The sequence below is a fragment of the Pseudomonas deceptionensis genome (genome assembly GCF_900106095.1).
Lineage (GTDB): Bacteria > Pseudomonadota > Gammaproteobacteria > Pseudomonadales > Pseudomonadaceae > Aquipseudomonas > Aquipseudomonas deceptionensis.
Genome location: NZ_FNUD01000002.1, coordinates 4154828 through 4208082, shown reverse-complemented (window position 1 = coordinate 4208082; position 53255 = coordinate 4154828). Strand labels below are relative to the sequence as shown.

The following is a 53255-nucleotide window of genomic DNA, read 5'->3' as shown; positions in this document are numbered from 1 at the left end:
GGCTGTCGGTGCCGCCTTTGACGAACGCGCCCTGAATCGAGCAGGTGTCCGGGTAGTTGCCTTTGAAGTGCAAGGTGTCGACGATGATTTTTTCGATCTCGCCCGCATGGCCCAGCGCGACGATGACCCAGTCATTGCCCGGCGTACGACGGCGTGCAGTTTCCCAGCCGTCGCCCATGTTGATGCCACGGCCCGGGTTGAGGATGTTGCTCATGCGCCCGAAGTGTTCGTCGGAGCAGGCGAGGGCGCGGCCACCGTTAAGGGCTGCAGCCAGGTCGACCTGTTCGTTGTCGCCCACTGTCGACCAGTCGCGGAACGGCACGCCGTACACGCGCAGGCGTGCTACACCACCGTCCGGGTAGATGTTGAAGCGCAAGTGGCTGAACGCCTGATCATTGCTGATCTCGTGGTAGTGATGGCTGTTGCCTTGCAGCTCGACAGCCGACAGCACTTCTACCCAATGAGTGTCTTCGGTTGGTTCGCCCGAGGCCAGGAAACAGGCCTCAAGGGAGGCAGACGGCGGAAAGTTGCCGGTGAAGAATGAAGTGTCGATGTCCACACCCTTGATCGAGCCTGGAACGCCAAGACGGATGACGGCACTGTCATAACCTTCAAAGCGCTTGCGGCGGGACTCCCAGCCGTCCATCCACTTGCCGTTGTCATCGAAAACGCCCTCCTTCCATACGGCCGGGGTCGGCTGGAACATGCGGTTGGCGTCGGCGAACCAGTCATCGGTTACCGAAACGATTTTGGTGCCCAGGCGGGCATCGGCCAGGTTGACGAACTTCTCGAAAGGTACGGCGTAAGCTTTCATTCTTCTTGTCTGCCTTTAATTAAGTGGCTGGAGATGCGTCATCGGCAGGTGCCGGTTCGGCTTAGAGCTGGAGCAATCGGAACAGGGCAATTTTGTTGATTTCTGCCAACGCGCATTTGAACTCGACGTCTGCCGGGTTGTGGATGCGTGTCTCGAACGCGGCGAGGATCTGGTGCCGGTCGCTGCCTTTTACCGCCATGATGAAGGGAAACTTGAACTTGGCTTTGTAGGCGTCGTTCAGCTCGGTGAAGCGTTGGAACTCTTCGGCCGTGCATTGGTGAATACCGGCGCCAGCCTGTTCATGGGTGCTGGCTTCGGTCAGTTGGCCCTGAACGGCTGCTTTGCCCGCCAGGTCCGGGTGAGCGTTGATCAAGGCCAGCTGGCTGGCGTGATCGGCGCTCAACAAAATGTCACTCATGCGCTGGTGCAGGGTCTCGATGGTGTCGACGCTGCTGTCCAGGCCCAGGTCGAAGGCTTTTTCGGCAACCCAGGGCGAGTGTTCGTAAATATCGGCAAAGGCCGCCACGAATGCTTCACGACTCAGGGTTGAAGGCTTGAGGGTCTTGAAGGTGCTCATTTGGCAGTCTCTGCAACATAAGGGTGGGTGGCGTGCCAGTGACGGGCGATGTCCACGCGGCGGGTGAACCAGACCTGCTCGTGGCTCTTGGCGTATTCAATAAAGCGCTTGAGGGCGGCGAGACGCGCAGGGCGGCCAATGAGGCGGCAATGCAGGCCGATGGATAGCATTTTCGGTGACTCTGCACCTTCGGCGTACAGCACATCGAACGCATCCTTGAGGTACTGGAAAAACTGCTCACCGGTGTTGAAGCCCTGTACCTGGGTGAAGCGCATGTCATTGGTGTCCAGGGTGTAAGGGATCACCAGGTGCGGTTTGCCGGTGGGGTTGTTCGGTTCCCAGTAGGGCAGGTCGTCGTCATAAGTGTCCGAGTCATACAAAAAGCCGCCTTCTTCCATCACCAGCCGCCGGGTATTGGGGCCGGTGCGGCCGGTGTACCAGCCCAGCGGGCGTTCGCCGCTGATTTCGGTGAGGATGCGGATCGCTTCGAGCATATGTTCACGCTCAAGGGCTTCATCCATGTACTGATAGTCGATCCAGCGATAGCCGTGGCTGCAAATCTCATGCCCGGCCGCGACCATGGCGCGGATGACATCCGGATGGCGCTGGGCGGCCATCGCTACGGCAAACACCGTCAGCGGGATATCGAATTCGCGGAACAGCTTGAGCACGCGCCACACGCCTGCGCGGCTACCGTATTCGTAAAGGGACTCCATGCTCATGTTGCGCTCGCCTTGTAGCGGCTGCGCGGAAACCATTTCCGACAGGAAGGCTTCAGACTCGTTGTCACCGTGCAGGATGTTGCGCTCGCCGCCTTCCTCGTAGTTGAGTACGAAAGACAGGGCGATACGGGCGTTGTCCGGCCAATGGGGGTGCGGAGGGTTGGGACCGTAACCAATCAGGTCGCGTGGGTAGTCAGCGCTCACTACAGTCTTCCTTATTGTTCGTGTTAACAGTCGATTGGCCAGACCTGGCGTCACTGCGATGGCCTGATTGTATACAACTTTGCAAAGCATTTGTAACCCTGATTTCGTCTATTTCTACCATGCTTTGCGCTGGAATAGTACTTGCAAAAAACTTGCCTGATTGGTCAGGTTATGAATATAAAGTCGCTATGGGCTGCGGTATTGACGGGATCTAGTGTCTGGGCCGCAGGGCGCGCGGGGTCGCTTCGAGGGCGCTTTTAATTGTGTACAATTTTTTTAATAAGTGTATTAATCTTGCTTCGCTGGGCTTTTTGGTGCGCCAAACGAGTTCAGCAACCGTTTTATTCACCGGTTCGGGGAGGTCGCAGAATCAATGGGACGTTTGACTACACACGTTTTGGATGCCGCACACGGCTGCCCGGGCAGCTCGATCAAGGTCGAGCTGTATCGGGTTGAAGGTTCACAGCTGGAGTTGGTGGCGTCGGCACTGACCAACAGCGATGGCCGTTGCGACGCGCCGCTGCTGGAGGGTGATACCTACCGTTCGGGGGTTTATCAGTTGCAGTTCAGTGCCGGTGATTACTACCGCGCACGGGGTGTGCAGTTGCCGCAGCCGGCTTTTCTGGATGTGGTGGTACTGCGTTTCGGCATCAGTGCCGAGCAGGATCACTACCATGTCCCGCTATTGATTTCGCCTTACAGCTACTCGACTTATCGCGGGAGCTAGAGATTCACGATCTGCGCATGTGGTTATTTGCCCGCTCACACTGCGGGCTTTTTTTTGTCCGCAATTTGAGGTCGAACTTTGTAGCCGCTGCCCAAGGCTGCAATCGAGCCCGAAGGGCTCGCTTGTTTCAAAACGAAGGTCCTGCGGCCCTTATCGCAGCCTTCGGCAGCGGCTACAGGGTTGGTTACCGACTCAACAACGACGCCGTTCCCGCTACACCAAACAATCCGGCGCTGACGCGGTTAAACCAGCTCTGGCCCTTGCCGCTGCGCAGATAGCCCGCCGCGCCATGGGCGCCAAGGCCGTAGGCCAGCTTGCACATCAGGTCGAGCACGGTCCAGGTCGCGATCATCACGAGCAACTGGTTGAGGAAGGGCAAGTTGGGGTTGAGAAACTGCGGCAGGAAGGCGGCAAAGAACAGAATGTCTTTTGGATTGCTGGCGCCCAGTACAAACGCGCGCCCAAACAGGGCACTGAAGCGCGGTATGGGTGCAGCCTGGGGCACATTGACTGCGGTGGCCGGCTGGCGCGATTGCTTCCAGCTTTGCCAGGCGAGGTAAAACAGATACAGCGCACCGACTATTTTCAGGGCGCTGAAGAGTTTTTCCGAGGCCAGCAACAAGGCCCCCAAACCCAGGGCCGAAGCGCTGAGCAGGCAGATCGATGCAAAAACACCGCCCAGAAAGGCAGGGTACGAGCGGCGCAAACCGTAGTTCAAACTGTTGCTGATCATCAATAACGACAGTGGCCCCGGAATCAGGATTACCACCAATGCCGCGCTGCTGAACAGCAGCCAGGTTTCCAGACTCATCACTTCCTCCCATGCAACAAAACGCCCCGCACTATGGGCGGGGCCGGTTGATACCGCCCTGTTTACAGATAAATAAACTTGGCGATGAAAATAGCGCAGAGCACCCACAAGCTGACGGAAATTTCGCGGTACTTGCCGGTGCCCGCCTTGAGGGCCACGTAACTGATAAAGCCCAGGGCAATCCCGTCCGCCACCGAGAAGGTCAGCGGCATCATGATCATGGTCACTATTGCCGGGATGCAGTCGGTGGGTTCGTCCCAGTTGATGTGCTGCATGCCGCCCATCATCAGCATCGCGACGTAAATCAGTGCGCCTGCAGTGGCGTAAGCGGGGATCATGCCAGCCAGGGGGGCAAAGAACATGGCGGCGACAAATAACACGCCCACGGTCACAGCGGTAAGCCCGGTTCGTCCGCCCGCTGCCACGCCCGCGGCGCTTTCAACGTAGCTGGTGACAGGCGGTACGCCGACCACGGCACCGAACACGCTGGAGGCACTGTCCGCCTTGAGTGCCCGTGACAGGTTTTCGATCTTGCCGTCGGCCTTGACCAGCCCGGCGCGCTGGGCCACACCCATCAAGGTGCCGGCCGTGTCGAACATGTGGACAAACAGGAAGGCCAATACCACGCTGATCATGCTGATATTGAAGACACCTTTGAGGTCCATGGCCATCCAGGTCGGAGCCAGGCTCGGCGGTGCGGACATGATGCCGTTGTAGTGCACCAGGTCCAGGCCCCAGCCGGCCAGGGTGACGGCGATGATGCTGATCAGGATCGCGCCGAACACCCGGTGATAGCTGAGGATCGCAATCAGCAAAAAGCACACGGCAGCCAGCAGCGGGGCGGGGTCACGCAGCGAGCCGAGCTTGATCAGGGTTGCCGGGCTGTCGACGATGATGCCCGAGGTTTTCAGGCCGATGATCCCCAGAAACAAGCCGACCCCGGCACCCATGGCATAACGCAGGCTGGCGGGGATGCTGTTGAGCAGCCATTCGCGCACCCGTGACAGAGTCAGAATCAGGAACAGCACGCCGGAGACAAAAACCGCGCCCAGTGCCGTTTCCCAGCTGTAGCCCATGGTGCCGACCACGGTGTAGGTGAAAAACGCATTCAGGCCCATGCCTGGCGCCAGTCCTACTGGCCAGTTAGCGTAGAGCCCCATCAGCAGGCTGCCAAGCGCAGCGGCGATGCAGGTCGCCACAAAAGCGGCGCCATGATTGATCCCTGCATCGGCCATGATGTTGGGGTTGACGAAAATGATGTAGGCCATGGTGATAAAGGTGGTCAGCCCGGCGATCAGTTCGGTTTTGACCGTGGTGCCATGCAGCGACAGTTTGAACAGGCGTTCCAGCAAGCCCCGTGTGGCGGGCGGTGCAAGATCCAGTGCGGGTGTTTCAGACTTTTGGCTGTCCACGGTAATTCCTCAGGCTTTTATTGTTTTTAAGGGCGCTGGTGGAGACGGTGATGCTGTTTTCTGACCTTGGGGTCAGAAACTCGCGCATGGGCTGAATTATGCTTTTGTATACAAAAAAAGCAATTAATGTTTTCAAGGTTGTAGACGAAATGCAGGATGGATGAGGTCTTTAAGGTGGGAGCGAGCCTGCTCGCGAATGTAGCTGCGGTGATGCAATCGCGAGCGGGCTCGCTCCCACAGACAGGGGGGATGCTAGGGCTGGCGGCTTTGGCCCAACGCCTGGTTGATTGCCAGCCAGCCATCGACTGCCGTTTCGCCAGCCTGGGCAAACACTCGCTGCAGCAATTTGACCTGCTCGCGGCGCAGGTTTTTTTCGAAGGCAACGCCGTCAGCGGTCAGCTCCAGCAGGCGTTTGCGCTTGTCGGTCTCGGGGGCGACGCTGCGCACCAGGTTCATTTCGATCAATTGGCGCAAAGGCGTGTTGAGTGCCTGTTTGCTAACGCCCAGCAGCGTCAGCAGTTCCTTGACGCTCACACCGGGGTGGTGGGCGATAAAAAAAACAATGCGCTGATGCACCCGGCTCAGCCCGCGACGGGCCAGCATTTCGTCCGCTTTGGCGGTAAATGCTTGATAGCCAAAGAAGAAGGCTTCCATGGCGGCGCGCTGAGTGGTCGGATTTTTAAGGTCAAGCATATTGACGTATCTAGGTTTCGCGGCGTAATTTCGGTCAACCAGTTTGACTTATTTCCAATTACTTCCGCTACCGGTGATCTGTATGGCCTTCTCCGAACGTGTTTCCCGCCTGAAAAGCTCTTTGATTCGTGAAATTCTGGCTGCGGCCCAGCGTCCGGAAGTCATGTCTTTCGCCGGTGGCCTGCCGGCCGAGGAAATGCTGCCCAAGGTCGACTGGACCGACATGCCGGCCTCCATGGGCCAATACGGCATGAGCGAAGGCGAGCCGGCCCTGCGTGAAGTGCTGGCGGCAGAGGCCCGCGCCCTGGGTGTGGATTGCGACGCGAGCCAGGTACTGGTGCTCAGCGGTTCGCAGCAGGCACTCGACCTGGCGGCCAAGCTGTACATCGACAAGGGCACGGAAATCATGCTCGAAGCGCCGACTTATCTGGCCGCGCTGCAAATCTTCCAGTTGTTCGGCGCCGAATGCCTGAGCTTCCCGCTGCAAGCCGATGGCCCGGACCTGGCTGCATTGCGTGTGCAGCTCGAAAAACACAACCCGGCATTCATCTACCTGATCCCGACGTTCCAGAACCCGTCTGCCGTGCGTTACAGCGAATCCAAGCGCGACGCCGTTGCGGCCTTGCTGGATGAGTTCGGCGTGACCCTGATCGAAGACGAACCGTACCGTGAGCTGAACTTCGACGGTGGCAGCGCTACGCCGATTGTCTCCCGCCTGAAAAAAACCAGCTGGATTTACACCGGCACCGTCTCCAAAACCCTGCTGCCGGGCCTGCGCGTCGGCTTCCTGATCGCCAGCCCGGACCTGTACCCGCACCTGCTGCGCCTCAAGCAATCGGCGGACCTGCACACCAACCGTGTGGGCCAGTGGCAGGCCTTGCAGTGGATAGGCACCGAGAAAATGAGCAACCACCTGGCCGAACTGCGTGATTTCTACCGCGTGCGCCGTGATGGCTTTCAGCTGGCGCTGGAAGAGCACTTCTCGGACCTTGCCGACTGGCATGTGCCACAGGGCGGTCTGTTCTTCTGGTTGACCCTCAAGCAGCCGTTCGATACCCGCACGTTGCTCAAGCCTGCACTGGAACAGAATGTCGCGTTCATGCCGGGTGAGCCGTTCTTCGCCAACCCGGATCAGAACGTTGGCAGCCTGCGCCTGAACTTCAGCCACATCGACCCGGCACGTCTGCACGAAGGCCTCAAGCGCCTGGCTAACGTGATTCGTCAGGCACAGGCTGCCCAGGCGGCCTAGAGGAGGCGCGATGCTCAAGGTTTATGGCGATTACAACTCGGGCAACTGCTACAAGATCAAGCTGATGTTGCATTTGCTGGGTCTTGAATATCAGTGGTTCGCGGTGGACATTCTCAAGGGCGAAACTGAAACCCTGGAATTCCTTGCGAAAAACCCGAACGGCAAAGTGCCGGTATTGGAGCTGGAAGACGGAACGTGTCTGTGGGAATCCAATGCGATTCTCAACTACTTGGCCGACGGCAGCGAATTTTTGCCGGCCGAGCCGCGTTTGCGCACGCAAGTGTTGCAGTGGCAGTTTTTCGAGCAATACAGCCATGAGCCTTACATTGCGGTGGCGCGGTTTATCCAGTTTTACCTGGGGCTGCCGCAAGAGCGTCTGGAGGAGTACCGCAAGCTGCAAAAGCGCGGTTACAAGGCGCTGGATGTGATGGAGCAGCAACTGGTTCGCACGCCGTATCTGGTGGGCGATCACTGCTCCATTGCGGACGTCACGCTGTACGCCTACACCCATGTGGCCGATCAGGGCGGTTTTGATCTGAGCGGCTATCCGGGCATTCAAGCCTGGTTGCAGCGGGTGGCGAGCCATCCGCGGCATGTGGGCATGCTCGATTGAGTTGATTGCGAACACAAAAAAACCGGCCGGCGCCGGTTTTTTTGTAGGTGGGGCGTGATGTTTATACGTTGGCAAAGCGCTGGTTCAGGTAATCAATGATCACCTTGGAGTCGTACATCCAGGTGGTCTTGCCATCTTCTTCGATGCGCAGGCAAGGCACTTTGATCTTGCCGCCTTGCTCCAGCAGGGTTTGGCGGTCCTGCTCGTTGTTCTTCGCGTCACGCAGGGCCACCGGTACATTCAGGCGGCGCAGGGTGCGGCGGGTTTTTACACAGAACGGGCACGCATGGAACTGGTACAGGGTCAGGCTTTTTGCAGCTTGATCGACCTGCGCCTGTGCGGCTGCAGGGCGCTGCTTTTTGCTGGGCCGGGTAACAAAATCGCCAGCGATGATGAGCTGACCCAGGCCTACGCGAAGCGCTTTGATAAACACAGTAAAAGCCTCATGGGCGAGTAAGAAGGGGCGCAGCTTACCTGAAATTGGCAGGCGAAAAAAAACCGGCGATCAACGCCGGCTTTCTTCGATACGACAATTACTTGATCAAGCTGAGAAACTCGCTGCGCGTGGCGGCGTTTTCGCGGAACTCACCCAGCATCACCGAAGTGATCATCGACGAGTTTTGCTTCTCGACACCGCGCATCATCATGCACATGTGCTTGGCTTCAATCACCACGGCAACGCCCAGGGCGCCGGTGACTTGCATCACCGCGTCGGCGATCTGGCGGCTCAGGTTTTCCTGGATCTGCAGACGGCGGGCATACATGTCGACAATGCGCGCCACTTTCGACAGGCCCAGCACTTTGCCGCTCGGAATGTAGGCCACGTGGGCCTTGCCGATAAACGGCAGCAGGTGGTGTTCGCACAACGAGTAAAGCTCGATGTCCTTGACCAGTACCATTTCGCTGTTGTCAGAGCTGAACAAGGCACCGTTGGTGACTTCTTCCAGGGTTTGTTCATAACCGCGGCAAAGGTACTGCATGGCTTTGGCGGCACGCTTTGGCGTATCCAGCAGGCCTTCACGGGAAACGTCTTCGCCGAGTTGACCGAGGATCGCGGTGTAGTTTTGTTCCAGGGACATTAATCTACCTGTGGGATTTTTCGCAAAGAGTAAGGGTACGGGGGCTGGCACGACGCTGCAAGCGTGACGACACGCTGTTACTCGTCGCGACCTTCCATCATGGTGCGTTTGAGCATGACATAGACCGCGCCGGCGCCACCGTGTTTGGCCTGGCAGGAGCAGAAGCCCAGCACTTGCGCGTGCTGGCGCAGCCAGGTGTTGACGTGACTTTTGATCATCGGGCGTTTGCCGTCCAGGCGTACGGCCTTGCCGTGGGTGACGCGCACGCAGCGAACTTCAAGCCTGGTGGCTTCGCCGAGGAATTCCCAGAGGGTTTCACGGGCTTTTTCGACGGTCATGCCGTGCAGGTCAAGGCTGCCTTCGAAGCCGATCTGGCCCAGTTTGAGCTTGCGCATCTGGCTTTCTTGAACACCGTCACGGGACCAGCTCAACTGATCTTCGGGGCCGACATCAATGACAAACTGGTCTGACAAGCCGTCAATGATGGTCGCATTGGTGCGCACGATGGCGTTCTGGCGCAGTTTGGCCAGCTGTGCACGGTCAGCTTTGGGTTTGCCGGTGTCGGCCCGATCATGTTTGATCGGTTTAACACCGCGAATCTCGTTTTTGAACAGGGAAAAGTCGTCGTCTTGCATGTCAGCCTCCGCGAAGGGCGGCTAGTTTACCCAAGTCGACGACGATCGGGCGGCGGATCTGCCTTAGTCGTGCTTTTTCATCAGGTGCGGGGCCATGTTCAGCCCCAGGGGCTGGCGCATCTGGCGACGACGGCGACGCCACATCCAGACCCCCAGCCAGCCCACCAGTAGCCCGAACACCAGCACCAGCATTGCACCTGCGGGGCTGGCATTGAGCTCGCCCAGGGCGCTTGGGTGGCCAATCAGGCTGGCGGCGCCTGCCAGCAGCAGCAACGCGCCCAGCAGGGCCAGCAGGGCCGCAAACGTCAGCACCAGGCGTGAGCGCCAGTTGCTGGGCGTCTTGGGGCGTAAACGTCGAGCATCAAAACCATCGGAGATCTTCATTCCGATCTTTCCTTAAAGGGTATCGGCCCTTCGACAGGGGGATGGGCCGGTTGTTCCAGAGTGCAGCGAAATAGGGCCAGGGCATGGTGTGTTCGGATGGGCGGTTGGAGCGTGCCGCCCACCAGCGATCAAATCAGGTTTTTGGTCAGCGTCAGGGTGGCGAAGTTGTCGTTCATGATGGCCATTTCGGTTTTCTGCACCTGTGCGGCCGGGATAATGCCGTCCGGGGTGGGCAGGTCCCGCGTGGCGCAGGCGTCTTCGACCAGCGTGCAGCGCAGGCCGTAGTCTTTGGCCGCACGTACGGTGGTGCTGACGCTGGAGTGGCTCATGAAGCCGCAGACGATCACATCCAGAGAGCCCAGGTTCTCAAGGGCTTTTTGCAGGCCGGTGTCATTGAAGGCGTTGGGCATGCGTTTTTCGATAATCAGCTCGTCGCCCTGGGGCTCAAGGCCCTTGATGAAGGCGCCGCGCTCACCCTGGGGGTCGAACATCCCGCCAACGGTGCCCAAGTGGCGGATATGGATCACGGGGCGCTTGGCCTTGCGGGCAGCGTCGAGCAAAAGGCCGATGTTGGCGGTGGCAGCGTCCATCCCTGACAGGGCCAGAGGACCGCTCAGGTATTCATTTTGCGCATCAATGATCAGCAGGCTGGCATTGCTCAGGTTGGCCGCGGCATAGCCACGTCCTGTGAGTTGAAACATCGTCTTTAAAGCGGGCATTCGGGGGCTCCTTTGAATGGGGCTTTTGGGACATTCTCCACTGGCGGAGCGTTTATGTGAATGGCCAGTCGTGTAAGCGTTGTGGTTGTTGGCCTGTAGCGATGTCAAGGGGAAATGGCAGGGGGCTAAAATGTACAAAATGGAGCGAATTTACCTTTTATAGGTCGACAGTCTTACTTTTTAAAACTGCGTTCTGTGTAACTGTCCGGCACAACTTTGGCGCGTAAGGGTTTGGCTGTTAGAATCGCCAATCGATTTTGAGGAGTAAGACCATTGATCACTTCCCGCCTGCGCACTCTGCGCGACCATATTCGCTGGGCCGTTAGCCACTTTCATGGGGAAGAGCTGTTCTTTGGTCATGGCACCGACAACGCTTGGGACGAAGCCCGTCAACTGGTGTTGGGTGCGTTGAACCTGCCGTGGGAAATCGCCGATAGCTACCTTGATTGCCGCCTTGAAGACGATGAGCTGGTCAACCTGCAGCATTTGCTCAAGCGCCGCATTGAAGAGCGTGTGCCGACGGCCTATCTACTGGGTGAAGCGTGGTTCTGCGGCATGTCGTTCATAGTTGATGAGCGCGTGCTGATCCCGCGTTCGCCCATTGGCGAGCTGATCGAAAAACGCTTTGAACCCTGGCTGGGCGCCGAGCCTGCGCGCATTCTGGACCTGTGCACCGGTTCGGGCTGTATCGGCATTGCGTGCGCTTACGAGTTCCAGAACGCTGAAGTGGTGCTGGCCGACTTGTCCTATGAGGCCCTTGAAGTGGCCAATCAGAACATTGAGCGTCACGGCGTCGATGAGCGTGTATACACCGTTCAGGGCGATGGCTTTGATGGTTTGCCGGGGCAGCGTTTTGACCTGATCGTGTCCAACCCGCCGTATGTCGATGCTGAAGATTTTGCTGACATGCCTGCCGAGTATCAGCATGAACCCGAGCTGGGTCTGGCCTGTGGCGACGATGGCTTGAACCTGGTACGCCGGATGCTGGCCGAGGCGGCGGATCATCTGACCGAGAAGGGCTTGCTGATTATTGAAGTGGGCAACAGCCAGGTTCACGTCGAGTCGCTGTACCCGGAAGTCGATTTCGCCTGGCTGGATTTCGAACGCGGAGGCCACGGCGTTTTCATGCTGACCGCCGAGCAGTGCCGCGAGCATCAAGAGCTGTTTGCTTCGCGGATCTGATGCCTGATGCAGATACGCTCCCACGGTTGAAGTCTTTCTGTAGCCGTTGTTTTAGCGGTGTGTCGCGATCCAGATCAACAAGCCTGCCTGGAACACCGTAAAGGCCACCAGGCAGGTGATGGTAAAACGCAAACCGGTCTCTTCACGCTGGTACTTGCTGAGCTTTTCTTCCTTGTCCCGCAGTTTCACGTCCTGTTCCTGCAGGTTCTGCTCGGCCTGCTGCAGCATTTGCGCAGCGTCAAGAATCTCCAGAAACTGCAACTTTTCGGCGTTCCAGCTATCCAGCAGCTCGCCCACTTTCACGTCTTCGATCCGCGCCTTGAGAAACTGGGCGTCGGCATACACCACATCAAACCCGTGTATCCGCAAAAAATGATCGCGACGCAGGCGGCTGTCTTCGCTCAGGGCGTCCTTGCTGGCCAGCTCTGTGGCATCGATGCGGTAATGCGACCAGCGCTTTTGTGCCCACTGCACGGCCCGGGCCAGCACAAACCGGCCAATTCCGCGGTTCAGGGGTTCGATCTGCATGCCGCGTTCAGGGCTGATACGCACACGGTGGGTAACGTGGTCGGCCCACACATCGAGATGGTTTTGCTCGCTGCGCACCCGCTGACCGGGCAACGCGATGTTCAGGCGCAGCAGGCTGATGTCTTTGCTGTGGCGCTCGGCATGGCCGAACTGCACGAAGCGCAAGGGCCGCCCGCCGGTGTGGCGGTCGGTCTGCAAGGGGGCCAGGCGCAGCAGCCTGAAATGCTCGGGTTGTACCTCGGCCCAAGGCAGCGGCGGCGCCTCGGGCGGGGCCGCAGCTTCAGGCTCGGCGGGTTGTGATGGGGTGTCGCTCATAACGGCTCGATCCTGTGCCAGGGTCTGTTGACGTTTGGTTGTGGCCGCGCCGATAGCCCATGTGGTGCAGGGCAAGGCGCGAGCAGCGTGGTTTAGTTGTTCTAAATAAGCTGCGAGCAACGCCGCCCTGCGCCACATGGGCTATCGGCCCTTCGGGTCGCGTGTCAAATTTCGCCAGGCTGCGTTGCAGGGCTTGAGAAGGGAACAACCATTCCCTTCGCCCTGCGCCTTGCCTGGCAAAATTTGACCCAGCGACGCGGCTCACAACCAAACGTCAACAGACCCTAGCCCGAAGTGTCAGCAAAGCAAAGGCGGCCGACCCCGGTTTATCGGCCGTTATGCGCACTACTGAAGGGCTGGCCGGCGTTCACTTTCGTGATAAAGCGCACAGTTCGATCCCCCAGTTCCCCCGCGAGCCGCTGATTGGGGTCGTTGTAGGACTGGATCTGACGCTTCATGTCCATGGGCACAATGCGCATCACGTGGTTCATGCCATTGATCAGCGTCAGCACGGCATCGGGTTTGGCGGCCTTGAGCAGGTGTGCATCTTTGACCTCGACCTGGATGTCGTGGGTGCCCTGAATGATCAGTGCCGGCATTTTCATGGCGGCAAAGGCGGTGGCCGGGTTGTAGCGCAGCAGGCTGATCAGGTAAGGCTGCACGCTGGGCCGGAAGATCACTTCGAGGTCCTTGGGCACATTGTCGTCCGTGCGTCCGGCTTCGAGGGTGCTGATCAGTTCAAAACTGCGTTGCAGCAGGGCAGGGGGCAACTTGTTGCGTTGCAGTTGCTCGCGCAACAACTCACCTACCGGGCGCCCGGTGCCCGCAATGGAGATCACCCCGGCAGCGCCGATGCGTGGCGCTGCAAGGCTGGCGATCAGCGCACCTTCACTGTGCCCCAGTACAAACACCTTGCCAAAACGCGGGTCGCTCTTGAGTTTGTCGCCCCAGGCGACAGCGTCAGTCACGTATTGATCGAGGTTCAACTGTCGTTCATCAGGCCCGGCCGGCTGGCTTTGGGCGATGCCGCGCTTGTCGAAGCGCACGCTGGCAATGTTGTTTTGCGCCAGGCGCCATGCCAGTTTTTTCAGGCTGTCGTTGCGCCCGCCAATGGGGTTGTTGCCATCGCGATCAGTAGGGCCGGAGCCTGCAATGATCAGCACCACGGGCACAGGCTGGCTGCTTTTGGGCAGCACCAGCGAGCCGTAAAGCGTGCCGGAGCCAGTATCGAGCTCGATGGGTCGCAGCAAGACATTAGAGGGGGGTGCCGCCAGGGCCTGGGTGCCAAACAGGGTCAGTGCTAAAAAGAGTATTCGCAGCATCATAGCGCCATCATTGTCTAGTGTGCCGGTTGGACAAACCCGGATGAGTAAGGTTCGAGGATGAACTACAAGGGCAGCCTGCGTATACTGGCTCGCTTAGTTATCGAGGCTGAATTTTATCGGCTGATTTTCGCGGAGCGCCCTGCATGTCCGGCAATACCTACGGCAAGCTGTTCACAGTCACCACCGCTGGCGAAAGCCATGGCCCGGCGTTGGTCGCCATTGTTGATGGCTGCCCGCCAGGGCTGGAGCTGTCCCTTGAAGACTTGCAGCGTGATCTGGATCGACGCAAGCCCGGCACCAGCCGGCACACCACCCAGCGCCAGGAAGCCGACGAAGTCGAAATCCTCTCCGGGGTTTTCGAAGGTCGCACCACGGGTTGCGCCATCGGCCTGCTGATCCGCAACACCGACCAGAAGTCCAAGGACTACTCGGCGATCAAGGACCTGTTCCGCCCGTCCCATGCCGACTACACCTATCACCACAAATACGGCGAGCGTGATTACCGCGGCGGCGGTCGCAGCTCGGCACGTGAAACGGCCATGCGCGTGGCGGCCGGTGCCATTGCCAAAAAGTACCTGGCGACCCAGGGCATTGTGATCCGTGGCTACATGAGCCAGCTGGGCCCGATTGAAATCCCGTTCAAGACCTGGGATTCGGTCGAAGACAACGCCTTCTTCTGCCCGGATCCGGACAAGGTGCCGGAACTTGAGGCCTACATGGACCAGCTGCGCCGTGACCAGGATTCGGTCGGTGCAAAAATCACCGTGGTTGCCGAAGGGGTGATCCCGGGTCTGGGTGAGCCGATTTTCGACCGCCTGGACGCTGAACTGGCCCATGCACTTATGAGCATCAATGCGGTTAAAGGCATCGAGATCGGCGCCGGTTTTGCCAGCGTTGCCCAGCGCGGCACCGAACACCGCGACGAGATGACGCCTGAAGGCTTCCTCAGCAATAACGCGGGCGGCATCCTGGGCGGCATTTCTTCCGGTCAGCCGATTGTGGCGCATCTGGCGTTGAAGCCGACGTCGAGCATCACCACCCCGGGGCGCTCGATCGACGTGCATGGCAACCCGGTGGATGTGATCACCAAGGGCCGCCATGACCCGTGTGTGGGCATCCGTGCCACGCCGATCGCCGAAGCCATGATGGCCATTGTGTTGATGGACCACCTGCTGCGCCACCGCGGCCAGAACGCTGATGTGCGCGTGAGCACTCCTGTGCTGGGCCAGTTGTAATGCAAGGGCTGTTGAGCGCCACGGTCTGACGACGGTGGCGACACTTCCTTACTGGCGACTGTCGGGGTTCTATCTTTTCTATTTCGCCTTGCTGGGGGCTACGGCGCCGTTTCTGGCGCTGTACTTCCATCACCTCGGGTTCTCCAGCGCGCGCATCGGCGAGCTGGTAGCCATCCCGATGCTGATGCGCTGCGTGGCGCCCAATCTGTGGGGCTGGCTGGGGGACTACACCGGCCAACGCCTGCTGATCGTGCGTCTGGGTGCGCTCTGTACCTTGCTCAGTTTTGCCCTGATCTTTGTCAGCCAGAGCTACGCCTGGCTTGCGCTGGTCATGGCGCTGCATGCGTTCTTCTGGCACGCCGTACTGCCGCAGTTCGAAGTCATCACCTTTGCCCATTTGCGCGATCAGCCCGAGCGTTACAGTCAGATTCGCCTGTGGGGTTCGATTGGTTTCATCCTCACCGTGGTGATTTTGGGGCGGTTGTTTGAGTGGCTGAGCCTGGACATCTACCCGGTAGCGCTGATCGTGGTCATGGCCGGGATTGTGTTGTGCAGCCTGTGGGTGCCCAATGCGCAGCCCTCCAGCCAGGGGCGTGCGCCCACAGCGGGCGGCTTTTTAAAGCAGCTGCGCAGTCCGGGCGTACTGGCGTTTTATGCCTGCGTCGCATTGATGCAAATGAGCCACGGGCCGTATTACACCTTCCTCACCCTGCACCTCGAAGATCTGGGCTACAGCCGGGGCGTGATTGGCTTGCTCTGGGCCCTGGGGGTGGTGGCTGAAGTGCTGATGTTCCTGGCCATGCGGCGCATCCTGCTCACGTTTTCGGTGCGCCGGGTGTTGATGTTCAGCTTTGCGCTGGCCGCGTTGCGGTGGCTGCTGCTGGGGTCTTTCGCCGAGCATTTGTGGGTGTTGCTGCTGGCGCAGGTTTTACACGCGGCCACCTTCGGCAGTTTCCATGCGTCGGCCATGACTTTTGTGCAGCGCAGTTTTGGCCCGGGTCAGCAAGGTCAGGGCCAGGCCCTTTACGCCACGCTGGCCGGTATCGGTGGCGCGGCCGGTGCGTTGTACGCCGGTTATAGCTGGAACACGTTGGGCCCCACTATCACCTTTAGTATGGCGAGCGTCGCAGCGCTGGCCGCAGCCGTTATCATTGCTACTCGACTGCAAGAGGACAGGCCATGAGCCTTACCCGTGAACACCTGAGCCTGGAAATTATAGAAGCCGGGCGCTTTTTATATGGTCGTGGCTGGTCGCCGGCCACCAGCAGCAACTACTCGACCCGGCTTTCGGCCACCCAGGCGCTGCTGACCGTGTCGGGCAAGCACAAGGGTCAGCTGGGGCCGGACGATGTGCTCGCCACCGACCTGTCGGGCAACAGCCTTGAGCCCGGTAAAAAGCCTTCCGCCGAAACGTTGCTGCACACCCAGCTTTACAGCTGGCGCCCCGAGATCGGCGCGGTGTTGCATACCCATTCGGTCAATGCCACGGTGCTGTCACGCCTGACCCCGGGTGACAGCATCGAGTTTGAAGACTACGAACTGCAAAAAGCCTTTAGTGGCGTTTCGACCCATGAGTCGAAGGTGCTGGTGCCGATTTTTGACAATGATCAGGACATCGCGCGCCTGGCAGCCAAGGTCCAGCCGTGGCTTGAAGCCCACCCTGACTGTGTGGGCTATCTGATTCGCGGCCATGGCCTGTACACCTGGGGCGCACGCATGAGCGACGCCTTGCGCCAGATTGAAGCCTTCGAGTTTCTGTTTGAGTGCGAACTGAAAACCCGCGCTGTACTCAATCGTTAATGCTGACTTCACCGTGAAGAAGCTCACAACCTGATTTCAACGGTCTGCCTGAACGGCCTGTAAAAGCCGAATGTGCGCCGAAGCCGAGGAACCACGCCCCATGAGCAGCCTGTCCGTTTATCACGTATCGAGCCCGGAATTACCGAACAAGGTACTGACCCACTTTGATGACATCGCATCCACCCTGGCCGAGCAGGGCGTGCGCTTTGACCGTTGGCAGGCCGCAGCACCGATCCAGCCGGGTGCCAGCCAGGACGAAGTGATCAATGCCTACCGTGACCAGATTGATCGCCTGATGAGCGAACGCGGTTATGTCACTGTTGATGTGATCAGCCTTGACCGCGATCACCCGCAAAAAGCCGAGTTGCGCGCCAAGTTCCTCGACGAACATCGTCATGGCGAAGATGAAGTACGCTTTTTCGTCGCTGGGCGTGGGCTGTTTACGTTGCACATCGGTGATTATGTTTACGCGGTGCTCTGCGAAAAGAACGACCTGATTTCAGTGCCCGCTGGTACGCCGCACTGGTTTGACATGGGCGAGCACCCGCACTTTGTCGCCATCCGGCTGTTCAATAACCCCGAGGGCTGGGTCGCGAACTTTACGGGCGAAGACATCGCCAGCCGCTTTCCGCGTCTCGAAGATTAAGGACACCCCATGCCGATCAAAGCCATCCTGACCGACATCGAAGGCACCACCAGCGCGGTCAGCTTCGTGTTCGACGTGTTGTTCCCGTACGCGGCCAAACACTTGCCCGGGTTCATCCGCCAGCACGCCGAAGACCCTGAAGTCGCCCTGCAACTGGGCGCTGTGCGCCTGGACAGCGGCGAGCCCGAAGCGGATGTGGAGCGCGTCATCGAGATCCTGCAGCAATGGATTGCCGAAGATCGCAAGGCCACGCCGCTCAAGGCGTTGCAGGGCATGATCTGGAAGCAGGGCTACGAGGCGGGCGAGTTAAAAGGCCATGTCTACCCGGATGCGGTGCAGGCTCTGCAGGCGTGGCACGAAAAGGGGTACGACCTGTATGTCTACTCTTCAGGCTCGATTCAGGCCCAGCAGCTGATTTTCGGGTGTTCCGAGGCGGGTGACCTGAGGCCGCTGTTCAGCGGCTATTTTGATACCACGTCAGGGCCCAAGCGCGAGGCGCAGTCCTACCGGCACATCATGGAGGCCATTGGCTGCCCGGCCGGCAAGATCCTGTTTTTGTCCGACATCGTCGAAGAGCTGGATGCCGCACAGGCGGCGGGCATGCAGACTTGCGGTCTGGCCCGGGAGGGCGGTGTGCTGGCGGGGCATAAAACCGTGAGCAGTTTTGCCGAGATCGATCCCGCAGGGCTGTAATCGAGTACTGAAATTCCGCACAGCAAAAAGCCAGCAATCGCTGGCTTTTTGTTGTCCCGCCTTCAGTATCAGCGGGTGTGATAGGTCGGCAGGGCGAAGCGGTGTTGGCTCTGCAGCAGTGAAATCGTTGGCAGCTCACTGGCCGTACCGGCCAGGTCGCGGCGAATCGCGCTGATGGCCCAGGTCAGTTGCTCCGCAGTGTGTAACTGCGCGTAAGAAATTGAGCGCTGGGTCTGCTTGCCGTCGCTGTCACACAGGGTCAGCAACACGCCGCCGTCGGGGCGGGGTTTGACAGTGACAGTGTGGTTCGAAAACAACGATGCGAATTTTTCTTGGATCAGGCTCATGTGTGTCAGCTCCATTAGCTCATGAAGGGCTTGCATGGAGTAGAGGTTGCAGTGATTGTGCCACTATCGAATTTTTATAAAACCGTTATAAATCAATGACCTATGTTTTTTGATAAAAGTGAGGGTCGTGCATTCTGCATGAATGGCCATCGTGCATCCTGCATTTTGCCCAATCCATGGGTGAGTGTGCCGGCTGATTGATTGTCTCTATGACTATCTTGAGCAAAAAAGGGATGACACATCTGCCGCGTCTCAGGAAACTAGGTTTCTTTGTACCGAACGTGGAGCCTTACATGTCAGACGACAAGCCAGCCAACCAAAACCGGCAGATGAGCCCTGAAGAGGCCGCCGACTTTGCCGAGCAGGTGTTCAACAAGGCGCGAGATGGCGATGCCGCGATGCTGGCAGCTTTGCTGAGCAAAGGTTTGCCGGCCAATTTGCGCAATCAGAAGGGCGATACCTTGCTGATGCTGGCCAGTTATCACGGGCACGTCGAGGCGGTCAAAGTGTTGCTTGAACACAATGCCGACCCCGAGATCCGCAACGACAACGGCCAAAGCCCGATTGCCGGCGCCGCGTTCAAAGGCGACCTGCAGATGGTCAAAACCCTGGTTGAAGGCGGTGCGCAAGTAGAAGGCGCTTCATTTGACGGCCGTACTGCGTTGATGATGGCCGCGATGTTCAACCGCGCCGAAATCGTTGACTACCTGATCAGCAAGGGTGCAGATCCAAAAGCCAAGGATGCCAATGGCATTACCGCCCTGGATGCAGCCAAGACCATGGGCGCCACCGATACCACGGCTCAGCTCGAGAAGTTGTTGGGTTGATTGCCCCTGAGGCGCGCAATTGATATATCCTGCGCGCCCTCAATTTTCCTTGTGACAGGCCTTGCCCATGAAAACCACTCTCGTTGAACTCATCAGCAAAATCAGCTCTGGGTGCATGGGCGACGACGAAATCGCCAGGATCGCGGATGAGGCGGCTCATGCCTACGCAGATCAAAATGCGTTTCTGGCCGCTAACCCGGATATCAACTACGACGACAGTTTCCCAATCCCGTTGGGCGAGTGGGTAGTGGTCGGTAGCTTGCCCGAGACGGTGTTGTTCCAGGCAGACACCTACATGGACCTGTTTGCGCAGATCGTCGCTTCGTTTGGCCCGGATGTGGCGTTCAATATCAAGCCCAAGCAACTGGCCAAAACAGAGGCGCTGACGGCGCTTAACCGGATCCAGATCCAGATGGGCAGCATGAGCCCGACTCAAGGTGGCTATGTGCTGCTGAACCTTAGCCAGCCGCTGGATGATGAAATTCAAGTGGTGCTGGTCTACGGCAATGACGTGCCTCGCGTGCTGGAGCTGTGCGCCGAAGTCGGCATTGCGGCTGCGCCTTCGCTGGAAGCCTTGAAGGTTGCCGTTCACGTTTGACCCCATGCCCGTGTAATAAAAAGCGGAACCCTGGCCGCAGCTGACTATCCTATGTGCACAAGTACTCACTCGGGAGCGTCATCATGGGTTCAACTTTCAATGGCCTGGTCGGTCTGATTATTCTGGCCCTGGATATCTGGGCCATCATCAACGTGATCAAAAGCGGTGCCGGGACCGGGGCGAAAATCCTCTGGGTGTTGCTGATTGTCCTCCTGCCGGTGCTGGGGCTTGTTATCTGGGCCATTGCCGGGCCGCGGGGCAATGTCAGGATTTAGGCCGTTGATCGGCGGGTCGCGATGAAAAATCATGGTTGCCCGCCGAGTTTGTAAGCGTCAAGGTTCGACCTGTCATGTTCCTCGACGTAGAATGCGCGCCTTTCTTGGGCAGTTGAACCTGTGTCGCGATAGCGGTGTGCGGTTTGGCTGTCGATCATGGGCGGGTGACCGTCCGTTGCCACCAGCATTCAAGGGGACTACCCATGACCGAATTGCTTAAAACCGACTATCTCGAAACGCTTTACGAAGGCTATGGCCAGCGCTTCCGCATGGACAAGCTGCTCCATGAAGTGCGTACCGAGCACCAGCATCTGGTGATTTTCGAAAACCCGGTCATGGGCCGTGTAATGGCGCTGGACGGTGTGATTCAGACCACCGAAGCCGATGAATTCATCTACCACGAAATGCTGACCCATGTGCCGATCCTGGCCCACGGTGCCGTCAAGCGCGTGCTGATCATTGGCGGTGGTGATGGTGGCATGCTGCGTGAAGTCACCAAGCACATTGGCATTGAACACATCACCATGGTCGAGATCGACGGCACGGTGGTGGACATGTGCAAAGAGTTCCTGCCCAACCATTCCAAGGGTGCCTACGACGATCCACGCCTGAACCTGGTGATCGACGACGGCATGCGTTTTGTGGCCACCACCGAAGAAAAATTCGACGTGATCATCTCGGATTCCACCGACCCGATCGGGCCGGGCGAAGTGCTGTTCTCCGAGAACTTCTACCAGGCCTGCCATCGCTGCCTGAATGAAGGCGGTGTACTGGTGACTCAGAACGGCACGCCGTTCATGCAGTTGCAAGAAGTGCAGACCACGGCAGGGCGTATGCGCAGCCTGTTCGCCGACTGGCATTTCTATCAGGCGGCGGTGCCGACTTACATCGGCGGCGCGATGACGTTCGCCTGGGGCTCCACCGATGCGAGCTATCGCAAGCTGCCGCTTGAGACCCTGCGTCAGCGTTTCGCCGGTAGCGGTATCGTGACCCGCTACTACAACCCTGAAGTTCATATAGGCGCTTTCGCATTGCCGCAATATGTTTTGCAGGCTGTGAACAAGCCAAGCAACGATTAAGATCCTGCTAGCGCAGAAAGGGCCGTAAGGCCCTTTCTTATGTTTCAAAATGTGCTCTGTACGAAATTTTCACGGTCTATTCAAGACAATTCGCACGCAAAATTTCGGCTGAATACTAATCCAACTTGAACCAATGGGTCCTAAAACGACATGGCAATCCCGGACGCCCCAAAACAACAGCACGCGGCCACGCGTACGTTGCAACCGACTGTCAAATCGCATCTGGCGTTTACGCTGCTCTGTGCCTTGATCATGATGGTGATGTTCACCCTGCTGCGGGTGGCATTGCTGGTTTACAACCGGGAAATGATCCTCGATACCCCGGCATCGACATTCCTTGAAGCATTCGCCAACGGTCTGCGTTTTGACCTGCGAATCGTGGTGTATTTCAGCATCCCTCTGCTGTTGGCACTGCTCAGTGTCAAGGCAATGGCCATGCGTGGCGTGCTGCGCTTCTGGCTGACGGCCGCTTCCAGCCTGGCGCTGTTTTTGGGCCTGATGGAGATGGACTTCTATCGTGAGTTCCATCAACGCCTGAACGGCCTGGTTTTCCAGTACGTGAAGGAAGACCCGAAAACCGTGATGAGCATGCTTTGGTATGGCTTCCCGGTGGTGCGTTACCTGTTGTCCTGGGCCGTTGGCACCGTCATTTTGTACTTTGCATTCCGTGGCGCTGACCGCGTAACCCGTTCGCACGCCAAGGCGGCTACTGCAGGCGCTTCTCGCCCGGTTGCGCCGTGGTATGGCCGTGTTGCCGTGTTCATGGTGCTGTTGCTGGTGTGTGTGGTGGCTGCTCGCGGCACCCTGCGTCAAGGGCCTCCGCTGCGCTGGGGTGATGCCTACACAACCGACTCCAACTTCGCTAACCAGTTGGGCCTTAACGGTTCTCTGTCGCTGATTGCTGCTGCAAAAAGCCGCTTCGGTGACGATCGCACCAACATTTGGAAAGCGACCCTGGAACAGCCGAAGGCTCAGCAGACCGTACGCGATATGCTGCTGACCGAGAACGACAAGCTGGTCGATCCGGACACCGCTGCTGTGCGTCGTGATACCACGCCGCCTGCGGAAAAAACCCTGCCGATCAAGAATGTCGTCGTGATCCTGATGGAAAGCTTCGCCGGTCACTCGGTGGGCGCGCTGGGTCGTCCGGGCAATATCACGCCGTACTTCGACAGCTTGTCGAAAGAAGGCTTGCTGTTTGATCGCTTCTTCTCCAACGGTACCCATACCCACCAGGGCATGTTTGCCACCATGGCCTGCTTCCCGAACCTGCCAGGTTTCGAATACCTGATGCAGACCCCGGAAGGCAGCCACAAGCTGTCCGGCCTGCCGGAACTGCTCAGTGCCCGCAAGTTCGATGACGTGTATGTCTACAACGGCGATTTCGCCTGGGACAACCAGTCAGGTTTCTTCAGCAACCAGGGCATGACCACCTTTGTAGGTCGTAACGACTTCGTTGACCCGGTGTTCTCTGATCCTACCTGGGGCGTGTCCGACCAGGACATGTTCAACCGTGGCCTGGAAGAACTGAAAAAGCGTGAAGGCAAAGAGCCTTTCTATGCGCTGCTGCAAACCCTGTCCAACCACACGCCGTATGCCTTGCCTACGCCGTTGCCGGTTGAGCCAGTGACTGACCGTGGTTCGCTCAACGAACATTTGACCGCCATGCGATATTCAGACTGGGCACTGGGTCAGTTCTTCGAAAAAGCGCGTAAAGAGCCTTACTTCAAGGAAACCCTGTTTGTGGTGGTCGGCGACCACGGCTTCGGCAACGAGCAGCAGATTTCCGAGATGGACCTTGGGCGCTTCAACGTTCCATTGCTGCTGATCGGGCCTGGCATCCAGGAGAAGTTCGGGCAGCGCAATGACACCGTGGGTACTCAGGTCGACATCGTGCCGACCATCATGGGCCGTCTGGGTGGCGAGTTCCGTCAGCAATGCTGGGGTCGTGACCTGCTGACCCTGCCCGAAGGCGACAAGGGCAGCGGTGTGATCAAGCCGTCCGGCAGTGATCAGACCGTGGCGATCATCAGTGGCGACCACTTGTTGGTTCAACCCAAGGATATGCCGGCCAAGGTTTGGCAATACACCCTGGGTGCCAACCCTGAAGCCAAAGTGGTAACCGATTCGCCGGATGAAGCCGAGCTGAAGAAAAAGCTCGAGTCCTTCCTGCAAACCGCTACCAAGAGCCTGCTGGATAACACCGCAGGTGTGGCTGATCCGAAGTAATCAGCCATGTGAATAAAAAAGAGGCCTCAGGGCCTCTTTTTTATTGCGTTGCGGGCGTCAGATCTTGCCGAGCAAAAGCAATATCAACAGCACGACCAGCACGGTCCCGATAATGCCCGAGGGGGCATACCCCCAGCTTTTCGAGTGTGGGAACACAGGCAGCCCACCGACTAACAGCAAAATAAGGATGATCAGAAGTATCGTGGTCATAAGCATTTCCTTTTTGATGTGTTCCGCTAACGAGCAGTTCTTACGGAGCGCCGCTTGAGGATCAGGGATGGGCAGTGCTTATAAAGTCCGACTCTGCTGGGCGATGAAAAATTCAACTTTTGTTCGTGCCGGACTTAAAAGTACTTCGGCCTTGATCGGCGGCAAACCCGCAGGTAGGGTGGCGCGCTGCACATTGGGAGACGCCGCGGATGCTCAACTACGTTTGGTTTTTTTTGGCCGCCCTGTTTGAAATTGCAGGTTGTTACGGGTTCTGGATGTGGCTGCGCCAGGGCAAAAGTGCCTGGTGGGCATTGCCGGCCATTGTCAGCCTGGTGTTGTTTGCCTTGCTCTTGACCAAAGTCGAGGCCGCCTATGCCGGGCGTGCTTATGCTGCTTATGGCGGGATCTACATTGTGACGTCCATCGCTTGGCTGGCGGTCGTGGAACGTATTCGGCCGCTGGGTTCCGACTGGATTGGGGTAGGGCTGTGTGTGGTCGGTGCAACCATCATCTTGCTGGGCCCGCGCTTTTCAAGCCCGTGAAAGGCTTGTTCACCCGTTAGCATGTAGGAGGTGTCTGAGGAAGTGGTAGGTGTGCGCTGAATTCGTTTGTAGGGATTGAAGGGTAGTCTTACGGAGTGCAGTCTTTGTGGCTACCCAGATCTGAGGATGAGAGCCATGCAGATACTCAATCGTGCAGCGGGCGAGTGTATTTCAATCGGATCAGAAGTCACCCTGTGTGTTGTTGCCGTTAACGGTAAAAGCGTGCGCTTGGGGTTCGAGGCCCCCAAGCGCATCATTATTCATCGATCAGAAATCTATGAGCAGATTAAAGACCAGAAGGCTGGGCACCTTGCGGGCGGACCCCACGCAAAGGATTAATCAAAGAACTCTTTTGGCACTGCGTGCTTGGGCATTAGCTGGCATTGCTGGCTTTCCAGGTCGAAAAAAATAACGGCTTGGCCTTTGCTCAGCGCATGACGGACACGCAGCACGCGGGTCTCCTGGGGCGTGTCATCACCGTTGTCAGTGCCATCGCGGCTTACGAAGTCTTCGATCAGGCGGGTGAGGGTGTCGGGTTCAAGCTGGTCGTAGGGAATAAGCATAGGGCGGTCTCGCAAAAAGGCAGAATCGGATGGACAGCAACAGGTTTAAATCGATTTGTCTCGATTTTCCCAATAGCGCTGTGCCAGCTCAAAGGCTTGCTCCCGGGGCGTGCCCAGCCCTCGTAATGCCAGGGCCATGGTTGAAAGCAGGGCCAGTTGCGGGTAGCTGTCTTCGACTTCACCGCGCCAGAGCGCCTTGAGGTGCTCGGGGTCCAGCGACGCGGGTTTGACGTGGCGTTGCGCAGACAAGGCTGGCCATTCCTCGTCCCAACTAACGCCCGCGGTGGTGCCGTAAAGATGACTCAGTGTGTCCGGGTTGATTTCGACTTCGCCGCCATCCCCCTTGACCACGATGCTGGTGTCGCCCAGTAAACCGCTGGCCTCGCGATGCACACTCTGATAGCCCGGATGAAAGATGCTTTGAAGGCCGCAACGCGCCCCCAGAGGGTTGAGAATGCGTGCCAGGGAGTGGATCGGCGAGCGCAGGCCCAGGGTATTGCGCAGGTCGATCATGCGCTGTAGTTGCGGCGCCCAGTCCTGTAGCGGAATAAACGCCAGATTGCCTGTATCCAGCGCCTCGTTGACGCTTTGCCAGTTGCGGCACAGCGGAATGGCAAGTTCATCCAGCAGTTGTTCGCTGTACATCCGGCCTGCCGTATGGGCGCCGCCGCCATGCATCAAGATGCGTACGCCGTTCTGCGCCAGGCACTTGGCGGCCAGCAGATACCAGGGCAAGTGACGTTTTTTGCCCGCATACGTTGGCCAGTCAATGTCGACCTTGATCTCGGGCGCTGTCAGACGTTCCCTTACAGCCTCGGTGAAGCCGGCCAGTTCCTCAGGGCTTTCTTCCTTGTGCCGCAGCAGCATCAGGAAGGCACCCAATTGCGTGTCTTCTGCCTTTTCGTCAAGCAGCATGCCCATCGCCTCGCGGGCTTCTTCGCGGGTCAGATTGCGCGCCCCGCGTTTGCCTTTGCCCAGGATGCGCACAAATTGCGCAAAAGGGTGCTCGGCAGGGGTTTCAAGAGTCAGCGCAGCAGGAGCGTTCATAGGCAATTGGTCGGCTTGGGCAGGCCCGCCAGCTTGGCGGCGAGTTTGGCTGGAGTGCCATTAAACAGGCGGTTGAGGTGCAAACTGTTGCCTTTTTCAGGCCCCAGTTTCAGTGCGGTGTACTTAATCAGGGGGCGAGTGGCAGGCGAGAGCTGGAACTCCTGATAAAAACTGCGCAGCAGCTCAAGGATTTCCCAGTGTTCGGGGCTTAATTCAATGCCAGCTTGAGCGGCAAGGGCTTGGGCAACGTCGGCAGACCAGTCGTTAAGGTCGAGGAGGTAGCCGTCCTTGTCCAGTTCGATATTTTTACCGTTGAGAGTAAGCACATTCATAGCCAGCTGTTGACCTTGTCATACTGAATCGACAGCTCGACGAAAGCCGGGTAATCCACACATGTTGCCCATGCCGGGCATTCAAGGTTGCGTGCCAGCAAGTCCTCTTCAAGGATAAAGACGGTTTTATCTTCCAGCGACTTCAGAGCGCTACTTTGAGGCTGCAGGGCGTATACCGCATCGCCGCATAGCAGCAGCGCATCTTCATCGCTCAGCAAGCGCAGGCAGCTACCCAGGCGGGTGTCTGAAAAGGGCGAGTGGCTCAGAACGTGTAGGGTTGTCATCAGAGTGTGATCACTTGGTCATAACGGTCAAAAAGTGCCCGGATTTCTTCTGCGGACAACGGCTGCACGTCAGGCACCGCCAGGCTGGCTGGCGAAATGCCGCGCTCGGTCAGACTATGGTTGCAGGCATACAGGTCATCAACGCCGAACAGGGACAAGGCCTGCAGATTGGCCGTAAGGTTTTTCTGTTCAATGACGGCGGCGTTTTGTTCCGGCAACAGCTGAAAAGTACCGTCATCCATAAACAGCAGGCCGATAGGCAAATCAAAGGCACCGCCTGCCAGCACGATATCCAGTGCTTCTTTGGCACCGGGGCCGGACCACGGCGCCTGGCGGCTGATAATCAAAAGTGACTTGGGCATATCAAGGCCCTCCGAAGCAGATCAGTCGATCAGCCGATTGAATGGCGTCGTGTAACTGCCCCAGCCCGGACAATTCCCAGGGTGCTTTCACATTGACGCCGGGGCGTTGATAGCGTGCGGCCTCATCTTCATTCAATACGCCACGGCGCAAGGCGGCGGCAATGCAGACCACGCCATCGAGCTGGTGGAGGCTGACAAAGTTCGCCCATTGCTGAGCGATGTCTTGCTCGTCCTGCGGCGTTACGATATTGCTCGAGGCGCTGTGAACGCCGTCCTGATAGAAGAACAACCGAACAATTTCATGGCCGCCCGCCAACGCCGCCTCGGCAAAGCGCAGGGCTCGGCGGGAGGAGGGTGCATGGGCTGCTGAATAAAGGGCAATGGCAAATTTCATGGTGGGGCTCTGTCAGCAAATCTGCGGCAATGATAAAGCTAGATGCCCAAAGATGCTTGCAGCAGACAACAAAAAGCCCGCCGAAGCGGGCTTTTGTGTAGCAGGTGTTTATCAGTCGTCGCGGCTCATGATGCCGAAAATTTGCAGCAGGCTGATGAACAGGTTGTAGATCGACACATAAAGGCTGATGGTGGCCATGATGTAGTTGCGCTCACCGCCATGGATGATGGCGCTGGTCTGGAACAGGATGCAGACCGAAGAGAACAGTACGAAGCCTGCGCTGATCGCCAGTTGCAGGCCGCTGACCTGGAAGAAGAAGCTCGCCAGCGTCGCGCCCAGCAGCACAAAGAAGCCGGCAGTGATGAAGCCGCCCAGGAAGCTCATGTCCTTGCGGGTAATCAGCACATAGGCAGACAGGCCGCCAAACACCAGAGCCGTCATTGCAAATGCCGAACTGACGACTTCAGCGCCGCCCTGCATGCCCAGGAAGCGGTTAAGGATTGGGCCCAGCAGGAAACCCATGAAACCTGTCAGGGCAAAAGCGGACACCAGGCCCCATGCCGAATCACGCAGCTTGTTCGTCAAGAAGAACAGGCCGTAGAAACCGATGAGGACGACAAAAATATTAGGGTAGCCGACCCGCATCTGCTGCGAGACGTAAGCCATCACACCGCTGAAAGCCAGGGTAAGAGCCAGCAAACCGTATGTGTTGCGCAGGACGCGACTAACCTCTAGCTGCTCGGCCTGCACGCTGTTATTAACTGCGTAATCCTGTTCGCGCATGGCGATACTCCTGTGGTTTGAAATGTTAAGTAGCAAAGATCATAGCAGAGGCTCTGAAACAAGCGATCAAGAGAGTTTGACAACGTGTTTCATTCAGGTATTATGGCGCCCGAAACAACGTTAGGAGGTGTGGCCGAGTGGTTTAAGGCAACGGTCTTGAAAACCGTCGACTGTAACAGGTCCATGAGTTCGAATCCCATCGCCTCCGCCATATTGCTGCACCGCAGAGCCCGCCTTTTGGCGGGCTTTGTCGTTTCTGGGGTTTGGGAAAGCCCCGCATCACGTCACATCAATCCCATCATTTACCAAGGCTCGCTCTCTCACTTCACTCTTTTGTAATGGGTTCAAGCTGACGCCTGCGCATTGCTCTGCTGACCTGCGTTCGGCACTACGAACAGCAGGATTTATGCTAAACCTCCCATCCTGCCCGAAAGAACTCAGAACAAAGGATCATGTGATGAAAGGAAGCTGCGCGTGCGGTGCCATCGGATATGAAATTGACCGTATCGACATGCCCGTGAGCCACTGTCATTGTCACTCGTGTCGAAAAACGCATGCTGCAGCATTCGTCACCACTGCTGGTGTATTGCGTGAGCATTTCCGTTGGACGAGGGGCCAGGACAAGCTGAGCAACTACGAGTCTTCCCCCGGGAAGCTGCGTCGCTTTTGCTCTCTATGCGGTTGCCACCTGTTGGCAGAACGAATCGGCGCTTCGGCGGTGATTGTTCGGATGGCGACCCTGGACGAGGATCCCGGCGTGCGACCGCAGTACCATATTTGGGGTGAGCACGACGTTGCATGGCTGCAAGATGATCAGCTTTCAGTCTATGCGCAATGGCAGCCGGGGCGCTGAGCTCAGTAGCGCTTGGTCAGTCGCCAGAAGACAAGAAACAGGACTTTCACGTCTATCAGGGAGATAGCATTTGATGGCCACACCACCTCTTCACACTCTGCGTAATCTGTCCGAACTTGATTACCATGACAGCAGATCGCTCCCGCTCCCTGTTGAAATCACTGCGCTTGAAGCCTGGAATCTCATGACGGGCGAGCAGGGATGGTTCATGCGCATGGCTTTCCGAACACGGGATGTGATTTCTTCGTTTTTTGGTGTGAAGCGCATCGGCGGGTTTTCCGGGGTCAAGCGAGGGGCTGTGCAAGCAGGTGACCATCTTGATTTCTTTCTGGTGGAGCACAGTGCTCCAGAACTGTTGGTCTTGACCGAGCGTGACCGGCATCTGGATGTCATGGTTTGTCTTTCAATCACAAATCGTGTGCTCACGATCACGTCGTCTGTCGTAACGCATAACGCTTTTGGCCGTCTCTATATGTTGCCGGTTGGTCCAGCTCATAAATTGATCGTCAATGGCCATTTCAGGCGGCTCAAGCGCAAGCTTGATGAGGCCGCGTCAAAGCCCGCGAACCAATAGGCGCATCCCCCCGAAGGTGGGAACCCCCCACGGCGTTTCGAGTGGCGGGACATCTCGATTTTGACCTCGGCTGTGAGCATGAGGCTTTCGCTGTTGTGAGCGCCTCACGCTAAGTACTTGATTTATAAAAGCCTACTTGTATCAAAATGTGTCGCGGCTTTTTGCGGTCAATATTGTCATGTTCGAGATAAACCCTGTGCCCTATCGATTTTGACAGCGTGTTTTCACCAGATATGGCTGTGTATATGGTGAAAATGGCTGGCCAACACTTCCTATACTGCGCTCGGCGTCGCATACCTGCCCAAAACAACCAGCCAGAGCGGTTTGTTGTGCTGCCACGGATATTGTCGCTCCATGGAATCGAGAGGACTTCTGCTCGCTCTCGTTTCCCGTGCACCTAATAAGTCTAAGAACGAGAAATAGTGTAATGAATAAACAATCCATCCAGATTGCGCTTGCTTACATGTCCGTAGTGATTGGCGGCGGCTTTGCCTCCGGGCAGGAGGTGCTGCAGTTTTTCACCGGCTATGGGCTTATAGGCATCGTTGGCACTCTGGTGAGTGGTCTGATGTTTGCTTTCCTCGGTATGCAAATCGCTCGAATGAGCTCGAAGATGCAGGCCACTTCGCACAAGGAAGTTCTTTATATCCTGTTCGGTGCCCGGGTCGGCCTGGTCGTCGACGTGGTGCTGTCCTTCTTCCTGTATGGCGTCGGGGTAGTGATGCTGGCCGGTAGCGGTTCGATCTTTGCCCAGCAGTACGATCTGCCTCCGTTGTTCGGCGGTGTACTGATGACCGTGCTGGTGATCGCCACACTGTGCATGAACGTCAAGCGCATCATCGACCTGATCAGTGCGGTCATGCCTTTCCTGCTGGCCATGGTTCTGATCATTACTACGTATTCAATCTTCAGCTACAACGCCCCGATCGCGACCCTCGACGCGGTTGCCCGCGAAAATAACGAGACGGTCACTGGCAACTGGTTTGTCGGCGCCTTGTTGTATGCATCGTTCAATATCGCCGTAGGCTTCCCGATGCTGGCGGTAATTGGTGGCATGACCAAGCAACCCAAAGCCGCAGCCCTCGGCGGCGTGCTGGGCGGTCTGGGCCTTGGCCTGCTGATCCTGCTGTTGAACATCGGTCTGTTCGCCAACATCAACCAGCTGCAGGGCATCGAAATGCCGTCCCTGGCACTGGCAGGGCGCATTTCGCCGATTCTCTCGGTGGTGATGTCGGTGGCGCTGGTGTGCATGGTCTACAGCACGGCGGTGGGGATGTTCTTTGCTTTCAGCGCCCGTTTTGCCAAGCCTGAAACGAGCCGTTTCAAGCTGACCAGTGCAGTGACCGTATGCGTTGGCCTGGGCTTGAGCCTGGGTGGTTTCAGCAAGCTGGTCGGCACCGTCTACCCACTGCTGGGCTACGTCGGTTTTGCGCTGATCCTCGCCATTTGCTTTAACTGGGTACGCGGACGCTCCATTACCAAGGCGCAAAAAGCTGCGCTGGAAGCTGTGTCCTGACCCTGGCTGTAACTGAGCGTTAAATGTTGAGCCCCGCCTTTGTGCGGGGCTTTCTATTGGTGTTCCGGTTTGGCTCAGAGGTGGGTGGCTTGGCCCAGCCGCGCAAGCACCTGGCTTGCGTCCATGACCTTGGCATAGTCCATCGCCATGTTGGCAAGCGACAGTGCATGCACATCTTCGGCAGGCCAAAGTCGACCCGTAAGGTCTGTTTGATCGAATGTGTAGCAGGCATCCTCCACCACAGTCGCGTCAAAACCCAGGCAACCTGCTGAGCGCACGCTGGACTCCACCGAGTTGTTGGTGATGACGCCGCAGAAAATCAACTGCTGAATGTTGCGCGTGCGCAGCCACCGTTCCAGGCCGGTGTTGGCGAATGCATCAGGTACGTTTTTTTCAACGACGTGCTCAAGCTCAAGCGGCGTCAGTGCGACTTGAAACTCGCAGCCTGCCTGGCCGGGCCAGAACACTGAACCCGGGGCCCTGGAAATATGCCGGATATGGATCACGGGCCGCTGCGTGTGTCGCCATGCATCTAGCAAGCGCCGCACGTTCAGCTCGGCATCCGGGTTGTTTCTGCGGCCCAACACGGGGCTGGACATCCCTTTTTGCATATCAATGATGATGAGTGCCGCATCGGCTTTGACAGGTTGCATGGCCGGCCCTTTGGCTAGAAGTGGGGAAGGCATGCTAAGCGCAACGGGGTGGCAGGCACCAGCGCCCTACAGGTCGTTTTCGTGCGTCAGGGTTTGAGGCTCGCCATGGGTAATCATCCATTTCAGAAGCGAACTGACCGGCACCCGATGAGTGCGTTCGACCCATTGCACGCCTTCGTGGCTGTAATGCTCGATATAACGGCGCAGAACCAGTTCTTCGCAATCGGTCGACAGGTGCAGGCTGGTTTCTCGACAGTGCAGGGCTGCGTTGGCACGTCTTACCAGTCGTTGCTCCAGGATCAGTGACGGGGTATCAGAAGGCATGGGCAGCAGACATTCTTGGCAGGAAAGGAGCCTGATGCTCGCATTCGCGGCTTGCCCGGATATGTCTGCTTTCTTACCGAGCTGACACTATGTTGCCATGTTGAAATATATGACGCGGGGCGCTGAATAGTTTTAGATGTGAGGCCCTACAGACCTTAAGTGATATGTGCCGGTGAGCAGCCTTTTGATCGTAGACGATGACCTTGAGGTCCTTGCGCTACTGAAGAAATTTTTTGTGCAGCATGGATATTCGGTGGAGGTGGCCACCGATGGCGCTTCACTGTGGGCCGCGATGGCATTGCAGCCGCCGGACTTGATCATTCTCGACCTGATGCTGCCCGGGGACAACGGCCTGATGCTGTGCCAGCGCTTGCGCCAGCAATACCCCACGCCGGTGATCATGCTGACCGCCATGGGTGAGTTGAGTGATCGGGTGGTCGGGCTGGAAATGGGGGCGGACGATTACCTGAGCAAGCCGTTCGATGCTCGCGAGTTGTTGGCCCGGGTGCGTGCCGTGCTGCGCCGAACAGGGGAGAACCGGCCCTTGACCGCAGAGGTGCCGCGGCCGCTGATGAAGTTTGCCGATTGGCAGCTGGACCTGACCCGTCGCGAGCTGCGCTCCCCGGACCAAGTGATGATTCCGTTGTCGGCCGGGGAGTTCGACTTGCTGCTGGTCTTTGTCGAACACCCGCAACGCATTCTGACCCGGGAGCTGTTGCTGGACCTGGCGCGCGGCCCAAGCCATGAAGCGTTCGATCGCAGTATCGACGTTCAGGTCAGTCGCTTGCGGCGCAAGCTGGAGTTCGACAGCAAAGGGGTGGAGATGATTCGTACCGTGCGTAACGTCGGTTACCTGTTTACACCCAGTGTGACCCGTCAGTGAAGGGCTGGATTTCAGGCTGGCGCCTGCGCTCACGCGACACCATCGCGAGCTGGATCGCCCTGACTACCATTGTCGCCATGCTTACGGCGCTGGGCTTCAATGCACTTTTTACCCAGTTGGCAGGCGTCTGGGCCTATCCGCCGTTGAGCGAGATCGGCTTGCTGGAAAAGACCGCCTTGACCACCAAACTGATCGAAGCTTCGCAGGTCGATCAGCGCGAACGCCTGGCGGCTGCAGCCGGTGACAGCTCCTTGAGCATCAGTTGGCACGCCAGCCGTGAAGCACTGAACCTGCCGCATGTCCCTGATGCGGCCATTCGTACGGATTCACCGATTGCGCGGGGCCTGTTCAACAACCCGGGGTGGCGGCTTGAAGCCTATCAGCCCGACGACTGGCCGCAGAAAAACGGCCACTACACGCTAGTGGTGCAACTGACCGATGGTTCCTGGCTGATGTTCAGCATCGCGTCGCGCAACTGGGGGTTGGGGTTGTGGGAGCGCAACCTGATTGTGATTGTGCTGGTGCTGCTGTCGACCGCGCTGGTGGCGCTATTCGCCACCCGGCACCTGGCCCGGCCACTGCAACAGTTTGCCGAAGGCGCCCGCCGCTTCGGTGTGGACTTTCACGCACCGCCCATCGAGCCGGTTGGCCCCATCGAAATCCGCCAGGTCATCCTTGCGTTCAACGCCATGCAGGCGCAGTTGCAGCACTTCATCAAGGACCGCACCCAGATGCTTGCGGCCATTTCACACGACCTGCGTACGCCGCTGACTCGCATGCGCCTGCGTGGAGAATTCATCGAAGACCCGGAGCAACAGCAACGGCTGTTTCGCGACGTCGACGAGATGCAGGCCATGATCAATTCCAGCCTTGAGTTTTTCCGCGATGACGCCCGGCTGGAACAGGCCACGCAATTTGATCTGGCCGAGCTGCTCCAGACCCTGATCGATGACTATCGCGATCAATCCATCGACATTGCTTTCAGCGGCCCTGCACACCTTGTGTACTTCGGCCGCCCGCTGGGCCTCAAGCGTGTGATCACCAACCTGCTGGACAACGCCATCAAGTACGCGGGCGAACCGGCCATTGCGCTGAGCGGGGACGATGAGCAGGTGACTGTTTTCGTACTCGACCGCGGGCCGGGTATCCCCGTCGAAAGTCAGGAACAGGTGTTCGTGCCTTTCTATCGACTGGAAGGTTCGCGTAATAAAAACACCGGCGGGGTGGGGTTGGGGTTGTCGGCAGCCCGTGCGATTGTTTTGGAACACGGCGGGTCGCTAACCCTGAGCAATCGCAAAACGGGCGGGCTGAAAGCGCAGGTAGTGTTGCCGGTTTTGAAGGGCGTAAGCCAGAATCACGGCCTGTAGGAAGTGTCGGGGCAACCCGACACTTCCAGTCCCTCAGAGTGCTGCAGCCACTCGCGTGCCTTTTACCGGCGGCGCAACATCATGCAGGGAGATCCGCGAAGTCTCCGGCAACGCCAGGCCGCCGGCCAGGGCGAGCAGTGCCACTGCCATCAGGTAGAACGCCGGCGACAGGTTGCTGCCGGTGGTGCTGATCAGCCAGGTAGCCACCAGCGGTGCGGTACCGCCGAACAGGGTGTAGGCCATGTTGTAGGTGATTGCCGACGCCGTGTAGCGCGTGCGGGTGGGGAAGGTCTCCGAGAGCAAGGCAGCGGTCACCACGCCACACAACACCGCACCAATGGCCAGTAGCATCACCCCGATGATGGACGCGGCGAAACCACCGGAGCTGGCCATCAGGAACGAGGGGTACACCGCGACAATCAATAGCGCGCAAGCCGATATCACCGTCACCCGGCGCCCGACCCGGTCCGAGTACAACCCGGCCAGCGGGCAAATTGCAGCGGCAAAGATCAGGGCAGTCAGCGACACCAGCAGTGCGGTTGCACGGCTCAGACCGCCTGCCACTTGCAGGTAAGTGGCGAAGTAGGTGGTGAACATGTAGAACGACAGCGCCGTGAGCGACACAAAGGCCCCCAGGCAGCAGATCGCCGCGCCATGGTTGCGCAGGGTCTCCTTGAGCGGGGAGTGGGCAACGGCATGTTCCTCGGTCACAGCCTGGAACGCCGGGGTTTCGTCCAGCTTCCAGCGCATGTAAAGCCCCACCAGCCCCAACGGTGCGGCGATCAGGAACGGCAGGCGCCAGCCCCAGCTGCCCATGGCCTCGGCCGAGAGTGAGGCCTCAAGTGCGTAGGCCACTACGGCTGCCGCAGCGAAGGCGGAAAAGGTCGACACCGGCAGAAAGCTGCCATACCAGGCCCTCTTGTCATTGGGGGCATGCTCCATCAGGTAAGCGCAGGCACCCGCGTATTCACCCCCGGCGGAAAAACCCTGGGCGCAACGGATCAAAGTCAGCAGAATCGGCGCCATAACCCCGATGGCGGCATAGGTGGGCAGCACGCCGATCAGGGTTGTGGCGCCGGCCATCAGCAAGATGGTCATTGCCAGGGTTCGCTTACGGCCGATCCGGTCACCCAGCATGCCGAAGAAAATCCCGCCAAGGGGCCGAAACGCAAAAGCCACGGCAAACACCGCAAAGGTCTTGAGCAGCGCGGCACTGGCATCGCCACTGGGGAAAAACTGCTGGGCAATGGTGGTGGCCAGAAAGCCATACACGGCGAAGTCGAACCATTCGACGAAGTTACCGATGGCGGCGGCGACAATCACTTTTCTCAGCGTTTTCGGGCTGACCTGCTCTGTAGATGCGCTTGTCATGCTAAGCCTCGATATGTCATCAGTAAGGCTTGATTATCGGGGCAGCCGCACACGTGCTTTGCTTCAAAAGTGTCATCGGCATAGTCAGCACCGACTCGCCCGCAGGTTAATACCGTCAGGGCAACAGGTCAGTGAATGGGCTGAATCATTGTTCTGGTGACTCCAGATGCATCGCAGTTGGACTGTGGCTGTCTGTCCAGGCTGTATTTTTCGAAAAGTCTGGATGTTTGAGTATCGCGTCCAGGAACTCTTTGACGGGCATGGGTTGTGCGAAGAAAAAGCCTTGCATGTAATCCACTCCGCAGGCGCCCAGGTAGTCGCGCTGTTCTTCCGTTTCAATGCCTTCGGCCAGCACTTGCAAGTCCAGTTTAAGTGCCAGGTCTAAAATCGAGTCAAGGATGTGCACGGACAGGGCATCCGCTCCGATCATTGAGATAAAGCTCTGATCGATCTTGATGAAGTCGACTTTGAAGCGCTGCAAATAGCTCAGGCTTGAATGGCCGGTACCAAAATCATCCAGGGCAATTTTTACGCCCAGGTCATGGAGCTTTTCAATAAGTTGAAGTGCAGTGGGTGTCGGTTTTACAAGTTCGCGCTCGGTCATTTCCAGCACCAGGATGACCGTGCCCGGTTTGAAGGCTTTCAAAAATAAAATGCAGTCATCGACCAGGTCAAAACTCTCAAAGTGTTTTGCGCATACATTGAATCCAATGTGAAAGGGCTGTTCCAGTCCCGGCGCGTAAGGTGCGAGTTGTTGTGCGGTCTTGTGCATGAGGCGCCGGGTGATGGCGATGATTAAATTAGAACGCTCGGCCAGCGGGATAAAACTGTTGGGCGTAATAATCCCTTCATGCGGGTGGTTCCACCTGACCAGTACTTCGCACCCGACACATTTGCCGGAGGTCGAAGAAAAAACAGGCTGTAAATAAGGAATGAACTCATCTGCTGACAGCGCCCGCTGAAGTTCAATACTGGGGGCCAGTACACGACCCAGCATCCAGTAGGTGAGCAGACCGGAAAATATACCCAGGGCCAGCAATAGACCAAGAAGAATGGAGTAGGTCTCGAGTGTATGACTGAAGAGTGTGCCCGCGGGGTAGGCGGCCGAGACTGTAAACCCATATTCGTTGGAAACTACGGAGCTGGGTGCTGTTGGGTTGTTTTCGAGCGGGGGGCTATCCACTACCCCGTTTTGGGTCATCCAGTGGTTTCCGACCTTGAGTGTCAAATTACTTTTTTTATCGATGAGATGAAGGGCGTCCTGGATATGTCGGCCATCAATGCTGATCAGGACACTTTTATGCTCTTGCTGCGTTCTTAGAATGAGGGCTGCGGTTTTGGAGCCCGAGGCTGTCTGGTCAATCAAACGCAGGCGGCCACGCAAATATTCATGCGGGTTCACGGTTATGTTTACATCGGAGCCATACAGCGAACTGCAGTAAACCTTGTGATCAGTGGCCAGGCTTGTTGCGCGCAAGAATCGATAGGTGGCCACTGCTTCCCGGAGCGGCTTGTCCGCCTCAGCACAGGGCAGTCCCGAAATTTCTGATAGCTCTTTTGCGGCGGCTTCTGCCTCGCTCAGCATCACGTTTATCTGCCTGAATGCCTCGTGAGCCGCAGTGTTTGATGTGCGGGACAAATCAGAAACAGATTTCAGGTAAACCAGAGGAATACCCAGGGCCAGTGGGAGGATGCCGATGACTAGAGCTATTAAAAAAACCTTCTTCGAGGAATAACGTATTGCTCGATTCATGGATCATTCCTGCGAAATTCAGTCGGGTAGAGTGCGGGTAAGGTAAGAGGCGGCGACCTTAAGAAATGGCAATCTCAGGATGCAATACTAGGCGCTGCGGGCTCTGAAAAACACCCGCAAGGTGACTTTTTCCGGTGCAGTAAGAAGAAGTAAGAGCCGGAAAGTCTATATAAGACCGATGTCGGGTTAAGGGGGGAGGGCTGTGGGAGCATGGCGTTAGAACTCGTCCAGGGTATGGCTGCATGTATTCACGTAAAACAATCCCCATCGTGGGCAGAAACTTCGGTTTTAAAGCAGCATTGGCTGTTCAGGGAGAAAATACCGTTAGAAATATCGACTGTCGAAATGCGCTGCGTTTCCTCGATGTGTTGACCCGCCAAGGCTGCCTGGCAACTGAGCATGCTGTTGATCATATAAGCCAAAAGATCGCTGCGCATATTTGCCAGTGCGGTACGTATCCTCCTTTGGTGACGTTTGCGCAGTACAGTATTGCGCTAACGAATGTAGTGAGGTTTGTGCACGGCTCAGCGACTGACTTGTTGAAGGCTGCCCGCACTGTGCGGCACTTGCTGTCGGTGCTCGCAAAAGCAAAAAAAGAAGACGTGTCGTTGTACGAACATGGGGATTGCACCTGTTTGTCCGTATTTGTTCAGCGCGAGTTTCAGCGTGGCATTCGCACAGTGTCCAGAAAGGGGTGGGCGGGGTTAAACGGTTACCCTTGCCCGGCGGTGCCTACGTGGGGACGTGACAAACACCCGTCAGAATATTATTGATATTGTAATAATATTCGACATCAGAGAAGCGTGAGAAGGTAATAAGACCACCCTCCAGCCCGCGGCGCATAAACAGTGCATGTTTAAGGCTGTTATCACTTTCAAACACCGTTGCGTTCAAGGTTTTAAACCAAAAACGTGAGCTGTCCAGTTTGTCAAAATGCACGTCGAGCCTGCGGTTATACAGGAACTCTTGCTGGTCTGGATCTTTGAGGTTGAAGTAAAGATAGATTTCCCCTGCGCCCATGTTGATGGACATGTCTCCTTTGCCGGCCCAGCGCTGGCTATTGTCTGGCGAGTAGATAAAGTCTATTGAGGCATAGCAGGGGGCCTGGGGAGTGTCCTCGTGATAGGTATAGGCTTGCAAGGCGATGAGTGTTCCAAACACGAGAGTGGAAGCAAGGCTCAGGAGAAATATTACTTTTTTTGTTCGATGATGAGGTAGTTTGTACACAGCGCCTCTCCTTTGCTTTCAGGTTTTTCGCAGTTAACTAAAAGCTCAGATAATGTTTTTTTGATATAAAAATTTGTTCCCGTGTTGCCAACGGAAGAGTCAAAGATACTCATGGTTGAAACAATGCTGTCTTTCGATGCTTTCTCTCCCCGTTCGACATAGAGTTTTGTGTTGGGGGTTTCCCATAGCAGTCGCCACCCTTCGAGCTGAACCGGTTTGTTGAACAGCATATAGGCATAGTAAACAGGCAGTGCCGCGCCCAGTAAAAGCATCAGGTAGAAAGACGTCGTGTAAAAGCGCCTTCTCTTTTTTTCAGGTGGGGGAGGTGGGGCAGGAATGCTTGGATCTGTTGCTGTATCCGCGAGTATGGCTTCACTGTCGTGCAATGTTTCACTGAGGCCGAATGAGGGTGAGGGTGTTTCCCCGGAGGGCGGAGGGGTATCAGAGGTTGTGCTGTCGGGGGCTGTGGGCTCTGATTCGCCGGGCACGTCGCTGATGGTGTTATCGTCGAAAACGCGTTCTATTTTGAGCAGTAAAACAACGCCTCGTCGGGGCAGTGTTTTTAATATGGACCTGTCGAGCCCAACCTCGGAGAGGTAATGCCTGAGGGTGTGGAGGGCTTTGTAGTAACTGCTGTCCGATACAATGAGACCTCGATCCCCCCATACCCGGCTGATTAAATCTTCCTTGTCGGTTACGCCTTCAATCAGGGCTAATAACAGGTGGCCTTCATTGCTCGTGAGCGTGGTGTGCAGGGGAGGATAACGCAGTAAAAGCTTGTCATGATCATAGGTGCATTTGACCGTAGTAAATGCGGTGGAAGTTTCACGGTCGCCCTGCATCTTACTTACCTTTGATATTTTAGTGTGCAACTAGATCATGGCAGGGTGTTGAGAGTCAAGTATAGGTGTAGGAAAATTCCTATTTTTGTTGTGGGCTCACTTGTTCAGGCGGGTCATTGAGAAGTGTTAAGTGTAAGTAAGGTGTTGTAAGGTCGGGTAAGAGCTGGAGTTGCATGAGTGCCTATACTAAAGTTTTCATTGTGTAAAATGGAAAACTTTAATGCGGCTTTTTGAAGGTGTAATTGTATCTGATGAATAGGGCATTGCGCGCCGCCGTGCAGCGGCGCTCTTAGTGTTGGCAGCGTAAAGCAGTACTTTAATAAATGCAGGGTTATTACCCGTTCAATATAAATCAAAGCAAACGATTTAACGGGAAAATTTCCTGGCCGCAATCACGCACAGAATGACGGCCGCCGTCACGCCGAACATGCCCAGGCTGATTGTTTCGTGCAGTAATGTGGCCGCCAGCGCCAATCCAAAAAATGGCTGCAGGAGCTGAAGCTGCCCGACCGCGGCGATCCCGCCCTGGGCCAGCCCCCGGTACCAGAATACGAAACCTATCAGCATGCTGAAGACTGATATGTACGCCAGGCCCAACCAGGCGGGCAGGTGAACACCGGCGAAGGAGGAGGGCGCCCACAGCCATGCCAGCGGCGCCATCACTGGCAGCGACAGCACCAGAGCCCATGAAATGACCTGCCAACCGCCCAGTGTCCGTGACAGCTTTGCCCCTTCGGCATAACCCAGGCCACAAATCAGGACTGCCAGCAGCATCAGAATGTCGCCTTCGGGAGCGGCTTTCAGACCCTGAGAAATGGCATACGCCACCACACACGTACTACCCAGAATGGAGAAACACCAGAACGCCGGCCGTGGACGCTCTCCTCCGCGTACGACGGCGAAGGCCGCTGTGGACAGGGGCAGCAGGCCGAGAAAAACGATGGTATGAGCCGATGTCACATGTTGCAGGGCCAGCGCGGTCAACAAGGGGAAGCCGACCACAACCCCGGTAGCCACGAGCAGCAGGGGGACAAGCTGGATGCGCTCCGGTCGCCGGGCCTTGAGCAGGCCAAGCATGGCCAACGCAAGCACGCCGGCAATAGTGGCCCGTGCCAGGGTCAGGAATACCGGGTCAAACTCCAGCACTGCCACCTTGGTTGCAGGCAGGGAGGCGCTGAAAATAACCACGCCGATAAACCCGTTGATCCAGCCATTCAGGTTTTTCTCGCAGCTGTGGTGTTGCAGGTCGCGGGTACGTTCCATCGTGTCTCACGCTCAGGCTATTCGCGGGATTGCATGCAGCACATCCTATGGCTGATGATTAATGACAATCAAAATATTGTCATGGATACAAAGCACGATGTCTCGATCCCGGTACAAGTCGCTGGTTGACGCTTTTGCAGTTGATATCCGCTCAGGGCGTTTGCCTCCGGGTACGCGCTTGCCCACCCACCGCCAGCTGGCGGCCAGCGAAGGTCTGGCCCTGGTGACGGCGAGTAGGGTGTATGCAGAGCTGGAAGCCATGGGCCTGGTCAGCGGGGAAACCGGGCGCGGTACGTTTGTCAGGGAAACCTCGTTGCCGCCCGGCCACGGGATTGACCAGCCCGATGTAACTGCCGGCATGCTGGACCTCAACTACAACTACCCCTCCTTGCCGGGCCAGGCCGATCTGCTGCGTACGGCGCTGCGCCAGTTGGCGTTGTCCGGCGACCTTGAGTCGCTGTTGCGCTACCAGCCCCATGGCGGGCGCCTGCACGAGCGTGCGTCGGTGGCGCGGCATCTGGCATTTAGCGGGCTGAACGTGCCGGCGGAGCAGGTATTGATCGTCAATGGCGCGCAACACGGATTGACTGTGGCCCTGATGGCACTGCTGCAACCCGGCGATGTGATCGCGGTCGATGCACTGACTTACCCGGGCTTCAAGGCGCTGGCGCTCGCACTGCATCTTGAAATACTGCCGATACCAGCCACCGAAAACGGGCCCGATCTTGCTGCCTTTGAAAAGGTTTGCCGCAGCCGTTCGGTGCGTGCGATCTACAGCATGCCCACCTTGCATAACCCGCTGGGCTGGGTGATGAGCCTGGAGCAGCGCGAGCAGTTGGTGGCCATCGCCCGTAAACATGATCTGCTGATCATTGAAGACGCGGCCTACGCCTTTTTAGTCGAAAACCCGCCGACGCCTTTGGCCGGGTTGGCGCCGGAGCGGACGGTGTACGTGTCGGGGTTCTCCAAAAGTGTCGCGGCGGGCTTGCGGGTGGGCTTTATCGTTTCGCCGGCTGAAAAAATCGGCGCCCTTGAACGAATCATCAGGGTAACGGCCTGGAACGCTCCGGGTGTGATGACTGCCATCACCAGCGCCTGGCTCGACGACGGAACCGTAAGCCGGCTGGAGGCGCAAAAGCGCAAGGATGCACAAACTAGGCAGTTGATCGCTGACGAACTCCTGGCCGGGTTGCACACCGTTCGCCACCCATCGTCCTACTTCGTGTGGCTGCCGCTGTCTGAGGACGCCAGGGCGGATCAGGTAGCGGCGGCATTGCTGCGCGAGCAGGTGTCGGTGTCCACGGCTCAACCGTTTGCCACCTCGGTCCATGTGCCTCATGCGATCAGGCTGGCGCTGGGCTCGGTGGATGTGGTGTCGCTGCGTGAAGGGTTGGCGAAAGTGAAGCGGGTGGTTGAAGCCCATGCCTGGGCATGAGCTTCACTGCGTCATTGAGGGGTTGTACCTGGCTTAAATCCCGGACCGGCTCATCGGGCTGATCATCCTCACGCCCAGGCTCAACGCCTGAGTAACCAGAGCCCGCAGGTCAGCGGTATTGTCGTCCTTAATGCACTGGGCAAGCTTTTCGCCCAGGGTGGGGGCGCAGTCCGTACCTTCAGGGTAGGCCCGAAGGATCAGTAGCCCGCTGTTGGTCAGCACCACCTCGTAAAACGCCACGCCCGACATGCCATCGAAGTGGATGTAGCCAATGTCGGCAAGCCATTTGACGGTGGCCAGAAACAGGTTTTCTTCTTTCTCCAGCGCCTCACGGTTGTTGTCTCCCAGGCCCTTGTAGTCGATGAAGTGCTCGGCGGTCAGGGTGATGGGCAAGGGGAAATTGCGGTACAGATGACCCAGGATCAAGCCGGTGTAGCAGTCAAACAGTTCGATATTGTTGGACGGCAGGGCGTTGATCGAATGGACGTTTCTGTCTTTGAGGTGACCGGCTAATCCTTTGAACATGCGAACCTCTGTCAGTTGAGTCTGTTTGCCGTGACTGAATAATCGTACCCATTGGTATAGCACAGCCACGACCAGGGAGCCTGACCTAGAGCAGTTGTTACAAGGTAATGCAGTGAGAACGAAAAACTCTCAAATAATCAGATGGATAACTGGCTATTTAAAATCAGACTGCTATTACTGTTGGGCGCAAGTATGTGCGCCAGTTCTATCGAGCCCGTCTGGACGAGGCTGTTTTATTTTCAGGAGGATAGATGTCAAAGCCTGCATGGATGCGCAACACCCTGGTGGCGGCTGCCTTGCTGAGTGTGCTGGCAGCGCCTGCTTACTCGTCGCAGGCCCGCACTCTGCAACTGGCCATTGGCGATGAGCCGACCGAGGGTTTTGACCCTATGTTGGGCTGGAGCCACGGCAGTTACCTGTTGTTGCACAGCCCATTGCTCAAGCAAAACGAAGATTTGTCCTGGAGCAGCTTTCTGCTCAGCGATTATCAGCCCAGCGCCGACGGTAAAACCTGGACGCTCACGCTCAAGCCTGACCTCAAGTTCTCTGACGGTTCACCGCTGACGGCCAAGGACGTGGCGTACACCTACAACAATGCGGCGGCCAGCGGTGGCAAGGTCGATATGGGGAACTTCCTCAAGGCCGAGGCGGTTGATCCGCTGACTGTGCGTATTGAACTCAAGGCCCCGCAAAGCACTTTCGTCAACGTGCTCGGCTCGCTGGGCATTGTCTCTGCCGATAAGTACGACGCCAAAACCTACGCGCAAAAGCCGATTGGCGCCGGGCCTTATCGCCTTGTCAGCTACCAGCCGGGCCAGCAACTGATTGTTGAGGCCAACCCGTACTACGCGGGGCAGAAAAACGATTTCAACAAACTGGTGTTTGTCTTCCTGGATGAAGACAGCGCCTTTGCCGCTGCCCAGAGCAAGCAGTTGGGCATTGTGCGGATTGCGCCTTCGCTGGCGGTGACTCCGGCGGCGGGCATGAAGCTGTGGGTACGCCCCAGCGTTGAAAACCGCGGCATTGTGATGCCGACAATCGCCTCGGGTAAAAAAGACGCCAACGGCTACCCCATCGGCAATGACGTAACGGCCGATGTGGCGATCCGCAAAGCCATTAACTACGCCATCGACCGTCAATTGCTGGCCGACCAGATTCTGGAAGGGCATGCGATCCCGGCCTATTCGGGGGTTCAGGGGTTGCCGTGGGCCAACCCCGACGCGGCCTTCAAGGATGGTGATATCGCCAGGGCCAAACAGATACTGGATGAAGCCGGCTGGGTCGAAACCGCCAGCGGTGTCCGTGAAAAAAATGGCCTGCCCGCCAAAGTCACCCTGTGGTACGCCAGCGGTGATGCCACGCGCCGGGATCTGGCTCAGGCTGTACGTTCGATGCTCAAACCCGTCGGTATCGACGTGGACTTGAAGTCCGGCAGTTGGGAAACCGTCGAACGCAATATGCACGCCAACCCGACCCTGTTTGGCTGGGGCAGCCTGGACCCGATGGAGCTTTACCATCACTACAGCAGCAAGGCGGCAGGTGTTGAGTACTACAACCCCGGCTACTACAAAAATCCGGTGGTCGACCAGCATCTGCAACAAGCGCTGGATGCCCCAACCTGGCAGCAGGCCGTGCCGTTCTGGCAGCAAGTGGAGTGGGACGGTAAAACCGGCGTCGGGGTCAAGGGCGATGCGGCCTGGGCCTGGTTACTGAACGTGCAGCACACCTATCTGACCGATGAGTGCGTCGATCTGGGCAAGGGCGCCCCGGAAATCCACGGTTCCTGGTCGCTGCTCAACAGTGTCGACGGCTGGAAGTGGACTTGCCAGTGATACGCGGTTTTTCGCTGTTTGTTGTGCGCTTGATGTGCTTGCTGCTGGTAACGGCTGCAGGCACTTTTACCCTGCTCAGTTTTTCTCCGGTGGACCCGATTCGCGCTTACATCGGCAACGATTTGCTGCACGTGCCCCCCGAACAATACCCCCTGATTGCTGCGCGCTGGGGGCTGGACCTGCCGTTGTGGGAGCGCTTTTTGCGCTGGTTCAGCCAGATGCTGCAAGGCGATTTCGGCTATTCGATGCTGTATAACGCGCCGGTCTCGCAAGTGATCGGCGAGCGCTTTGCCACCTCATTTGCGCTGCTGCTTTCGGCATGGCTATTTTCCGGCATCGTCGGTCTGGCCATGGGTCTGACGGCGGGTCGCTACCTGAACCGATGGCCAGACCGGCTGATCTCGACCCTGTCCTATGTGCTGGCATCCTTGCCCACGTTCTGGATTGGCTTGCTGCTGCTCTCACTGTTTGCCGTGACCCTTAACTGGGCGCCGATCTGTTGCGCCTGGACACCTGGCAGCAATGCCGAAACCGCGACCTGGGGCGACAAGCTCCGGCACTTGATCCTGCCCATGCTGGCGCTTGGCGTGCTGGGCGTGGGCAATATCGCGCTGCATACCCGTGCGCGGGTGGCCGAGGTGATGAACAGCGAGTTCATTCGTTACGCCCATGCCCAGGGCGATAAAGGCTGGCCGCTGATCAACTTCCATATTGTGCGCCACGCAGTGACGCCCGCCCTGTGCCTGCAATTTGCCTCGGTGGGGGAGCTGATTGGTGGCTCATTACTGGCCGAAAAGGTTTTCGCATACCCGGGCCTGGGGCAGGCCACGATTGATGCGGGTTTGCGCGGTGATATTCCGCTGCTGATGGGGATTGTGATGTTTTGTGCGGTGCTTGTGTTTACCGGTAACAGCATTGCCAACGCGCTGTTATTGCGCCTTAACCGTGGGGCGGCGCGCCAGTTATGACCTATGACCCCAATCGCGCATTGCTCAGGCTGTGCCTCTCGCTGCTGATGTTGTTGCTGTTGATTGCCTATGGCCTGTCGATTTTCAATGTCGATGTCTCGATGGACCTGCTGGCGCGGCGTCAACCTCCGTCAGCCGAGTACTGGTTTGGCACGGACAGCCTGGGGCGGGACCTGTGGCTCAGAAGTTTTCAGGGCATGACCACCAGCCTGCAAATAGGCCTGACTGCAGCCTTCAGCAGCGGCTTTTTGGCGATGCTGGCCGCCAGTTTGTGTGCGCTCAACAAAACCATGGATTACCTGATTCGCGGGCTGATCGACAGCATGCTGGCATTGCCGCATTTGCTGTTGCTGGTATTGATCTGCTTCACGCTGGGCGGCGGTAAACAGGGGGTGATCCTGGCCGTGGCCCTGACCCATTGGCCGCGGCTGGCCTTGATCCTGCGCGCCGAGATCCTGCGCATCCGCGAGACCGACTTCGTGATGCTTTCGCACCGTCTGGGTAACAGCAGCCTTTATCGCTGGCGCCATCACTTGCTGCCCCTGTTGTTGCCGCAGTGGATCATCGGTACGTTGCTGATGTTTCCCCATGCGGTCTTGCACTCGGCGGCGTTGAGTTTTCTGGGCTTTGGCCTGGCGCCCCATGATCCGTCCCTTGGCCTGTTGCTGGCCGATGCGCTACGGTACTTGAGCAGTGGCGCCTGGTGGCTGGCGTTCTTCCCGGGTTTGATCCTGGTGGGCTTGGTGCTGGTGTTTGACCAGTTTGCGCGGGCATTGCAGCAGCTCTGGATAAGGATTACCTGATGCTGAAATTCGACCAGTTTGCGATCGACATTGCTCACTACCATTGGCTGGGCCATAAAACCTGGCATCCGCTGCTGAGCAATATCTCCCTTGAGGTTCACCCTGGCGAGCTGGTGGCGCTGGTGGGTTCCAGCGGTGAAGGCAAAAGCCTGTTGCTGCAAAGCACCCTGGGCTTGCTGCCCGCGAACATGCGTTGCCGTGGCGATATTGTGCTCGACGGGCAGGTGCTGGGCGATGCCGGCAAGCTTGAGCAGCGCGGTAAAAAGTTGTGTTACGTGCCCCAGGGTGTCAGCGCCCTGAACCCGCTGATCAAGGTCGGGCCGCAGTTGGTGCGTGCGGCGCAGTTGAGCGGGGTCAAACTGGGGCTCAACGATGTGGCGGAACAACTCAAGCACTACAACTTGCAGCCGGGCGTGGTGAATGAGTTTCCGCGCACGTTATCGGGCGGAATGGCCAAGCGCGTGCTGGCCAGTTGTGCGGCCCTGACCCATGCGCGTTACATCCTGGCGGACGAGATCACCTCGTGGCTGGATGATGACCACGCCTGCCAGTTACTGACCCACCTCCAGGGTTTTTGCCAGCAGGGGCGCGGAATTTTGTGGGTCACCCATGACCTGGCGCTGGCGGCGCGGTTTGCCGACAGGATCGCGGTTCTGCACAAGGGGGAGTTGCACGAAACCCTGAGTACTCAAGAATTGCGCGAGAACGGCGGAAGTCCGTGGTTGCAGTCGTTATGGGCAGCACTGCCCGAGCAGCAGTTTATTGCGCGCAGGGTGCCGGAATATGCTTGAGGTCCGGCAGCTAAGCATTGTTCAGGATGGCCGCCAGCTGTGGGAGGGCGTGTCGTTTCAGGTCAGGTCGGGTGAACGCCAGGGCATCTCGGCCCCGAGCGGATACGGTAAAACCACCTTGGGTCGAGTGCTGGCGCAATGGCAAACGGCTACTTCGGGCGATATCTTTGTGGGCGGCCAACCGCTGTCGAAAAAGGGTTACTGCCCGATCCAGCTGGTGCCGCAGCATCCTGAGCAGACGTTCAATCCTTATCGCACCACGGGCGAAAGCCTGCGCGATGCCTGGTCGCCGGATGCCACCTGGCTGGCCCGTCTAGCCGTCAACCCCGACTGGCTTACACGTCGTCCGGATGAGTTGTCGGGTGGCGAACTGGCCCGTATTGCCTTGCTCAGAGCGCTGGACCCGCGCACCCGCTACCTGATCGCCGACGAAGTGACGGCGCAGCTGGATGCGCACATTCAGGCGCAGGTCTGGCAAGTCTTGCTGGAGGAAGCGAAGCGCCGTGAGTTGGGGCTGATTGTGTTCAGCCATAACAAGGCGCTGCTGGAGAAGGTGTGTTCGAGTATCTGGTATCCGGGTGTAACCGCTGCTTCGTAGCCGCTGCCGCAGGCTGCGATGGGTTGCGTAGCGATTCCGTTGACCCGAATCCAAGGTCCTGCGGACCTTATCACAGCCTTCGGCGGCGGCTACAGGTGCTCAGTCAGGCTGCACCTTCAGACTATGCAACTCGCAGTATTCGGCCCAGTCCATGCCGGCCATTTGGGCCACCTCGCGGTGGACTTCAAGGCGCTGGGCCTCAAATGCTTCCTCGCTTGTGCTGGTCAACTCAAGCGTCAGCTCCCAGGCAAAAAAGCCCAGGCGTTCAGCTTCGGCTTCAAAGGCTTCATTCAAGCGTTCCTGACGATATTCCTTCATCGACTGGCCTACCGCACGGGCGGCCAACGGATTCAGTGTTTCGAGTTCTGCGGCCAGTTCAGGGTGTTCGCCAAGAAAGCGATCAAGGGCCTTTTGATGATTGGTGCCGGGTTCAGTCATAACGATCTCCATGTCATAAAGCAGGTGAGCCGATATGCAGGGTGTGGCGGCCGGTGATGATAAACAACACATCGATGCCTAACAGCGTGATAGCCGACAGGTAATCGGCACGGGGGAGGGTAATGTCGCGCTCATAGCAGCTTTGCGCATGGCGCCCGACGCCGCCGGTATGGGCTAGCTGCGCCTGTGTCAGCTTCAGGCGTAAACGCTCGTGTTTCAGACGCGCACCGTATGTACTCATTTTTGTCGCCCAATCAGGCATCAGTCTTACTAAAAAGAGTAAGGCAAACGGCTAATTAGGGAAAGATCTGCTGACAAAATATGCTTGCGCGTGCAGGACACAACAAGATCGCCCTCAGGCGACCCTGCTGTGTCTTATCGTCTAGCGTGCAGGTTTGCTTTCTGTTTCTGGCAAGAACCAGTTCAGCAGCAAGGCGCAGATACCGCCTGTGGCCACGCCGGACTCCAGCACGTTGCGCAGGGCCGCGGGCATGTGGGCGAGGAATTCCGGTACCTGCGACACGCCCAGGCCCAGAGCCAGGGAGACGGCAATGATCAGCAGGGCGCGACGGTCCAGATGGATGCTGGCCAGAATATTGATACCCGAGGCCGCCACAGCGCCGAACATCACCATGGCTGCGCCGCCCAGTACCGGCTCAGGCACGGCCTGAATGGCACCGGCCACGCTTGGGAACAGGCCAAGCAATATCAGCATGCCGGCAATCCACACGCCGATATGGCGGCTGGCAATGCCGGTCAGCTGAATCACCCCGTTGTTCTGGGCAAAGATCGAGCTGGGGAAGGTGTTGAAAATGCCCGCCAGCAACGAGTTGGCACCGTTTACCAGCACGCCGCCCTTGATGCGCTTCATCCACAGCGGGCCTTCGACCGGCTGGTTCGACACTTTACTGGTGGCGGTCACATCGCCAATGGCTTCCAGCGCCGTCACGAGGTAGATCACCAGCATCGGAATAAACAGCGCCCAGGAGAACCCCAGACCGAAGTGCATGGGTACCGGCACCTGGAACAGCTCTGCCTCATGCATGCCGGTGAAGTCCAGGCGGCCCAGATAGCCGGCCAGTGCGTAGCCCACGGCCAGCGCGATGACGATGGCGCAGCTGCGCATCCACACCAGCGGGATGCGGTTGAGAATGACGATAATTGCCAGCACCACGCCCGACAGCATCAGGTTTTCGCCATTGGCGAAGGTGCCGTTGGCCATGGCGGTGAAGCCGCCGCCCATGCTGATCAGGCCGACTTTAATCAGGGTCAGCCCGATCATCAGGACCACGATGCCGGTCACCAGCGGGGTGATCATGCGCTTCACAAAGGGCAATACGCGGGAGATACCCATTTCGACAAACGAACCGGCGATCACCACGCCGAAAATCGCAGCCATCACACCTTCAACCGGCGTGCCTTGCTGGACCATCAGTGCGCCACCGGCAATCAGCGGGCCGACAAAGTTGAAACTGGTGCCTTGCACAATCAGCAAGCCGGCGCCGAACGGTCCGAAGCGCTTGCACTGAACGAAAGTCGCGATGCCGGAGATGACCAGCGACATGGAGACAATCAGGTTGGTATCGCGGCTGGAGACGCCCAGCGCCTGGCAGATCAGCAGGCCCGGGGTGACGATCGGTACGATGATTGCCAGCAAGTGCTGCAGGGCCGCCAGAAAACCGATCCACGGCTTGGGACGGTCCTCAAGGCCAAAGACCAGCTCGCTGGTCCGGGACTCGGCTTCAGGGGGTGTTTTAAGAGAGGTCATGGCGAGCGCCCTGGAAAAAAGAGCGCGATTCTACTGGTGTTGAGCCATTACGCCCAGTGCTGGATTGCCTGGCTCGGGTTATCTGCACAACGGTGGGAGCGAGCCTGCTCGCGAATGCCTGCTCGCGACCTTCGCGAGCAGGCTCGCTCCCACATCAGGCATTACAAATGCAACGCATGCCCCAAGGCGCGCATTGCCGCCTCTTGCACGGCTTCGCCCAGGGTCGGGTGCGCGTGAATGGTGCCGGCGATATCTTCCAGGCAGGCGCCCATTTCCAGTGACTGGCCAAAGGCGGTGGACAGCTCCGAAACCCCCGCACCCACCGCTTGCCAGCCGAGGATCAGGTGGTTGTCGCGGCGCGCCACGACGCGCACAAACCCGGTTTTGGATTCCAGGGTCATGGCCCGGCCATTGGCCGAGAACGGGAAGCTGGCACTGATGAATTCCAGTCCCGCGGCTTCAGCTTCGGCCGGGGTCTTGCCGACCACGACGATTTCCGGATCGGTAAAGCACACCGCCGCAATGGCCGTGGGGCTGAACTCCCGTTGTTTACCGGCAATGATCTCGGCAACCATTTCGCCTTGGGCCATTGCGCGATGGGCAAGCATCGGTTCGCCGGTCAGGTCGCCAATCGCCCAGACGTTGCGCATGCTGGTGTGGCAGCGGTTGTCCACGCGAATCGCCGTGCCGTTCATGCCCAGCGCCAGAGCTTCAAGGTTGAAGCCCGTGGTGCGTGGGCGACGGCCGACCGCCACCAGTACCTGATCGGTTTCCAGGGTCTGGCTCTCGCCCATGGCATTACGCATCGAAAGCGTTTTGGTGCTGGCCTGGAAGCCTTCGACGCTGTGGGACAGGTACAGGGTGATACCCAGCGCCTTGAGGGACTCAGCCACCGGCAGCGTCAGATCTTTGTCATACGTCGGCAAGATCCGGTCACGGGCTTCGACCACGGTCACTTCTGCGCCGAGCTTGCGGTAGGCAATACCCAGCTCCAGACCGATATAGCCGGCCCCGACCACGGTCAGCCGCTTGGGGATGGCGGTGGGCGCCAGGGCTTCGGTGGACGAAATGATCGCTCCGCCAATCGGCAGGATCGGCAGGTCGACCGTCTGCGAGCCGGTGGCCAGCAGCAGGTGTTCGCATTCGATGCGCTGCCCGTCGACTTCTACAGCCTTGCCATCGAGGATTTTGGCCCAGCCATGGATGACCTTGACCCCGTTCTTTTTCAACAACGCGCCGACGCCGCTGGTCAGGCGGTCAACGATGCCGTTTTTCCACTGCACGCTCTGGCCGATATCGAGGGTCGGTGCCTGGGTCTTGATCCCCAGCGGTGAACTGTTTGTGCTGTAACGCTGGGTGGTATGAAACTGTTCGGCAACGTGGATCAATGCTTTTGACGGGATGCAGCCGACGTTAAGGCAGGTGCCGCCCAGCGACTGGCCTTCGATCAGGACCGTCGGGATACCCAGCTGTCCGGCGCGAATGGCCGCGACATAGCCGCCAGGGCCGCCACCGATAATCAGCAGCGTGGTGTGTTGTGTTGGCTGCATGTTCACTCCAGAAACAGGGTGGCAGGTTGTTCGAGCAAGCCACGCATGGCCTGGATAAATTGCGCCGCGTCCATGCCATCGACCACCCGATGGTCGAAGGAGCTGGAGAGGTTCATCATTTTGCGCACCACAATCTGGCCTTTGACTACCACTGGGCGTTCGACGATGCGGTTGACGCCAATGATTGCCACCTCGGGCAGATTGACCACCGGTGTGCTGACGATGCCGCCCAGCGCACCCAGGCTGGTCAGGGTGATGGTGGAACCGGAAAGCTCCTCGCGGGTGGCTTTGCCGGTACGCACGGCGTTGGCCAGGCGGGCGATTTCATCCGCGGCGCCCCACAGGTTCAGGGTTTCGGCATGTCGCACCACCGGCACCATCAAGCCGCCATCACTTTGCGCGGCAACGCCGATATGGGCTGCGCCAAAGCGGGTAATGATTTGTGCTTCATCGTCGTAACGCACGTTGATCTGCGGGAAGTCGCGCAAGGCCACCACCATCGCCCGTACCAGAAATGGCAGCAAGGTCAGCTTGCCGCGGCTTTCGCCCCATTTTTGATTGAGCTGGGCACGCAGTTCTTCGAGGGCCGTGACATCCACTTCTTCGACATAGCTGAAGTGCGCCGCGCGGCGTTTGGCGTCCTGCATGCGCTGGGCGATTTTGCGGCGCAGGCCGATCACCGGGATTTGCTGCTCGTCGTTGCGCTTGGCATAACCGCTGGCAGGCGCGACGCTTGGGCTGGTGTCCTGTCCCAGATACGCATCCAGGTCGTCATGCAGCACACGTCCGGCAGGGCCGCTGCCGACCACAAAACGCAGCTCGATCCCGGCATCCCAGGCGCGCTTGCGCACTGCCGGGGAGGCCAGTGGGCGTTCATTGGCTTCACGGGCTACCGGTGCCGGCCGTTGTACCGGCGCAGCCTTGATCGCGGCCGCCGAAACCACCGCCACTTCGACGCGGGCTTGTGGCGCCACTTTTGGAGCCGTGGCCTGTGCGGGCTCGACCTTTGGTTGAGCGCTTTCACGCAGGTTGCCTGCACCTTCGACTTCGATGCGGATCAGTTCGCTGCCCACCGCCATGACTTCGCCGGGCTGACCGCCCAGGGCCAGGACTCTGCCGGCAACGGGGGAGGGAATGTCGACGGTAGCCTTGTCGGTCATGACATCGGCCACGACCTGGTCTTCGCTGACCATGTCGCCGACTTTGACAAACCATTCAACCAGTTCAACTTGAGCAATGCCTTCGCCAATGTCCGGCATCTTGATAACGTGCGTACCCATTCAGACCTCCATAACCCGTTGTAAAGCTGCACCCACTCGCGCCGGGCCAGGGAAATAGGCCCACTCCTGGGCATGGGGATACGGCGTATCCCAGCCGGTAACGCGCTCGATCGGCGCTTCCAGGTAGTGGAAGCAGTGCTCTTGAACCAGTGCGATCAGCTCGGCGCCAAATCCGCAGGTGCGGGTGGCTTCGTGCACGACAACGCAACGGCGGGTCTTCTTGACGGAGGTGACGATGGCATCCAGGTCCAGCGGCCAGAGGCTGCGCAGGTCGATGACTTCAGCATCGATACCGGTTTCTTCGGCGGCCACTTGTGCCACATACACGGTGGTGCCGTAGGTCAGGATGGTGACTTCAGTGCCGGGGCGAACGATGGCTGCGCAGTCCAGCGGTACGGTGTAGTAA

The 53255-nt window shown here is 58.1% G+C and carries 64 protein-coding genes and 1 tRNA gene (2 of these 65 running past the window's edge); 29 read left to right on the top strand and 36 right to left on the bottom strand.

Features of this window, described 5'->3' with window-relative positions; translation table 11 throughout:
• From alc to puuE, 3 genes are all read right to left on the bottom strand, one after another.
• Window positions 1-814: the 5' portion of an allantoicase gene (gene alc, locus BLW11_RS19425; RefSeq protein WP_048360819.1), read on the bottom strand. 182 nt of this gene lie to the left of the window's left edge; 814 of the gene's 996 nt are visible here — the first part of the coding sequence; the start codon lies at window positions 812-814; the stop codon falls past the left edge of the window.
• Between the two features lie 61 nt (window positions 815-875).
• On the bottom strand, window positions 876-1391 hold the full coding sequence (gene uraD / locus BLW11_RS19420; RefSeq protein ID WP_048360820.1) for a 2-oxo-4-hydroxy-4-carboxy-5-ureidoimidazoline decarboxylase: 516 nt from the start codon (window positions 1389-1391) through the stop codon (window positions 876-878).
• Complete coding sequence (puuE, locus tag BLW11_RS19415) at window positions 1388-2317, bottom strand: allantoinase PuuE (protein ID WP_048360821.1); 930 nt, start codon at window positions 2315-2317, stop codon at window positions 1388-1390. Before puuE ends, uraD begins: the two co-directional genes overlap by 4 nt.
• A gap of 373 nt (window positions 2318-2690) precedes the next feature.
• Between puuE and uraH the strand changes: the two genes are divergently transcribed.
• Window positions 2691-3044 (top strand): hydroxyisourate hydrolase, encoded by a 354-nt coding sequence (uraH, locus tag BLW11_RS19410; protein ID WP_048360822.1) that lies wholly within the window; start codon window positions 2691-2693, stop codon window positions 3042-3044.
• 184 nt (window positions 3045-3228) lie between these two features.
• Here uraH and BLW11_RS19405 read toward each other — a convergent pair whose 3' ends face one another.
• From BLW11_RS19405 to BLW11_RS19395, 3 genes are all read right to left on the bottom strand, one after another.
• On the bottom strand, window positions 3229-3855 hold the full coding sequence (locus tag BLW11_RS19405; protein WP_048360823.1) for a LysE family translocator: 627 nt from the start codon (window positions 3853-3855) through the stop codon (window positions 3229-3231).
• Between the two features lie 62 nt (window positions 3856-3917).
• Entirely contained in the window at window positions 3918-5267 is a 1350-nt protein-coding gene (locus BLW11_RS19400; protein WP_048360824.1) for an NCS2 family permease, read from the bottom strand.
• Window positions 5268-5519: 252 nt separating this feature from the next.
• A complete protein-coding gene (locus tag BLW11_RS19395; protein ID WP_048360825.1) occupies window positions 5520-5960 on the bottom strand; it encodes a MarR family winged helix-turn-helix transcriptional regulator in 441 nt (146 codons plus the stop codon).
• An 82-nt stretch (window positions 5961-6042) separates the two neighbouring features.
• Here BLW11_RS19395 and BLW11_RS19390 point away from each other — a divergent pair, with 82 nt between their 5' ends.
• Window positions 6043-7209 (top strand): aminotransferase-like domain-containing protein, encoded by a 1167-nt coding sequence (locus BLW11_RS19390; protein WP_048360826.1) that lies wholly within the window; start codon window positions 6043-6045, stop codon window positions 7207-7209.
• A gap of 10 nt (window positions 7210-7219) precedes the next feature.
• A complete protein-coding gene (locus BLW11_RS19385) occupies window positions 7220-7822 on the top strand; it encodes a glutathione S-transferase family protein (protein ID WP_048360827.1) in 603 nt (200 codons plus the stop codon).
• Window positions 7823-7883: 61 nt separating this feature from the next.
• Here the strand turns inward: BLW11_RS19385 and BLW11_RS19380 are convergent, their stop codons facing one another.
• From BLW11_RS19380 to BLW11_RS19360, 5 genes are all read right to left on the bottom strand, one after another.
• Window positions 7884-8255, bottom strand: a complete 372-nt coding sequence (locus BLW11_RS19380) for a glutathione S-transferase N-terminal domain-containing protein (RefSeq protein WP_048360828.1) — start codon at window positions 8253-8255, stop codon at window positions 7884-7886.
• A 100-nt stretch (window positions 8256-8355) separates the two neighbouring features.
• On the bottom strand, window positions 8356-8901 hold the full coding sequence (gene folE / locus BLW11_RS19375; protein WP_003442011.1) for a GTP cyclohydrolase I FolE: 546 nt from the start codon (window positions 8899-8901) through the stop codon (window positions 8356-8358).
• Between the two features lie 77 nt (window positions 8902-8978).
• Window positions 8979-9536 carry a Smr/MutS family protein gene (locus tag BLW11_RS19370; protein WP_048360829.1) on the bottom strand — a complete coding sequence of 186 codons (558 nt, stop codon included), beginning with the start codon at window positions 9534-9536 and terminating at the stop codon, window positions 8979-8981.
• Window positions 9537-9599: 63 nt separating this feature from the next.
• Window positions 9600-9920 carry a hypothetical protein gene (locus tag BLW11_RS19365; protein ID WP_048360830.1) on the bottom strand — a complete coding sequence of 107 codons (321 nt, stop codon included), beginning with the start codon at window positions 9918-9920 and terminating at the stop codon, window positions 9600-9602.
• 128 nt (window positions 9921-10048) lie between these two features.
• Entirely contained in the window at window positions 10049-10639 is a 591-nt protein-coding gene (locus BLW11_RS19360) for a cysteine hydrolase family protein (protein WP_048360831.1), read from the bottom strand.
• Between the two features lie 273 nt (window positions 10640-10912).
• Between BLW11_RS19360 and prmB the strand changes: the two genes are divergently transcribed.
• Window positions 10913-11821, top strand: a complete 909-nt coding sequence (prmB, locus tag BLW11_RS19355; protein ID WP_048360832.1) for a 50S ribosomal protein L3 N(5)-glutamine methyltransferase — start codon at window positions 10913-10915, stop codon at window positions 11819-11821.
• Window positions 11822-11872: 51 nt separating this feature from the next.
• On the opposite strand, the gene BLW11_RS19350 is transcribed toward prmB, so the two are convergent.
• Together BLW11_RS19350 and BLW11_RS19345 are read right to left on the bottom strand one after the other, a co-directional pair.
• Window positions 11873-12664, bottom strand: coding sequence for a hypothetical protein (locus BLW11_RS19350; protein WP_048360833.1), 792 nt, complete (start codon window positions 12662-12664; stop codon window positions 11873-11875).
• 326 nt (window positions 12665-12990) lie between these two features.
• Complete coding sequence (locus tag BLW11_RS19345) at window positions 12991-13989, bottom strand: alpha/beta hydrolase (protein WP_048360834.1); 999 nt, start codon at window positions 13987-13989, stop codon at window positions 12991-12993.
• Window positions 13990-14132: 143 nt separating this feature from the next.
• On the opposite strand from BLW11_RS19345, the gene aroC reads away from it, so the two are divergent.
• The 5 genes from aroC to mtnC all read left to right on the top strand — a co-directional run bounded on the left by aroC (window position 14133) and on the right by mtnC (window position 18363).
• Window positions 14133-15224, top strand: a complete 1092-nt coding sequence (gene aroC / locus BLW11_RS19340; RefSeq protein WP_048360835.1) for a chorismate synthase — start codon at window positions 14133-14135, stop codon at window positions 15222-15224.
• Between the two features lie 34 nt (window positions 15225-15258).
• The gene (locus BLW11_RS19335) at window positions 15259-16407 is read left to right on the top strand and encodes an MFS transporter (protein WP_048360836.1); all 1149 of its coding nucleotides are present in this window, start codon (window positions 15259-15261) and stop codon (window positions 16405-16407) included.
• The gene (locus BLW11_RS19330; protein ID WP_048360837.1) at window positions 16404-17024 is read left to right on the top strand and encodes a methylthioribulose 1-phosphate dehydratase; all 621 of its coding nucleotides are present in this window, start codon (window positions 16404-16406) and stop codon (window positions 17022-17024) included. Before BLW11_RS19335 ends, BLW11_RS19330 begins: the two co-directional genes overlap by 4 nt.
• A 100-nt stretch (window positions 17025-17124) precedes the next feature.
• Window positions 17125-17670 carry a 1,2-dihydroxy-3-keto-5-methylthiopentene dioxygenase gene (locus tag BLW11_RS19325; protein ID WP_048360838.1) on the top strand — a complete coding sequence of 182 codons (546 nt, stop codon included), beginning with the start codon at window positions 17125-17127 and terminating at the stop codon, window positions 17668-17670.
• A 9-nt stretch (window positions 17671-17679) separates the two neighbouring features.
• Window positions 17680-18363 carry an acireductone synthase gene (gene mtnC / locus BLW11_RS19320; RefSeq protein WP_048360839.1) on the top strand — a complete coding sequence of 228 codons (684 nt, stop codon included), beginning with the start codon at window positions 17680-17682 and terminating at the stop codon, window positions 18361-18363.
• A gap of 68 nt (window positions 18364-18431) precedes the next feature.
• Here mtnC and BLW11_RS19315 read toward each other — a convergent pair whose 3' ends face one another.
• The gene (locus BLW11_RS19315; protein WP_048360840.1) at window positions 18432-18710 is read right to left on the bottom strand and encodes a DUF3509 domain-containing protein; all 279 of its coding nucleotides are present in this window, start codon (window positions 18708-18710) and stop codon (window positions 18432-18434) included.
• Between the two features lie 293 nt (window positions 18711-19003).
• Between BLW11_RS19315 and BLW11_RS19310 the strand changes: the two genes are divergently transcribed.
• From BLW11_RS19310 to BLW11_RS19290, 5 genes are all read left to right on the top strand, one after another.
• Window positions 19004-19537 (top strand): ankyrin repeat domain-containing protein, encoded by a 534-nt coding sequence (locus BLW11_RS19310; protein WP_048360841.1) that lies wholly within the window; start codon window positions 19004-19006, stop codon window positions 19535-19537.
• Between the two features lie 67 nt (window positions 19538-19604).
• Window positions 19605-20135, top strand: coding sequence for a hypothetical protein (locus BLW11_RS19305; RefSeq protein ID WP_048360842.1), 531 nt, complete (start codon window positions 19605-19607; stop codon window positions 20133-20135).
• Window positions 20136-20218: 83 nt separating this feature from the next.
• On the top strand, window positions 20219-20410 hold the full coding sequence (locus tag BLW11_RS19300; protein WP_048360843.1) for a PLDc N-terminal domain-containing protein: 192 nt from the start codon (window positions 20219-20221) through the stop codon (window positions 20408-20410).
• Between the two features lie 203 nt (window positions 20411-20613).
• Window positions 20614-21489 (top strand): polyamine aminopropyltransferase, encoded by an 876-nt coding sequence (gene speE, locus BLW11_RS19295; protein WP_048360844.1) that lies wholly within the window; start codon window positions 20614-20616, stop codon window positions 21487-21489.
• 150 nt (window positions 21490-21639) lie between these two features.
• A complete protein-coding gene (locus tag BLW11_RS19290; RefSeq protein WP_048360845.1) occupies window positions 21640-23718 on the top strand; it encodes an LTA synthase family protein in 2079 nt (692 codons plus the stop codon).
• 57 nt (window positions 23719-23775) lie between these two features.
• On the opposite strand, the gene BLW11_RS19285 is transcribed toward BLW11_RS19290, so the two are convergent.
• Window positions 23776-23934 carry a DUF3309 family protein gene (locus tag BLW11_RS19285; protein ID WP_088500156.1) on the bottom strand — a complete coding sequence of 53 codons (159 nt, stop codon included), beginning with the start codon at window positions 23932-23934 and terminating at the stop codon, window positions 23776-23778.
• A gap of 203 nt (window positions 23935-24137) precedes the next feature.
• On the opposite strand from BLW11_RS19285, the gene BLW11_RS19280 reads away from it, so the two are divergent.
• A complete protein-coding gene (locus BLW11_RS19280; protein WP_048360847.1) occupies window positions 24138-24470 on the top strand; it encodes a YnfA family protein in 333 nt (110 codons plus the stop codon).
• A 135-nt stretch (window positions 24471-24605) separates the two neighbouring features.
• Window positions 24606-24809 (top strand): carbon storage regulator CsrA, encoded by a 204-nt coding sequence (csrA, locus tag BLW11_RS19275; protein ID WP_048360848.1) that lies wholly within the window; start codon window positions 24606-24608, stop codon window positions 24807-24809.
• On the opposite strand, the gene BLW11_RS19270 is transcribed toward csrA, so the two are convergent.
• The 7 genes from BLW11_RS19270 to BLW11_RS19240 all read right to left on the bottom strand — a co-directional run bounded on the left by BLW11_RS19270 (window position 24806) and on the right by BLW11_RS19240 (window position 28235).
• Window positions 24806-25033: a YheU family protein gene (locus tag BLW11_RS19270; RefSeq protein WP_016781468.1), complete on the bottom strand. Its 228-nt coding sequence runs from the start codon at window positions 25031-25033 to the stop codon at window positions 24806-24808. The two genes, csrA and BLW11_RS19270, sit on opposite strands and share 4 nt — an antisense overlap.
• A 45-nt stretch (window positions 25034-25078) precedes the next feature.
• Window positions 25079-26080, bottom strand: coding sequence for a glycosyl transferase family protein (locus BLW11_RS19265; RefSeq protein ID WP_048360849.1), 1002 nt, complete (start codon window positions 26078-26080; stop codon window positions 25079-25081).
• Window positions 26077-26412, bottom strand: a complete 336-nt coding sequence (locus BLW11_RS19260; RefSeq protein ID WP_048360850.1) for a TusE/DsrC/DsvC family sulfur relay protein — start codon at window positions 26410-26412, stop codon at window positions 26077-26079. Before BLW11_RS19260 ends, BLW11_RS19265 begins: the two co-directional genes overlap by 4 nt.
• Window positions 26409-26696 (bottom strand): sulfurtransferase complex subunit TusB, encoded by a 288-nt coding sequence (tusB, locus tag BLW11_RS19255; RefSeq protein WP_048360851.1) that lies wholly within the window; start codon window positions 26694-26696, stop codon window positions 26409-26411. The genes BLW11_RS19260 and tusB overlap by 4 nt, the downstream gene beginning before the upstream one ends.
• On the bottom strand, window positions 26696-27058 hold the full coding sequence (gene tusC, locus BLW11_RS19250; RefSeq protein WP_048360852.1) for a sulfurtransferase complex subunit TusC: 363 nt from the start codon (window positions 27056-27058) through the stop codon (window positions 26696-26698). Before tusC ends, tusB begins: the two co-directional genes overlap by 1 nt.
• A gap of 1 nt (window position 27059) precedes the next feature.
• Window positions 27060-27452 carry a sulfurtransferase complex subunit TusD gene (tusD, locus tag BLW11_RS19245; protein ID WP_048360853.1) on the bottom strand — a complete coding sequence of 131 codons (393 nt, stop codon included), beginning with the start codon at window positions 27450-27452 and terminating at the stop codon, window positions 27060-27062.
• Window positions 27453-27563: 111 nt separating this feature from the next.
• Entirely contained in the window at window positions 27564-28235 is a 672-nt protein-coding gene (locus tag BLW11_RS19240) for a Bax inhibitor-1/YccA family protein (protein ID WP_019826549.1), read from the bottom strand.
• Between the two features lie 123 nt (window positions 28236-28358).
• Between BLW11_RS19240 and BLW11_RS19235 the strand changes: the two genes are divergently transcribed.
• From BLW11_RS19235 to BLW11_RS19220, 4 genes are all read left to right on the top strand, one after another.
• A tRNA-Ser gene (locus BLW11_RS19235) sits at window positions 28359-28446 on the top strand.
• Window positions 28447-28692: 246 nt separating this feature from the next.
• On the top strand, window positions 28693-29088 hold the full coding sequence (locus BLW11_RS19230) for a GFA family protein (RefSeq protein WP_048360854.1): 396 nt from the start codon (window positions 28693-28695) through the stop codon (window positions 29086-29088).
• A 73-nt stretch (window positions 29089-29161) separates the two neighbouring features.
• The gene (locus BLW11_RS19225; protein ID WP_048360855.1) at window positions 29162-29662 is read left to right on the top strand and encodes a DUF2867 domain-containing protein; all 501 of its coding nucleotides are present in this window, start codon (window positions 29162-29164) and stop codon (window positions 29660-29662) included.
• A gap of 427 nt (window positions 29663-30089) precedes the next feature.
• On the top strand, window positions 30090-31178 hold the full coding sequence (locus BLW11_RS19220; protein WP_048360856.1) for a YkvI family membrane protein: 1089 nt from the start codon (window positions 30090-30092) through the stop codon (window positions 31176-31178).
• A 74-nt stretch (window positions 31179-31252) separates the two neighbouring features.
• On the opposite strand, the gene BLW11_RS19215 is transcribed toward BLW11_RS19220, so the two are convergent.
• Both BLW11_RS19215 and BLW11_RS19210 read right to left on the bottom strand, forming a co-directional pair.
• Window positions 31253-31831 carry a cysteine hydrolase family protein gene (locus BLW11_RS19215; protein ID WP_048360857.1) on the bottom strand — a complete coding sequence of 193 codons (579 nt, stop codon included), beginning with the start codon at window positions 31829-31831 and terminating at the stop codon, window positions 31253-31255.
• 66 nt (window positions 31832-31897) lie between these two features.
• On the bottom strand, window positions 31898-32155 hold the full coding sequence (locus BLW11_RS19210; protein WP_048360858.1) for a hypothetical protein: 258 nt from the start codon (window positions 32153-32155) through the stop codon (window positions 31898-31900).
• Window positions 32156-32327: 172 nt separating this feature from the next.
• Here BLW11_RS19210 and BLW11_RS19205 point away from each other — a divergent pair, with 172 nt between their 5' ends.
• Together BLW11_RS19205 and BLW11_RS19200 are read left to right on the top strand one after the other, a co-directional pair.
• Window positions 32328-33038 (top strand): response regulator, encoded by a 711-nt coding sequence (locus BLW11_RS19205; RefSeq protein ID WP_048360859.1) that lies wholly within the window; start codon window positions 32328-32330, stop codon window positions 33036-33038.
• Window positions 33039-33115: 77 nt separating this feature from the next.
• On the top strand, window positions 33116-34405 hold the full coding sequence (locus BLW11_RS19200) for an ATP-binding protein (protein ID WP_082136271.1): 1290 nt from the start codon (window positions 33116-33118) through the stop codon (window positions 34403-34405).
• A 33-nt stretch (window positions 34406-34438) separates the two neighbouring features.
• On the opposite strand, the gene BLW11_RS19195 is transcribed toward BLW11_RS19200, so the two are convergent.
• Both BLW11_RS19195 and BLW11_RS19190 read right to left on the bottom strand, forming a co-directional pair.
• Entirely contained in the window at window positions 34439-35776 is a 1338-nt protein-coding gene (locus BLW11_RS19195) for an MFS transporter (protein WP_048360860.1), read from the bottom strand.
• 145 nt (window positions 35777-35921) lie between these two features.
• Window positions 35922-37529: an EAL domain-containing protein gene (locus BLW11_RS19190; protein ID WP_074836875.1), complete on the bottom strand. Its 1608-nt coding sequence runs from the start codon at window positions 37527-37529 to the stop codon at window positions 35922-35924.
• A gap of 242 nt (window positions 37530-37771) precedes the next feature.
• On the opposite strand from BLW11_RS19190, the gene BLW11_RS23930 reads away from it, so the two are divergent.
• A complete protein-coding gene (locus BLW11_RS23930; RefSeq protein WP_139272576.1) occupies window positions 37772-38302 on the top strand; it encodes a hypothetical protein in 531 nt (176 codons plus the stop codon).
• Here BLW11_RS23930 and BLW11_RS19180 read toward each other — a convergent pair.
• The 3 genes from BLW11_RS19180 to BLW11_RS19170 all read right to left on the bottom strand — a co-directional run bounded on the left by BLW11_RS19180 (window position 38262) and on the right by BLW11_RS19170 (window position 40861).
• Entirely contained in the window at window positions 38262-38756 is a 495-nt protein-coding gene (locus BLW11_RS19180) for a hypothetical protein (RefSeq protein ID WP_048360863.1), read from the bottom strand. The genes BLW11_RS23930 and BLW11_RS19180 overlap by 41 nt on opposite strands.
• Entirely contained in the window at window positions 38720-39598 is an 879-nt protein-coding gene (locus BLW11_RS19175; protein WP_048360864.1) for a winged helix-turn-helix domain-containing protein, read from the bottom strand. Before BLW11_RS19175 ends, BLW11_RS19180 begins: the two co-directional genes overlap by 37 nt.
• 366 nt (window positions 39599-39964) lie before the next feature.
• Window positions 39965-40861, bottom strand: a complete 897-nt coding sequence (locus BLW11_RS19170) for a DMT family transporter (RefSeq protein WP_048360865.1) — start codon at window positions 40859-40861, stop codon at window positions 39965-39967.
• Window positions 40862-40958: 97 nt separating this feature from the next.
• On the opposite strand from BLW11_RS19170, the gene BLW11_RS19165 reads away from it, so the two are divergent.
• Window positions 40959-42296 (top strand): aminotransferase-like domain-containing protein, encoded by a 1338-nt coding sequence (locus BLW11_RS19165; protein WP_048360866.1) that lies wholly within the window; start codon window positions 40959-40961, stop codon window positions 42294-42296.
• 33 nt (window positions 42297-42329) lie between these two features.
• Here BLW11_RS19165 and BLW11_RS19160 read toward each other — a convergent pair whose 3' ends face one another.
• Entirely contained in the window at window positions 42330-42821 is a 492-nt protein-coding gene (locus BLW11_RS19160; RefSeq protein WP_048360867.1) for a hypothetical protein, read from the bottom strand.
• A 251-nt stretch (window positions 42822-43072) separates the two neighbouring features.
• Between BLW11_RS19160 and BLW11_RS19155 the strand changes: the two genes are divergently transcribed.
• Genes BLW11_RS19155 through BLW11_RS19135 form a run of 5 tightly spaced genes read left to right on the top strand, consistent with a single transcriptional unit; the run spans window position 43073 to window position 47813 of the window.
• A complete protein-coding gene (locus tag BLW11_RS19155; protein WP_048360868.1) occupies window positions 43073-44653 on the top strand; it encodes an ABC transporter substrate-binding protein in 1581 nt (526 codons plus the stop codon).
• Window positions 44638-45621: an ABC transporter permease gene (locus BLW11_RS19150; protein WP_048360869.1), complete on the top strand. Its 984-nt coding sequence runs from the start codon at window positions 44638-44640 to the stop codon at window positions 45619-45621. The genes BLW11_RS19155 and BLW11_RS19150 overlap by 16 nt, the downstream gene beginning before the upstream one ends.
• Window positions 45618-46424 (top strand): ABC transporter permease, encoded by an 807-nt coding sequence (locus BLW11_RS19145; protein WP_048360870.1) that lies wholly within the window; start codon window positions 45618-45620, stop codon window positions 46422-46424. The genes BLW11_RS19150 and BLW11_RS19145 overlap by 4 nt, the downstream gene beginning before the upstream one ends.
• Window positions 46424-47215: an ATP-binding cassette domain-containing protein gene (locus tag BLW11_RS19140; RefSeq protein WP_048360871.1), complete on the top strand. Its 792-nt coding sequence runs from the start codon at window positions 46424-46426 to the stop codon at window positions 47213-47215. Before BLW11_RS19145 ends, BLW11_RS19140 begins: the two co-directional genes overlap by 1 nt.
• The gene (locus tag BLW11_RS19135) at window positions 47208-47813 is read left to right on the top strand and encodes an ATP-binding cassette domain-containing protein (protein ID WP_048360872.1); all 606 of its coding nucleotides are present in this window, start codon (window positions 47208-47210) and stop codon (window positions 47811-47813) included. The genes BLW11_RS19140 and BLW11_RS19135 overlap by 8 nt, the downstream gene beginning before the upstream one ends.
• Window positions 47814-47912: 99 nt before the next feature.
• On the opposite strand, the gene BLW11_RS19130 is transcribed toward BLW11_RS19135, so the two are convergent.
• The 6 genes from BLW11_RS19130 to BLW11_RS19105 form a co-directional block, all read right to left on the bottom strand.
• On the bottom strand, window positions 47913-48251 hold the full coding sequence (locus tag BLW11_RS19130) for a DUF6388 family protein (RefSeq protein ID WP_048360873.1): 339 nt from the start codon (window positions 48249-48251) through the stop codon (window positions 47913-47915).
• Between the two features lie 13 nt (window positions 48252-48264).
• Window positions 48265-48492 carry a helix-turn-helix domain-containing protein gene (locus tag BLW11_RS19125; RefSeq protein WP_048360874.1) on the bottom strand — a complete coding sequence of 76 codons (228 nt, stop codon included), beginning with the start codon at window positions 48490-48492 and terminating at the stop codon, window positions 48265-48267.
• A gap of 141 nt (window positions 48493-48633) precedes the next feature.
• Window positions 48634-50019, bottom strand: a complete 1386-nt coding sequence (locus BLW11_RS19120) for a nucleobase:cation symporter-2 family protein (protein ID WP_048360875.1) — start codon at window positions 50017-50019, stop codon at window positions 48634-48636.
• A gap of 161 nt (window positions 50020-50180) precedes the next feature.
• Window positions 50181-51569 (bottom strand): dihydrolipoyl dehydrogenase, encoded by a 1389-nt coding sequence (lpdA, locus tag BLW11_RS19115; RefSeq protein WP_048360876.1) that lies wholly within the window; start codon window positions 51567-51569, stop codon window positions 50181-50183.
• Window positions 51570-51571: 2 nt separating this feature from the next.
• On the bottom strand, window positions 51572-52849 hold the full coding sequence (locus BLW11_RS19110; protein WP_048360877.1) for a dihydrolipoamide acetyltransferase family protein: 1278 nt from the start codon (window positions 52847-52849) through the stop codon (window positions 51572-51574).
• Window positions 52850-53255 carry the end of an alpha-ketoacid dehydrogenase subunit beta gene (locus tag BLW11_RS19105; RefSeq protein ID WP_048360878.1) on the bottom strand. It continues 650 nt past the right edge of the window, so only the last 406 of its 1056 coding nucleotides appear in the window; its start codon lies off the right edge, out of view; its stop codon occupies window positions 52850-52852. It abuts the gene before it with no gap.

What these genes read in the sequence shown, in the direction of transcription:
- uraD (WP_048360820.1), bottom strand. Translation starts at nt 1,391, where the DNA reads ATGAGCACCTTCAAGACCCTCAAGCCTTCAACCCTGAGTCGTGAAGCA.
- uraH (WP_048360822.1), top strand. Translation starts at nt 2,691, where the DNA reads ATGGGACGTTTGACTACACACGTTTTGGATGCCGCACACGGCTGCCCG.
- BLW11_RS19405 (WP_048360823.1), bottom strand. Translation starts at nt 3,855, where the DNA reads ATGAGTCTGGAAACCTGGCTGCTGTTCAGCAGCGCGGCATTGGTGGTA.
- BLW11_RS19395 (WP_048360825.1), bottom strand. Translation starts at nt 5,960, where the DNA reads ATGCTTGACCTTAAAAATCCGACCACTCAGCGCGCCGCCATGGAAGCC.
- BLW11_RS19390 (WP_048360826.1), top strand. Translation starts at nt 6,043, where the DNA reads ATGGCCTTCTCCGAACGTGTTTCCCGCCTGAAAAGCTCTTTGATTCGT.
- BLW11_RS19385 (WP_048360827.1), top strand. Translation starts at nt 7,220, where the DNA reads ATGCTCAAGGTTTATGGCGATTACAACTCGGGCAACTGCTACAAGATC.
- folE (WP_003442011.1), bottom strand. Translation starts at nt 8,901, where the DNA reads ATGTCCCTGGAACAAAACTACACCGCGATCCTCGGTCAACTCGGCGAA.
- BLW11_RS19370 (WP_048360829.1), bottom strand. Translation starts at nt 9,536, where the DNA reads ATGCAAGACGACGACTTTTCCCTGTTCAAAAACGAGATTCGCGGTGTT.
- BLW11_RS19365 (WP_048360830.1), bottom strand. Translation starts at nt 9,920, where the DNA reads ATGAAGATCTCCGATGGTTTTGATGCTCGACGTTTACGCCCCAAGACG.
- BLW11_RS19360 (WP_048360831.1), bottom strand. Translation starts at nt 10,639, where the DNA reads ATGCCCGCTTTAAAGACGATGTTTCAACTCACAGGACGTGGCTATGCC.
- BLW11_RS19350 (WP_048360833.1), bottom strand. Translation starts at nt 12,664, where the DNA reads ATGAGCGACACCCCATCACAACCCGCCGAGCCTGAAGCTGCGGCCCCG.
- BLW11_RS19345 (WP_048360834.1), bottom strand. Translation starts at nt 13,989, where the DNA reads ATGATGCTGCGAATACTCTTTTTAGCACTGACCCTGTTTGGCACCCAG.
- aroC (WP_048360835.1), top strand. Translation starts at nt 14,133, where the DNA reads ATGTCCGGCAATACCTACGGCAAGCTGTTCACAGTCACCACCGCTGGC.
- BLW11_RS19330 (WP_048360837.1), top strand. Translation starts at nt 16,404, where the DNA reads ATGAGCCTTACCCGTGAACACCTGAGCCTGGAAATTATAGAAGCCGGG.
- BLW11_RS19325 (WP_048360838.1), top strand. Translation starts at nt 17,125, where the DNA reads ATGAGCAGCCTGTCCGTTTATCACGTATCGAGCCCGGAATTACCGAAC.
- mtnC (WP_048360839.1), top strand. Translation starts at nt 17,680, where the DNA reads ATGCCGATCAAAGCCATCCTGACCGACATCGAAGGCACCACCAGCGCG.
- BLW11_RS19315 (WP_048360840.1), bottom strand. Translation starts at nt 18,710, where the DNA reads ATGAGCCTGATCCAAGAAAAATTCGCATCGTTGTTTTCGAACCACACT.
- BLW11_RS19310 (WP_048360841.1), top strand. Translation starts at nt 19,004, where the DNA reads ATGTCAGACGACAAGCCAGCCAACCAAAACCGGCAGATGAGCCCTGAA.
- BLW11_RS19305 (WP_048360842.1), top strand. Translation starts at nt 19,605, where the DNA reads ATGAAAACCACTCTCGTTGAACTCATCAGCAAAATCAGCTCTGGGTGC.
- BLW11_RS19300 (WP_048360843.1), top strand. Translation starts at nt 20,219, where the DNA reads ATGGGTTCAACTTTCAATGGCCTGGTCGGTCTGATTATTCTGGCCCTG.
- speE (WP_048360844.1), top strand. Translation starts at nt 20,614, where the DNA reads ATGACCGAATTGCTTAAAACCGACTATCTCGAAACGCTTTACGAAGGC.
- BLW11_RS19290 (WP_048360845.1), top strand. Translation starts at nt 21,640, where the DNA reads ATGGCAATCCCGGACGCCCCAAAACAACAGCACGCGGCCACGCGTACG.
- BLW11_RS19285 (WP_088500156.1), bottom strand. Translation starts at nt 23,934, where the DNA reads ATGCTTATGACCACGATACTTCTGATCATCCTTATTTTGCTGTTAGTC.
- BLW11_RS19280 (WP_048360847.1), top strand. Translation starts at nt 24,138, where the DNA reads ATGCTCAACTACGTTTGGTTTTTTTTGGCCGCCCTGTTTGAAATTGCA.
- csrA (WP_048360848.1), top strand. Translation starts at nt 24,606, where the DNA reads ATGCAGATACTCAATCGTGCAGCGGGCGAGTGTATTTCAATCGGATCA.
- BLW11_RS19270 (WP_016781468.1), bottom strand. Translation starts at nt 25,033, where the DNA reads ATGCTTATTCCCTACGACCAGCTTGAACCCGACACCCTCACCCGCCTG.
- BLW11_RS19265 (WP_048360849.1), bottom strand. Translation starts at nt 26,080, where the DNA reads ATGAACGCTCCTGCTGCGCTGACTCTTGAAACCCCTGCCGAGCACCCT.
- BLW11_RS19260 (WP_048360850.1), bottom strand. Translation starts at nt 26,412, where the DNA reads ATGAATGTGCTTACTCTCAACGGTAAAAATATCGAACTGGACAAGGAC.
- tusB (WP_048360851.1), bottom strand. Translation starts at nt 26,696, where the DNA reads ATGACAACCCTACACGTTCTGAGCCACTCGCCCTTTTCAGACACCCGC.
- tusC (WP_048360852.1), bottom strand. Translation starts at nt 27,058, where the DNA reads ATGCCCAAGTCACTTTTGATTATCAGCCGCCAGGCGCCGTGGTCCGGC.
- tusD (WP_048360853.1), bottom strand. Translation starts at nt 27,452, where the DNA reads ATGAAATTTGCCATTGCCCTTTATTCAGCAGCCCATGCACCCTCCTCC.
- BLW11_RS19240 (WP_019826549.1), bottom strand. Translation starts at nt 28,235, where the DNA reads ATGCGCGAACAGGATTACGCAGTTAATAACAGCGTGCAGGCCGAGCAG.
- BLW11_RS19230 (WP_048360854.1), top strand. Translation starts at nt 28,693, where the DNA reads ATGAAAGGAAGCTGCGCGTGCGGTGCCATCGGATATGAAATTGACCGT.
- BLW11_RS19225 (WP_048360855.1), top strand. Translation starts at nt 29,162, where the DNA reads ATGGCCACACCACCTCTTCACACTCTGCGTAATCTGTCCGAACTTGAT.
- BLW11_RS19220 (WP_048360856.1), top strand. Translation starts at nt 30,090, where the DNA reads ATGAATAAACAATCCATCCAGATTGCGCTTGCTTACATGTCCGTAGTG.
- BLW11_RS19215 (WP_048360857.1), bottom strand. Translation starts at nt 31,831, where the DNA reads ATGCAACCTGTCAAAGCCGATGCGGCACTCATCATCATTGATATGCAA.
- BLW11_RS19210 (WP_048360858.1), bottom strand. Translation starts at nt 32,155, where the DNA reads ATGCCTTCTGATACCCCGTCACTGATCCTGGAGCAACGACTGGTAAGA.
- BLW11_RS19200 (WP_082136271.1), top strand. Translation starts at nt 33,116, where the DNA reads ATGCTTACGGCGCTGGGCTTCAATGCACTTTTTACCCAGTTGGCAGGC.
- BLW11_RS19195 (WP_048360860.1), bottom strand. Translation starts at nt 35,776, where the DNA reads ATGACAAGCGCATCTACAGAGCAGGTCAGCCCGAAAACGCTGAGAAAA.
- BLW11_RS19190 (WP_074836875.1), bottom strand. Translation starts at nt 37,529, where the DNA reads ATGAATCGAGCAATACGTTATTCCTCGAAGAAGGTTTTTTTAATAGCT.
- BLW11_RS23930 (WP_139272576.1), top strand. Translation starts at nt 37,772, where the DNA reads ATGTATTCACGTAAAACAATCCCCATCGTGGGCAGAAACTTCGGTTTT.
- BLW11_RS19175 (WP_048360864.1), bottom strand. Translation starts at nt 39,598, where the DNA reads ATGCAGGGCGACCGTGAAACTTCCACCGCATTTACTACGGTCAAATGC.
- BLW11_RS19170 (WP_048360865.1), bottom strand. Translation starts at nt 40,861, where the DNA reads ATGGAACGTACCCGCGACCTGCAACACCACAGCTGCGAGAAAAACCTG.
- BLW11_RS19165 (WP_048360866.1), top strand. Translation starts at nt 40,959, where the DNA reads ATGTCTCGATCCCGGTACAAGTCGCTGGTTGACGCTTTTGCAGTTGAT.
- BLW11_RS19160 (WP_048360867.1), bottom strand. Translation starts at nt 42,821, where the DNA reads ATGTTCAAAGGATTAGCCGGTCACCTCAAAGACAGAAACGTCCATTCG.
- BLW11_RS19155 (WP_048360868.1), top strand. Translation starts at nt 43,073, where the DNA reads ATGTCAAAGCCTGCATGGATGCGCAACACCCTGGTGGCGGCTGCCTTG.
- BLW11_RS19145 (WP_048360870.1), top strand. Translation starts at nt 45,618, where the DNA reads ATGACCTATGACCCCAATCGCGCATTGCTCAGGCTGTGCCTCTCGCTG.
- BLW11_RS19140 (WP_048360871.1), top strand. Translation starts at nt 46,424, where the DNA reads ATGCTGAAATTCGACCAGTTTGCGATCGACATTGCTCACTACCATTGG.
- BLW11_RS19135 (WP_048360872.1), top strand. Translation starts at nt 47,208, where the DNA reads ATGCTTGAGGTCCGGCAGCTAAGCATTGTTCAGGATGGCCGCCAGCTG.
- BLW11_RS19130 (WP_048360873.1), bottom strand. Translation starts at nt 48,251, where the DNA reads ATGACTGAACCCGGCACCAATCATCAAAAGGCCCTTGATCGCTTTCTT.
- BLW11_RS19125 (WP_048360874.1), bottom strand. Translation starts at nt 48,492, where the DNA reads ATGAGTACATACGGTGCGCGTCTGAAACACGAGCGTTTACGCCTGAAG.
- BLW11_RS19120 (WP_048360875.1), bottom strand. Translation starts at nt 50,019, where the DNA reads ATGACCTCTCTTAAAACACCCCCTGAAGCCGAGTCCCGGACCAGCGAG.
- lpdA (WP_048360876.1), bottom strand. Translation starts at nt 51,569, where the DNA reads ATGCAGCCAACACAACACACCACGCTGCTGATTATCGGTGGCGGCCCT.
- BLW11_RS19110 (WP_048360877.1), bottom strand. Translation starts at nt 52,849, where the DNA reads ATGGGTACGCACGTTATCAAGATGCCGGACATTGGCGAAGGCATTGCT.